The sequence below is a fragment of the Streptomyces sp. NPDC007088 genome, assembly GCF_042869355.1.
In the GTDB taxonomy this organism is placed as follows: domain Bacteria; phylum Actinomycetota; class Actinomycetes; order Streptomycetales; family Streptomycetaceae; genus Streptomyces.
On the sequence record NZ_JBIAFO010000018.1, the window covers coordinates 90,861 to 143,519 of the forward strand.

At 70.8% G+C, this 52,659-nt stretch carries 68 protein-coding genes (1 of these 68 cut by a window edge); 15 read left to right on the forward strand and 53 right to left on the reverse strand.

Translation table 11 applies throughout. The features are described from left to right. The first annotated feature begins 1 nt into the window (after position 1). Positions 2-436, forward strand: a complete 435-nt coding sequence (locus ACFYMP_RS25115) for an Hsp20/alpha crystallin family protein (protein WP_388861701.1) — start codon at positions 2-4, stop codon at positions 434-436. A 216-nt stretch (positions 437-652) separates the two neighbouring features. Here the strand turns inward: ACFYMP_RS25115 and ACFYMP_RS25120 are convergent, their stop codons facing one another. Then, positions 653-1,492, reverse strand: coding sequence for an EamA family transporter (locus tag ACFYMP_RS25120; RefSeq protein WP_388861703.1), 840 nt, complete (start codon positions 1,490-1,492; stop codon positions 653-655). A gap of 98 nt (positions 1,493-1,590) precedes the next feature. Between ACFYMP_RS25120 and ACFYMP_RS25125 the strand changes: the two genes are divergently transcribed. Continuing rightward, a complete protein-coding gene (locus ACFYMP_RS25125; protein ID WP_388861705.1) occupies positions 1,591-2,508 on the forward strand; it encodes a MurR/RpiR family transcriptional regulator in 918 nt (305 codons plus the stop codon). Between the two features lie 81 nt (positions 2,509-2,589). Here ACFYMP_RS25125 and ACFYMP_RS25130 read toward each other — a convergent pair whose 3' ends face one another. The 3 genes from ACFYMP_RS25130 to ACFYMP_RS25140 form a co-directional block, all read right to left on the reverse strand. After that, positions 2,590-2,958, reverse strand: coding sequence for a holo-ACP synthase (locus ACFYMP_RS25130; RefSeq protein ID WP_388861707.1), 369 nt, complete (start codon positions 2,956-2,958; stop codon positions 2,590-2,592). Positions 2,959-3,055: 97 nt separating this feature from the next. After that, the gene (gene glmS / locus ACFYMP_RS25135) at positions 3,056-4,903 is read right to left on the reverse strand and encodes a glutamine--fructose-6-phosphate transaminase (isomerizing) (RefSeq protein ID WP_388861709.1); all 1,848 of its coding nucleotides are present in this window, start codon (positions 4,901-4,903) and stop codon (positions 3,056-3,058) included. Positions 4,904-5,072: 169 nt separating this feature from the next. Beyond that, positions 5,073-5,429, reverse strand: a complete 357-nt coding sequence (locus ACFYMP_RS25140; protein ID WP_388861711.1) for a hypothetical protein — start codon at positions 5,427-5,429, stop codon at positions 5,073-5,075. Positions 5,430-5,584: 155 nt separating this feature from the next. Here ACFYMP_RS25140 and coaA point away from each other — a divergent pair, with 155 nt between their 5' ends. Further along, entirely contained in the window at positions 5,585-6,571 is a 987-nt protein-coding gene (gene coaA, locus ACFYMP_RS25145) for a type I pantothenate kinase (RefSeq protein WP_388861713.1), read from the forward strand. A gap of 118 nt (positions 6,572-6,689) precedes the next feature. On the opposite strand, the gene ACFYMP_RS25150 is transcribed toward coaA, so the two are convergent. Continuing rightward, on the reverse strand, positions 6,690-7,469 hold the full coding sequence (locus ACFYMP_RS25150; protein WP_388861715.1) for an SAM-dependent methyltransferase: 780 nt from the start codon (positions 7,467-7,469) through the stop codon (positions 6,690-6,692). A gap of 341 nt (positions 7,470-7,810) precedes the next feature. Here ACFYMP_RS25150 and ACFYMP_RS25155 point away from each other — a divergent pair, with 341 nt between their 5' ends. Both ACFYMP_RS25155 and ACFYMP_RS25160 read left to right on the forward strand, forming a co-directional pair. After that, positions 7,811-8,485 (forward strand): hypothetical protein, encoded by a 675-nt coding sequence (locus ACFYMP_RS25155; RefSeq protein WP_388861716.1) that lies wholly within the window; start codon positions 7,811-7,813, stop codon positions 8,483-8,485. 212 nt (positions 8,486-8,697) lie between these two features. Then, on the forward strand, positions 8,698-8,955 hold the full coding sequence (locus ACFYMP_RS25160) for a hypothetical protein (protein ID WP_388861718.1): 258 nt from the start codon (positions 8,698-8,700) through the stop codon (positions 8,953-8,955). Between the two features lie 26 nt (positions 8,956-8,981). Here ACFYMP_RS25160 and ACFYMP_RS25165 read toward each other — a convergent pair whose 3' ends face one another. Further along, positions 8,982-9,374, reverse strand: coding sequence for a VOC family protein (locus ACFYMP_RS25165; protein WP_388861720.1), 393 nt, complete (start codon positions 9,372-9,374; stop codon positions 8,982-8,984). A gap of 94 nt (positions 9,375-9,468) precedes the next feature. Here ACFYMP_RS25165 and ACFYMP_RS25170 point away from each other — a divergent pair, with 94 nt between their 5' ends. Continuing rightward, positions 9,469-9,903 (forward strand): winged helix-turn-helix transcriptional regulator, encoded by a 435-nt coding sequence (locus ACFYMP_RS25170; RefSeq protein ID WP_388861722.1) that lies wholly within the window; start codon positions 9,469-9,471, stop codon positions 9,901-9,903. A 716-nt stretch (positions 9,904-10,619) separates the two neighbouring features. Here the strand turns inward: ACFYMP_RS25170 and ACFYMP_RS25175 are convergent. After that, positions 10,620-10,817 (reverse strand): DUF397 domain-containing protein, encoded by a 198-nt coding sequence (locus ACFYMP_RS25175; RefSeq protein ID WP_388861724.1) that lies wholly within the window; start codon positions 10,815-10,817, stop codon positions 10,620-10,622. 4 nt (positions 10,818-10,821) lie between these two features. Further along, positions 10,822-11,649 (reverse strand): helix-turn-helix domain-containing protein, encoded by an 828-nt coding sequence (locus ACFYMP_RS25180; RefSeq protein ID WP_388861726.1) that lies wholly within the window; start codon positions 11,647-11,649, stop codon positions 10,822-10,824. A gap of 110 nt (positions 11,650-11,759) precedes the next feature. Between ACFYMP_RS25180 and ACFYMP_RS25185 the strand changes: the two genes are divergently transcribed. Together ACFYMP_RS25185 and ACFYMP_RS25190 are read left to right on the forward strand one after the other, a co-directional pair. Beyond that, positions 11,760-11,963, forward strand: coding sequence for a hypothetical protein (locus tag ACFYMP_RS25185; RefSeq protein WP_388861728.1), 204 nt, complete (start codon positions 11,760-11,762; stop codon positions 11,961-11,963). Then, positions 11,960-12,184 (forward strand): hypothetical protein, encoded by a 225-nt coding sequence (locus ACFYMP_RS25190; RefSeq protein ID WP_388861730.1) that lies wholly within the window; start codon positions 11,960-11,962, stop codon positions 12,182-12,184. Before ACFYMP_RS25185 ends, ACFYMP_RS25190 begins: the two co-directional genes overlap by 4 nt. Positions 12,185-12,925: 741 nt before the next feature. Here ACFYMP_RS25190 and ACFYMP_RS25195 read toward each other — a convergent pair. From ACFYMP_RS25195 to rplM, 4 genes are all read right to left on the reverse strand, one after another. Continuing rightward, the gene (locus tag ACFYMP_RS25195; RefSeq protein WP_388861732.1) at positions 12,926-14,080 is read right to left on the reverse strand and encodes an FAD-dependent oxidoreductase; all 1,155 of its coding nucleotides are present in this window, start codon (positions 14,078-14,080) and stop codon (positions 12,926-12,928) included. A gap of 198 nt (positions 14,081-14,278) precedes the next feature. Continuing rightward, positions 14,279-15,643: a phosphoglucosamine mutase gene (glmM, locus tag ACFYMP_RS25200; protein ID WP_388861734.1), complete on the reverse strand. Its 1,365-nt coding sequence runs from the start codon at positions 15,641-15,643 to the stop codon at positions 14,279-14,281. 336 nt (positions 15,644-15,979) lie between these two features. Next, positions 15,980-16,495, reverse strand: coding sequence for a 30S ribosomal protein S9 (rpsI, locus tag ACFYMP_RS25205; protein WP_363147065.1), 516 nt, complete (start codon positions 16,493-16,495; stop codon positions 15,980-15,982). Positions 16,496-16,537: 42 nt separating this feature from the next. Continuing rightward, positions 16,538-16,981, reverse strand: coding sequence for a 50S ribosomal protein L13 (gene rplM / locus ACFYMP_RS25210; RefSeq protein ID WP_388861736.1), 444 nt, complete (start codon positions 16,979-16,981; stop codon positions 16,538-16,540). 526 nt (positions 16,982-17,507) lie between these two features. On the opposite strand from rplM, the gene ACFYMP_RS25215 reads away from it, so the two are divergent. Continuing rightward, complete coding sequence (locus tag ACFYMP_RS25215) at positions 17,508-18,419, forward strand: hypothetical protein (RefSeq protein ID WP_388861738.1); 912 nt, start codon at positions 17,508-17,510, stop codon at positions 18,417-18,419. Between the two features lie 13 nt (positions 18,420-18,432). Here the strand turns inward: ACFYMP_RS25215 and ACFYMP_RS25220 are convergent, their stop codons facing one another. The 36 genes from ACFYMP_RS25220 to rpsJ all read right to left on the reverse strand — a co-directional run bounded on the left by ACFYMP_RS25220 (position 18,433) and on the right by rpsJ (position 43,318). Then, a complete protein-coding gene (locus ACFYMP_RS25220; RefSeq protein WP_388861822.1) occupies positions 18,433-19,146 on the reverse strand; it encodes a polyprenol monophosphomannose synthase in 714 nt (237 codons plus the stop codon). Positions 19,147-19,223: 77 nt separating this feature from the next. After that, positions 19,224-20,963: a glycosyltransferase family 39 protein gene (locus tag ACFYMP_RS25225; RefSeq protein ID WP_388861739.1), complete on the reverse strand. Its 1,740-nt coding sequence runs from the start codon at positions 20,961-20,963 to the stop codon at positions 19,224-19,226. An 8-nt stretch (positions 20,964-20,971) separates the two neighbouring features. Continuing rightward, positions 20,972-22,783 carry a glycosyltransferase family 39 protein gene (locus ACFYMP_RS25230; protein WP_388861741.1) on the reverse strand — a complete coding sequence of 604 codons (1,812 nt, stop codon included), beginning with the start codon at positions 22,781-22,783 and terminating at the stop codon, positions 20,972-20,974. Beyond that, positions 22,783-23,847, reverse strand: coding sequence for a glycoside hydrolase family 26 protein (locus tag ACFYMP_RS25235; RefSeq protein ID WP_388861743.1), 1,065 nt, complete (start codon positions 23,845-23,847; stop codon positions 22,783-22,785). The genes ACFYMP_RS25230 and ACFYMP_RS25235 overlap by 1 nt, the downstream gene beginning before the upstream one ends. Continuing rightward, entirely contained in the window at positions 23,844-25,484 is a 1,641-nt protein-coding gene (locus ACFYMP_RS25240) for a glycosyltransferase family 2 protein (RefSeq protein ID WP_388861745.1), read from the reverse strand. The genes ACFYMP_RS25235 and ACFYMP_RS25240 overlap by 4 nt, the downstream gene beginning before the upstream one ends. A gap of 267 nt (positions 25,485-25,751) precedes the next feature. Continuing rightward, positions 25,752-26,582 (reverse strand): tRNA pseudouridine(38-40) synthase TruA, encoded by an 831-nt coding sequence (gene truA / locus ACFYMP_RS25245; protein ID WP_388861747.1) that lies wholly within the window; start codon positions 26,580-26,582, stop codon positions 25,752-25,754. Between the two features lie 89 nt (positions 26,583-26,671). Next, positions 26,672-27,172, reverse strand: coding sequence for a 50S ribosomal protein L17 (gene rplQ / locus ACFYMP_RS25250; protein WP_388861749.1), 501 nt, complete (start codon positions 27,170-27,172; stop codon positions 26,672-26,674). A gap of 299 nt (positions 27,173-27,471) precedes the next feature. After that, a complete protein-coding gene (locus ACFYMP_RS25255) occupies positions 27,472-28,494 on the reverse strand; it encodes a DNA-directed RNA polymerase subunit alpha (RefSeq protein ID WP_363147056.1) in 1,023 nt (340 codons plus the stop codon). Positions 28,495-28,655: 161 nt separating this feature from the next. After that, complete coding sequence (rpsK, locus tag ACFYMP_RS25260; protein WP_363147055.1) at positions 28,656-29,060, reverse strand: 30S ribosomal protein S11; 405 nt, start codon at positions 29,058-29,060, stop codon at positions 28,656-28,658. Positions 29,061-29,120: 60 nt separating this feature from the next. After that, positions 29,121-29,501 carry a 30S ribosomal protein S13 gene (gene rpsM, locus ACFYMP_RS25265; protein ID WP_363147054.1) on the reverse strand — a complete coding sequence of 127 codons (381 nt, stop codon included), beginning with the start codon at positions 29,499-29,501 and terminating at the stop codon, positions 29,121-29,123. 219 nt (positions 29,502-29,720) lie between these two features. Then, a complete protein-coding gene (gene rpmJ, locus ACFYMP_RS25270; protein WP_003974245.1) occupies positions 29,721-29,834 on the reverse strand; it encodes a 50S ribosomal protein L36 in 114 nt (37 codons plus the stop codon). Between the two features lie 62 nt (positions 29,835-29,896). Further along, a complete protein-coding gene (infA, locus tag ACFYMP_RS25275) occupies positions 29,897-30,118 on the reverse strand; it encodes a translation initiation factor IF-1 (RefSeq protein WP_003948620.1) in 222 nt (73 codons plus the stop codon). Between the two features lie 198 nt (positions 30,119-30,316). Then, positions 30,317-31,153 (reverse strand): type I methionyl aminopeptidase, encoded by an 837-nt coding sequence (gene map / locus ACFYMP_RS25280; RefSeq protein WP_388861752.1) that lies wholly within the window; start codon positions 31,151-31,153, stop codon positions 30,317-30,319. A gap of 172 nt (positions 31,154-31,325) precedes the next feature. Continuing rightward, entirely contained in the window at positions 31,326-31,973 is a 648-nt protein-coding gene (locus ACFYMP_RS25285; protein WP_388861754.1) for an adenylate kinase, read from the reverse strand. After that, on the reverse strand, positions 31,973-33,286 hold the full coding sequence (gene secY / locus ACFYMP_RS25290; RefSeq protein ID WP_388861756.1) for a preprotein translocase subunit SecY: 1,314 nt from the start codon (positions 33,284-33,286) through the stop codon (positions 31,973-31,975). The genes ACFYMP_RS25285 and secY overlap by 1 nt, the downstream gene beginning before the upstream one ends. Positions 33,287-33,518: 232 nt before the next feature. Next, a complete protein-coding gene (gene rplO, locus ACFYMP_RS25295) occupies positions 33,519-33,974 on the reverse strand; it encodes a 50S ribosomal protein L15 (RefSeq protein ID WP_388861758.1) in 456 nt (151 codons plus the stop codon). 1 nt (position 33,975) lies between these two features. Beyond that, on the reverse strand, positions 33,976-34,158 hold the full coding sequence (gene rpmD, locus ACFYMP_RS25300) for a 50S ribosomal protein L30 (RefSeq protein ID WP_007826007.1): 183 nt from the start codon (positions 34,156-34,158) through the stop codon (positions 33,976-33,978). Next, positions 34,158-34,763 (reverse strand): 30S ribosomal protein S5, encoded by a 606-nt coding sequence (gene rpsE / locus ACFYMP_RS25305; RefSeq protein WP_363147049.1) that lies wholly within the window; start codon positions 34,761-34,763, stop codon positions 34,158-34,160. The genes rpmD and rpsE overlap by 1 nt, the downstream gene beginning before the upstream one ends. A 41-nt stretch (positions 34,764-34,804) precedes the next feature. Then, positions 34,805-35,188, reverse strand: coding sequence for a 50S ribosomal protein L18 (rplR, locus tag ACFYMP_RS25310; RefSeq protein ID WP_388861760.1), 384 nt, complete (start codon positions 35,186-35,188; stop codon positions 34,805-34,807). 3 nt (positions 35,189-35,191) lie between these two features. Continuing rightward, positions 35,192-35,731 carry a 50S ribosomal protein L6 gene (gene rplF / locus ACFYMP_RS25315; RefSeq protein WP_363147047.1) on the reverse strand — a complete coding sequence of 180 codons (540 nt, stop codon included), beginning with the start codon at positions 35,729-35,731 and terminating at the stop codon, positions 35,192-35,194. A gap of 20 nt (positions 35,732-35,751) precedes the next feature. Further along, positions 35,752-36,150 carry a 30S ribosomal protein S8 gene (gene rpsH, locus ACFYMP_RS25320; RefSeq protein WP_363147046.1) on the reverse strand — a complete coding sequence of 133 codons (399 nt, stop codon included), beginning with the start codon at positions 36,148-36,150 and terminating at the stop codon, positions 35,752-35,754. A 239-nt stretch (positions 36,151-36,389) separates the two neighbouring features. Further along, positions 36,390-36,575: a type Z 30S ribosomal protein S14 gene (locus ACFYMP_RS25325; RefSeq protein ID WP_008747480.1), complete on the reverse strand. Its 186-nt coding sequence runs from the start codon at positions 36,573-36,575 to the stop codon at positions 36,390-36,392. Between the two features lie 3 nt (positions 36,576-36,578). Then, entirely contained in the window at positions 36,579-37,136 is a 558-nt protein-coding gene (gene rplE / locus ACFYMP_RS25330) for a 50S ribosomal protein L5 (RefSeq protein ID WP_363147045.1), read from the reverse strand. Beyond that, the gene (rplX, locus tag ACFYMP_RS25335) at positions 37,136-37,459 is read right to left on the reverse strand and encodes a 50S ribosomal protein L24 (RefSeq protein WP_388861763.1); all 324 of its coding nucleotides are present in this window, start codon (positions 37,457-37,459) and stop codon (positions 37,136-37,138) included. Before rplX ends, rplE begins: the two co-directional genes overlap by 1 nt. Before the next feature lie 2 nt (positions 37,460-37,461). Next, complete coding sequence (rplN, locus tag ACFYMP_RS25340; RefSeq protein ID WP_003966950.1) at positions 37,462-37,830, reverse strand: 50S ribosomal protein L14; 369 nt, start codon at positions 37,828-37,830, stop codon at positions 37,462-37,464. 105 nt (positions 37,831-37,935) lie between these two features. After that, positions 37,936-38,226, reverse strand: coding sequence for a 30S ribosomal protein S17 (rpsQ, locus tag ACFYMP_RS25345; RefSeq protein WP_388861765.1), 291 nt, complete (start codon positions 38,224-38,226; stop codon positions 37,936-37,938). Continuing rightward, positions 38,226-38,450, reverse strand: a complete 225-nt coding sequence (gene rpmC, locus ACFYMP_RS25350; RefSeq protein ID WP_363147042.1) for a 50S ribosomal protein L29 — start codon at positions 38,448-38,450, stop codon at positions 38,226-38,228. The genes rpsQ and rpmC overlap by 1 nt, the downstream gene beginning before the upstream one ends. Continuing rightward, positions 38,450-38,869 carry a 50S ribosomal protein L16 gene (gene rplP / locus ACFYMP_RS25355; RefSeq protein ID WP_363147041.1) on the reverse strand — a complete coding sequence of 140 codons (420 nt, stop codon included), beginning with the start codon at positions 38,867-38,869 and terminating at the stop codon, positions 38,450-38,452. Before rplP ends, rpmC begins: the two co-directional genes overlap by 1 nt. Positions 38,870-38,872: 3 nt before the next feature. Next, positions 38,873-39,709, reverse strand: coding sequence for a 30S ribosomal protein S3 (gene rpsC, locus ACFYMP_RS25360; protein WP_363147040.1), 837 nt, complete (start codon positions 39,707-39,709; stop codon positions 38,873-38,875). Continuing rightward, positions 39,709-40,056: a 50S ribosomal protein L22 gene (rplV, locus tag ACFYMP_RS25365; RefSeq protein ID WP_363147233.1), complete on the reverse strand. Its 348-nt coding sequence runs from the start codon at positions 40,054-40,056 to the stop codon at positions 39,709-39,711. The genes rpsC and rplV overlap by 1 nt, the downstream gene beginning before the upstream one ends. Positions 40,057-40,099: 43 nt before the next feature. Beyond that, positions 40,100-40,381 (reverse strand): 30S ribosomal protein S19, encoded by a 282-nt coding sequence (rpsS, locus tag ACFYMP_RS25370; RefSeq protein WP_363147039.1) that lies wholly within the window; start codon positions 40,379-40,381, stop codon positions 40,100-40,102. Between the two features lie 12 nt (positions 40,382-40,393). Beyond that, positions 40,394-41,230, reverse strand: coding sequence for a 50S ribosomal protein L2 (gene rplB / locus ACFYMP_RS25375; protein ID WP_388861768.1), 837 nt, complete (start codon positions 41,228-41,230; stop codon positions 40,394-40,396). Positions 41,231-41,270: 40 nt separating this feature from the next. Next, on the reverse strand, positions 41,271-41,690 hold the full coding sequence (rplW, locus tag ACFYMP_RS25380; protein WP_388861770.1) for a 50S ribosomal protein L23: 420 nt from the start codon (positions 41,688-41,690) through the stop codon (positions 41,271-41,273). Beyond that, positions 41,690-42,343: a 50S ribosomal protein L4 gene (gene rplD / locus ACFYMP_RS25385; RefSeq protein ID WP_388861772.1), complete on the reverse strand. Its 654-nt coding sequence runs from the start codon at positions 42,341-42,343 to the stop codon at positions 41,690-41,692. Before rplD ends, rplW begins: the two co-directional genes overlap by 1 nt. 7 nt (positions 42,344-42,350) lie before the next feature. Beyond that, complete coding sequence (rplC, locus tag ACFYMP_RS25390) at positions 42,351-42,995, reverse strand: 50S ribosomal protein L3 (protein ID WP_363147035.1); 645 nt, start codon at positions 42,993-42,995, stop codon at positions 42,351-42,353. A gap of 14 nt (positions 42,996-43,009) precedes the next feature. Further along, entirely contained in the window at positions 43,010-43,318 is a 309-nt protein-coding gene (gene rpsJ, locus ACFYMP_RS25395; RefSeq protein ID WP_003948644.1) for a 30S ribosomal protein S10, read from the reverse strand. 493 nt (positions 43,319-43,811) lie between these two features. Here rpsJ and ACFYMP_RS25400 point away from each other — a divergent pair, with 493 nt between their 5' ends. After that, positions 43,812-44,738, forward strand: a complete 927-nt coding sequence (locus ACFYMP_RS25400; RefSeq protein ID WP_388861774.1) for a hypothetical protein — start codon at positions 43,812-43,814, stop codon at positions 44,736-44,738. A gap of 12 nt (positions 44,739-44,750) precedes the next feature. On the opposite strand, the gene ACFYMP_RS25405 is transcribed toward ACFYMP_RS25400, so the two are convergent. Further along, a complete protein-coding gene (locus ACFYMP_RS25405; protein WP_388861776.1) occupies positions 44,751-45,335 on the reverse strand; it encodes a hypothetical protein in 585 nt (194 codons plus the stop codon). 193 nt (positions 45,336-45,528) lie between these two features. After that, a complete protein-coding gene (locus ACFYMP_RS25410) occupies positions 45,529-46,221 on the reverse strand; it encodes a CatB-related O-acetyltransferase (RefSeq protein WP_388861778.1) in 693 nt (230 codons plus the stop codon). A 504-nt stretch (positions 46,222-46,725) separates the two neighbouring features. Here ACFYMP_RS25410 and ACFYMP_RS25415 point away from each other — a divergent pair. From ACFYMP_RS25415 to ACFYMP_RS25435, 5 genes are all read left to right on the forward strand, one after another. Then, the gene (locus tag ACFYMP_RS25415) at positions 46,726-47,022 is read left to right on the forward strand and encodes a hypothetical protein (RefSeq protein WP_388861780.1); all 297 of its coding nucleotides are present in this window, start codon (positions 46,726-46,728) and stop codon (positions 47,020-47,022) included. A 329-nt stretch (positions 47,023-47,351) separates the two neighbouring features. Further along, the gene (hxlB, locus tag ACFYMP_RS25420; protein WP_388861782.1) at positions 47,352-48,035 is read left to right on the forward strand and encodes a 6-phospho-3-hexuloisomerase; all 684 of its coding nucleotides are present in this window, start codon (positions 47,352-47,354) and stop codon (positions 48,033-48,035) included. A 3-nt stretch (positions 48,036-48,038) separates the two neighbouring features. Next, positions 48,039-48,836 carry a triose-phosphate isomerase gene (locus tag ACFYMP_RS25425; protein WP_388861784.1) on the forward strand — a complete coding sequence of 266 codons (798 nt, stop codon included), beginning with the start codon at positions 48,039-48,041 and terminating at the stop codon, positions 48,834-48,836. Between the two features lie 96 nt (positions 48,837-48,932). Further along, entirely contained in the window at positions 48,933-49,985 is a 1,053-nt protein-coding gene (locus ACFYMP_RS25430; RefSeq protein WP_388861786.1) for a sugar phosphate isomerase/epimerase family protein, read from the forward strand. Between the two features lie 167 nt (positions 49,986-50,152). Continuing rightward, complete coding sequence (locus ACFYMP_RS25435; RefSeq protein WP_388861788.1) at positions 50,153-50,761, forward strand: HAD-IA family hydrolase; 609 nt, start codon at positions 50,153-50,155, stop codon at positions 50,759-50,761. Between the two features lie 14 nt (positions 50,762-50,775). On the opposite strand, the gene ACFYMP_RS25440 is transcribed toward ACFYMP_RS25435, so the two are convergent. From ACFYMP_RS25440 to ACFYMP_RS25450, 3 genes are all read right to left on the reverse strand, one after another. After that, the gene (locus tag ACFYMP_RS25440) at positions 50,776-51,324 is read right to left on the reverse strand and encodes a putative immunity protein (RefSeq protein WP_388861790.1); all 549 of its coding nucleotides are present in this window, start codon (positions 51,322-51,324) and stop codon (positions 50,776-50,778) included. Positions 51,325-51,443: 119 nt separating this feature from the next. Next, positions 51,444-51,896 carry a hypothetical protein gene (locus ACFYMP_RS25445; RefSeq protein ID WP_388861792.1) on the reverse strand — a complete coding sequence of 151 codons (453 nt, stop codon included), beginning with the start codon at positions 51,894-51,896 and terminating at the stop codon, positions 51,444-51,446. Positions 51,897-52,099: 203 nt separating this feature from the next. Continuing rightward, positions 52,100-52,659: the 3' portion of a siderophore-interacting protein gene (locus ACFYMP_RS25450; protein ID WP_388861794.1), read on the reverse strand. It continues 259 nt past the right edge of the window; the window shows 560 of its 819 coding nt (coding positions 260-819); its start codon lies beyond the right edge, outside the window; its stop codon occupies positions 52,100-52,102.

Below are 52,659 nucleotides of genomic sequence, written 5' to 3' on the forward strand. Positions count from 1 at the left end.
GATGTTGATGCGCACTGACCCGTTCCGCGAACTCGACCGGCTCGCCCAGCAGCTGACGGGGGTGACCGGCACTTGGTCCAGGCCCTCGGCGATGCCGATGGACGCCTACCGCGAGGGCGAGGAGTACGTGATCGCCCTCGACCTGCCGGGCGTCGCGAAGGACGCGATCGACATCGACGTCGAGCGGAACATGCTCACCGTCAAGGCCGAGCGCCGCCCGGCCGTGAACGCCGACGACGTGCAGATGGAGCTCTCCGAGCGGCCCCTCGGTGTCTTCTCCCGCCAGCTGGTGCTGGCCGACACCCTGGACACCGAGCGCATCACGGCCGACTACGAGGCGGGGGTGCTGACCCTGCGCATCCCGATCGCCGAGCGCGCCAAGCCCCGCAAGATCGCGATCGGCGGGGCGTCCGAGCCCCGGCAGATCGGCGCCTGAGAAAGCGGGCCGCCGCCGCGCACCGGCAGGAGCGCCGGGCGGCGGCCCCTTGAGATGATCGCCCGGAGGGGGCCGTCACCGCGGTGACGGCCCCCTCCGGGCGCGTCCGGGGCCCGCGTCGCCGGGTTCTGGGCCGGGGCCGGTCGCCGTACGGCGGGTTCAGGCGGGTTCAGGCGGGTTCAGGCGGGTTCAGGCGTACGGCGGGTTCAGGCGGGTTCAGGCGAGTTGCAGGACCGCTATCCCGGCGAGCACGGCGGCGCTCGCGGCGAGCCGTCTGCGGCCGAGGCGCTCGTGGAAGACGAGGGTGCCGATGACGGCGGCGATCACGATGCTGGTCTCGCGCAGCGCGGCGATGGTCGCGAGGTCCCCGAACGCCTGGGCCCCGACGACGAGTCCGTACGCGGCGAGCGAGAGCAGCCCGCCGAGCACCCCCGTACGCCAGTCGGGCCGCAGCCGGCGCGCGAATTCCCTGCCGCCCCGGGCCAGGGCGAGCAGGGGCAGGACGGGGCCCTGGAGAAGGAACATCCAGCCGATGTAGCCGAGGACGGTGCCGGACTCCCGTACGCCGGTGCCGTCCACGACGGTGTAGCAGGCGATCATCACCCCGGTGCCGAGCGCGGCGGACAGCGCGGGGAGCTGGGCGCGGCCCGGCAGCCCGTCCGCGAGCGCGAGCCCGGCGAGTCCGGCCGAGATCACGACGACGCCGAGGGCCTGTCCGGGCGGCAGCGTCTGACCGAGGACGAGCGTCGACAGCAGCGCGACCAGCCACGGCGAGGTGCCGCGCGCGATCGGGTACATCTGCCCGAAGTCGCCGAGCCGGTACGCCTGGAGGAGCAGCACCTGATAGACGGCCTGGAGCAGGGCGGAGGCGAGGAGGCAGGGCCAGGCGGCGCCGTCGGGCACCGGGGTGAAGCACGCGATGAGCCCGCCGCACACGGTGTAGACGAGGTTGATCATCACGGTCCTGGCCGCCTTGTCGGAGGCGGCGTGCGACAGGGCGTTCCAGATGGCGTGCAGCAGCGCCGCCGTGAGTACGGCGACCGGGACGCCGGCCATGGGGCTCCTTCCCGTTCCAGGGGTGTTCCGGTTCCCGTTCCAGGGGTGTTCCGGGAGGTCCCGGCTTGCGGAACGGAATTCCAAGCTACCCTAACCATATGGAACAGAATTCCGAGCCGTCGTCGTCGGGCGGTACCGGGCACCCCGGCGGCGCCACGCGCCCCGGCGGCCCCGCGCACCCCACCGGCCTGCCCGCTCTGGTCCGCGCGCACCTGCCCGCGCTGCGCGGCGCCGAGGCGCGGGTGGCGCGGGTCGTCCTGGAACAGGGCGCGAACCTCGTGGGGCTGAGCGTGAGCGAGGTGGCCGCGCTGGCCGGGACGGCGTCCTCCTCGGTCGTGCGGGCCTGCCAGCGGCTGGGCTTCCGGGGCTTCCAGGAGCTGAAGATCGCCGCCGCCCGGCAGGCCCCGGCCCCGGTCACGGAGGCCGGGGACGAAGCGGGCGATCCGGCCGGCCGGGCCCTGTCGGCGACCCTGGCCGCGACGCGGGAGGCGCTGGACGGGCTGTCGGCGACCCTGCCCGCCGCCCGGCTCGGCGAGGCGGCCCGGCTGCTGCACGCGGCGAGCCGGGTCCTGGTGGTGGGCGCGGGCCTGTCGGCGCCGGTCGCGACGGACGCGGCGTACCGGCTGCGCGCGGTGGGCCGCCCGGTGGACGCGCCCGCCGACCCGCTCACCGCCCAGTTGTCGGCGGGCCTGCTGCCCGCTTCGGCGGTGTGTCTCGCGGTGAGCCACACGGGGGCGACGCGCAGCACGGTGGAGGCGGCGCGCCGGGCCCGGCTCCAGGGCGCCGCCGTGATCGCCCTGACCAGCTATGTGCGCTCACCGCTCACCGAGACGAGTGAGGTCGTCCTGGTGGCGGGCGGCCAGGATCTGGTGCTGGGCCTGGAGGCGGTCGCCAGCCGCCTCGCGCACCTCGCGGTCGTGGACGCGCTGACCCTGTGCCTGCTGGAACTGGGCGGCGCCCCGGCCCGCCGCGCCCTGGACCTGTCGGCGGACGTCACGGCGGACCACACGTACTGAGTGGCGTGCGCGCGGAAACGCGTACTGGGACGCGTACGCGCGGAACCACGTACCGGGGGGCGTGCGCGCGGAGCGCGGCGGCTACCCCTCGGCGACGACGACCGCCGAGGCGACCCCCGCGTCGTGGCTGAGCGAGACGTGCCAGTGCCGCACGCCGAGCGCCTCGGCGCGGGCCGCGACGGTGCCGCTCACCCGCAGCCGGGGCCGGCCGCCCTCCTCGGTCCAGATCTCGGCGTCCGTCCAGCGCAGTCCGGGAGGGGCGCCGAGCGCCTTGGCCAGGGCCTCCTTCGCGGCGAACCGGGCGGCGAGCGAGGCGGTGCCCCGGCGCTCCCCGTCCGGCAGGACCGTCTCGGCCTCGACGAACAGCCGGTCGGCGAGGCCCGGGGTGCGCCGCAGCGCCGCCCCGAACCGGTCGATCTCCGCCACGTCGATCCCGACCCCGATGATCACAGCCCGTGCCTCCCGCGCCCGTCCCCGCATACGCAACGTACGTACGGTACGCACCGTACGTACGCCGTGCGTACCAGAGGACGGCACCCCGGCCGGCTCACTCCACGGTCACGGACTTCGCGAGGTTCCTCGGCTGGTCGACCTCGTTGCCCCGGGCGGTCGCGAGTTCGCAGGCGAAGACCTGGAGCGGGACGGTGGCGACGAGCGGCTGGAGCAGGGTCGGCACGCGCGGGACGCGCACGACGTGGTCGGCGTAGGGCTCGACGGCGGTGTCGCCCTCCTCGGCGATGACGAGGGTGCGGGCGCCGCGCGCGCGGATCTCCTGGATGTTGGACACGATCTTGTCGTGCAGGACGGAACGCCCGCGCGGCGAGGGGACGATGACGACGACGGGCAGCCCCTCCTCGATGAGCGCGATCGGCCCGTGCTTGAGTTCCCCGGCGGCGAAGCCCTCGGCGTGCATGTACGCGAGTTCCTTGAGCTTGAGCGCGCCCTCCAGGGCGACGGGGTGGCCGACGTGCCGGCCGAGGAAGAGCACGGTGTCGTGCCCGGCCAGGGAGCGGGCCAGCTCGCGTACGGGTTCCATCGTGTCGAGGACCTGCTCCAGGGCCTCGGGGACCCCGGCCAGTTCGGTGACGACGGTGCGGATCTCGTCGCCGTACTTGGTGCCCCGGTTCTGCGCGAGGTAGAGCGCCACGAGGTAGCAGGCGACGAGCTGGGTCAGGAACGCCTTGGTGGAGGCGACGGCGACCTCGGGCCCGGCGTGCGTGTAGAGCACCGCGTCGGACTCGCGCGGGATGGTCGAGCCGTTGGTGTTGCAGATGGCGAGCACGTGGGCGCCCTGCTCGCGGGCGTGCCGCAGCGCCATGAGGGTGTCCATGGTCTCCCCGGACTGGGAGATCGCGACGACGAGGGTGCGCCCGTCCAGGATCGGGTCGCGGTAGCGGAACTCGCTGGCCAGCTCGACCTCGCAGGGGATGCGGGTCCAGTGCTCGATGGCGTACTTCGCGATGAGCCCCGCGTGGTACGCGGTCCCGCACGCGACGATCACGATCTTGTCGGTCTCGCGCAACACCTGGGGCGGGATGCGCACCTCGTCGAGCGAGAGGGTCCCCGAGGCGTCGATCCGGCCGAGCAGGGTGTCGGAGACGGCCTTGGGCTGTTCGGCGATCTCCTTGAGCATGAAGGAGGCGTATCCGGACTTCTCGGCGGCGGAGGCGTCCCAGTCGACGTGGAAGGTGCGGACGTCGGCGGGGCTCCCGTCGAAACCGGTCACCGCGACGCCGTCCCGGCGCAGCTCGACGACCTGATCCTGGCCGAGTTCGATGGCGGTGCGGGTGTGGTCGATGAAGGCGGTGACGTCGGAGGCGAGGAAGGACTCGCCCTCGCCGACCCCGACGACCAGCGGCGAGTTGCGGCGCGCGCCGACCACGAGGTCCGGCTCGTCGGCGTGCACGGCGACGAGCGTGAAGGCCCCTTCGAGCCGCAGGCACACCAGGCGCATGGCCTGCGCGAGGTCCCCGCAGGAGGAGTAGTCCTCGGCGAGCAGGTGGGCGACGGTCTCGGTGTCGGTCTCCGACTCCAGCCGGTGGCCCCGGGCGCGCAGCTCCTCGCGCAGGGCGGCGAAGTTCTCGATGATCCCGTTGTGGACGACGGCGATGCGGCCCGCGTTGTCGAGGTGCGGATGCGCGTTGACGTCGGTGGGCCCGCCGTGGGTGGCCCACCGGGTGTGCCCGAGGCCGGTCGCGGCGCTCGGCAGGGGGTGTTCGGTCAGCTCCTTCTCCAGGTTGCCGAGCTTGCCCGCCTTCTTCGCCGCGGCGACCTGGCCGTCCGCGAGGACGGCGACGCCCGCCGAGTCGTACCCCCGGTACTCCAGCCGTCTGAGCCCCGCGAGCACGACGTCGAGAGCCGACTGTGAACCGACATATCCCACGATTCCGCACATGACGGCAGCCTAAGCCGGTGCCCCCCGGCCCCCGCGAGAGCGACGCGGGCGGCTGGGCGGACTCACCCCCGGCGTACGTACGGCGGCCCGGGGGACGCGGAGGGCCCGGGGCGCGGGCGAGCGAGCCCGGCGGACGCGGACGGCCCGGGGCGCGGGCGAGCCCGGGGGCTCAGCCCATCCGGTCGCGCGCGTCCTCGACGAGCCGCAGGTACTCGACCTCCTCGCAGCGCGGTTTGCTGCCGAGGCGGTAGCAGTCGAGCTGATCGTCCAGGTCGTCGGCGATGTCCTCGTCCGGGAGGTCCTGGGCGAGCGTCCGCAGATCGTCCCCGGCGGCATCGGGTCCCTCCGGGCCGCCGTCCCCCGCCACGTCCCCGGGCCCACCGGCCACCCGGTGCGCCCCCACCCGCTTCCGTACCCGCGCCCGTACCCGCGCCCGCTTCCCGTCCCACCACGCGGACGCGGCCGTACTCGTCTCCGCGCCCGCGGCCGTCGCACCCGCCCGTGCCCGCGTCCACTGTCGCGACACCGGATCACCCCCAAGGGGCGGAACCTACCCGCGTACGCACAGAGGGTCCACAGGTATGACGGAATGGGGAAGAACGGGGAAGAACGGGGAATAAACGGAATCACCCCCTCCGGGTGATGGACCCCACGCGCCGGGGCCGACACATCGGCGCAACAATGGAACGTGTGATCACCTCACCCCCGAGGAGCGCCCACCGCAGGCCGGAGGCGACTCCCTACGTGGATCTGACCCGCGAGGAGTGGAGCGCGCTGCGCGCGAAGACCCCCCTCCCCTTGACCGCAGAGGAAGTGGAGCGGCTGCGGGGCCTCGGTGACGTCATCGACCTGGACGAGGTCCGCGACGTCTACCTCCCGCTGTCCCGGCTGCTCAACCTGTACGTCGAGGCGAACGACCGGCTGCGCGGCTCCCTGAACACCTTCCTCGGCGAGCAGGGCTCGCAGGCGGGCACGCCCTTCGTCATAGGGGTCGCGGGCAGTGTCGCGGTCGGCAAGTCGACGGTGGCCCGGCTGCTCAAGGCGCTGCTGGCCCGCTGGCCCGAGCACCCCCGGGTGGAGCTGGTGACGACGGACGGCTTCCTGATGCCGATGGCGGAGCTGAAGGAGCGGGGCCTGATGTCCCGCAAGGGTTTCCCCGAGTCCTACGACCGCCGGGCGCTGACCCGTTTCGTCGCCGACATCAAGGCGGGCAAGGATCAGGTCACGGCGCCGGTCTACTCGCACCTGACGTACGACATCGTCCCGGGCGAACTCCTGACCGTCTCCCGGCCCGACATCCTGATCGTGGAGGGCCTCAACGTCCTCCAGCCGGCCCTGCCCGGCAAGGACGGCCGCACGCGGGTGGGCCTCGCGGACTTCTTCGACTTCAGCGTGTACGTGGACGCCCGCCCGCAGGACATCAGGAACTGGTACCTCAACCGCTTCCGCCGCCTGCGCGAGACGGCCTTCCAGGACCCCTCCTCGTACTTCCGCAAGTACACCCAGGTCACGGAGGAGGAGGCCCTCGACTACGCCCGCACCACCTGGCGCACCATCAACGAACCGAATCTGGTGGAGAACGTGGCCCCGACCCGGGGCCGCGCGAGCCTGGTCATCCGCAAGGGGCCCGATCACAAGGTGCAGCGGGTGCGGTTGCGGAAGCTGTGAGGGGGCGGGCGGCTCCGGGCCGGGAGGGCGGGCGGCAGCGCGCCGCGCCCCGTTCCGCCGGCGCGGACCCGTCCCCGGCCCTGCGCACCTCCACCGCCCCCGTCCCCGCGCGGGCGGCTCACGGCAGCCGCGCGACCCCGGTGTAGAACCCACTGCGCTCGGCGGGCGGCACCTCGTCGCCGTCCTGGTACCAGTAGTTGGCGGTGACGAGCCCCGGCGGCAGCAGGTCGAGCCCGGCGAAGAACGGCTCGACCTCGGCCCGGGTACGCATCCGCAGCGGGATCGCGCCCTTGCGGTACGACTCCTTGGTGGTGGCCTCCAGTTCGGGGTGCTCGTCGGCGGTGCCGTGCGACAGGACGAGGTAGCTGCCGGGGGCGAGCGCGTCGAGCAGCGTACGGACGATCCCGTACGGGTCCCCGTCGTCGGGCACGAAGTGCAGCAGCGCGATGAGGGACAGCGCCACCGGACGCCCGAAGTCGAGGAGCCGGCCGGCGCGTTCGACGAGCGCGGCCGGGTCCCGTACGTCCGCGTCGAGGTAGTGGGTCTCCCCCTCGGGTGTGCCGACGAGCAGCGCCTCGGCGTGGCGCAGGACGATCGGGTCGTTGTCGGCGTACACGATCCGCGCGCCGGGCACGATCTCCTGCACGACGCGGTGCAGGTTGGGCTCGGTCGGGATGCCGGTGCCGATGTCCAGGTACTGCTCGACCCCGAGACGCGCGAGGTGGCGGGCGGCCCGGTGCATGAACGCCCGGTTGCGCCGCGCGTTCTCGCGAGCGGCGGCGGGCAGTCCCTCGCCGACGGCCTGGTCGACCGGGTAGTTGTCCTTGCCGCCGAGCAGCCAGTCGTACACCCGCGCCGGGTGCGGCCTGCTCGTGTCGATCCGGGGGTCGGGGCTCACAGCGCACTCTCCAGACGGGCTCGCGACGGAAGCGAAGACGCGGACGGCGTCACCGCGCGTCGTGCGTGGCCTCCAGCATGCCGCACCCGCCCCCGCCGCCACCCACCGGGAGGCCCGCAGGTCACGGGGGTCGGACGGTCCGGACGCTCCCGACGGGCCGCGACGGCACCGGGCCGCGACGGCACCGGGCGCGGCAGGAGACCGGCCGCCGCCGTCCCGCGGTGGTCCAGTGGTCCACCCCTCCCCGGGGCCGCCTACGGTTGTCGGGCGCCGCCCGAGCCGGGCGGCGGGGCCGTATCGGACAACACGGAACGGGAGAAGAAGGTGCCCCAGGTGGAGCTGTGCTGAGGAGAGACCCCGCACCCGAGTCGCGCCGCTCCCCACGGCGGGGCGCGGCCGCGGAGCCGGGCGAGCGGGGAACGTACGACCCCGGGCTGCGCGAGGTGCTGCCCGCGTTCGCGGGCCTGGTCCTCGCGGCGGCGGTACTGGTCCTCCTCCTCGTCCTGTCCTGCCGCGCCTTCGGCGTCCTCCTTCCGGTGCTGGGACTCGCCCTGCTCACGGCGGTCGCGGTGCCGGGGCTGCGCTGGCGCCGGGCGGCGGTCCGCAGGCGGGGCGGTGTCTACACCCCGGCCGAGATAGCGGTACTCGACGACGACGGCCTGGCGACCGCGGCCGAGCGCATACTGCGCCGCGACGGCTGGCGCGTCATCGCCATGCCGACCCGGGGCCGGCCCCGCCTGTTCGCCCGCGACCGGGGCGACCGCCTGCTCGACATCGTGTTCCGCGCCGGGGACGAGCCCTCGGACGAGGACACGCGCACGGGCCCGGCGACCCTGCGGATGGAGTGGCACACGGGCGTCGAGGACCTCGTACGCGTGGTGATCAGCAAGGGAACGTACAGCGAGGAGGACCTCCGCTGGGCCGCCCGCCGGGGCGTGGCCCATCTGGTCGACGGCCACCGGCTCCGGCGCTGGGCCGCCGGGACACCGCTGGACGAGTTGGGGCTCCCGGGCTGACACGGATGCTGACGCAGGCCGCTGACACGGATGCTGACGCACCTGGAAGACGCCCCTGGAAGCGGTGCGGGGGTAACAGGCGTGACGCGTACACCCGTTGTCGGACGCGGCTGGCATCGTCCCCGCTATGGACACCGGCCCCACCACCCCGCCGAGGCCGTTCGACGTGACCGCGCTCTTCCCCCGACTGGCTGCGGGACCAGCTGGACGACATGAGCCGCTGGGAGACGATCGACCCCGCGCGGTACAAGGCGTACGCGGAGGTCCCGCTCCTCACCATCGCCTCCTCGGAATGGGACGGCGGCAGCGGGACCTGGATCGCCGAGGAGGACGATCCGGCCAGGGCCCCGCTTCCCCTGGGCGCCCGGGACGGCGACTTCACCCTGATCGGCATGGCCGGCGACGACAACCTGCGACTCCATGTGTGCCCGGCCACCCCGGACCATCCCCACATCGCCCTGCTCCAGTGAGGAGGCGCGCAGGCCCCCGGGCCCGGCTACCGGACCTGCCGCTGGGCCCGCACGACGCGCTCCACCAGCTCCGGTACCCATTCGACGTACTCGACCTCCGCTCCCCCGCGATGGCGCGCGTACAGGAACCGGCCGGTGGCACTGGCGCTCTCCGGTGTGGTGATCTCCGCGCCGGCGGCCGCCAGCGTCCCGGTGAGGGCGTCGAGGTCGTCGACGATCACGGTGGCACTGGCGTGGGAGTACCGGGCACGCTCCCCGGGCGGCCCCGCGATGACGAGGAAGTCACCGATCGCCGCGAGTTCGACGGAACCGAAGGCGAAGCGGAGGTCGGGCTCCGCGCCGGTCAGCTCCCGCAGCAGTACGAGTGACGCGTCCAGCTCGTCGGTCCACAGGCGTGCGTACGTCTTGAGGATGGTCATGGCGTGCCCTCCGGTCACTTGTGCCTACCTGATAACCGTAGGAGAGTGCGCAGGTCAGAGGGAAGAACGCACTTTTCCGAAAGAAGGGCACCTCGTGGTTACCGAAGAATCCGGACGCGTCCCGGAGGACGCCGACGTGACGCGTGCCCACTCCCTCGCGCGGGAGATCTTCTCCGGTATCGCGAACAAGTGGACGCTCTTGGTGGTCACCGTCCTCGGCGAGCGCACCCTGCGTTTCACGGAGCTTCGCGGCGAGGTGGAGGGCATCAGCCACAAGATGCTCACGCAGACGCTGCGCGGTCTCGAACGCGACGGGCTCGTCGAGCGCACCGTCTACCCGACCGTGCCGCCACGCGTGGAGTACGCCCTCACGGACGCGGGCCGGTCGCTGCGGCAGACCGTCTACGGCATGTGCGGGTGGACGCGCCGGCACCTGGAACACATCGAGGAGTCCCGCGAGCGATTCGACCGGGCCTCGAAGACCCCGGTGGGGCCCGTCGGGGGCCGGGCGACGACAGGCGGTCGCTGACCGTACTGGGGCACGGCCGGGGTCACCGGACCTCGAGGGCCTGGGCGAGCCGCGCCACGCCGTCGGGCGAACCCTCCGCCCCGCCTGACCTGACGCGGCGACACGGCCCGGCCGGGACGCCGGCCGAGCCCTGCCCGACGTGCCGCTATCGCCTCACGCTGCCGAGCCGTCTCGCGGACCAGAGGACTCGCCCTGGTTGCCTTCTTCGCGCTCCGACCTGGCCTTCCGGTACGTCGCAGCCATGTTCAGACCTGCCGCTACGACGCCGAACACACCGGCGACGAGCTGAAGAGCGTCGTGCATCGGATGGGCCCTCCCAGACAAGGGGACCGGGCCCGGCGAAAGGGCATGGCAAGGCACGGTCCACCAAAACGGTGTCCGCTCCTGCCATCGCCCCAGAGCATTCCCCAGCCTGGGGACTCGTGGCTATGTGTATTCAAGGCGCCTGGCCGACAGCGCCGTACAGACGCTGAAGGAACTCGACTCGACGCGTTCGCTGCGGGCGGCCCCTCAAGGCAGCGTCTCATCTGCTCCGCACTATCCGACACCCCGGCCCTACGCACAACCCCCGTAGGCGGACGGGGTACTCGCCACCCGTCCCCGCCCCGCCCCGCCCCGCCCCGCGAGAGGGCCTCTCCGGACGGACAGCACGGAGCCCCGCCGTGCGACACCGCACGACGGGGCAACCGCGCATCACTGCGCGCTGAACGAGACGGTCAGACAGCGGCGGTCTTGACGTCCGCCACGAAGGACGAGAACGCCTCAGCGGCAACGGTCAGCACCGGACCGCTCGGGTTCTTCGAGTCACGGACGGGGACCACGCCGCGCGAGCCGGCGAGGTTGGCGGCTACCTCGATGCAGTCGCCGCCGTTGGAGCTGTAGGAGGACTTGCGCCAACGAGGCTCGTTAGTCACGGGCTTACCCTTTCGCACTCTGGATCATGGCCACGGAAGCCGCTTGCGACAACGCTTCGGCCTGGAGGTGATGGTATGCGTTCAGCGTAGAAAGGACGAACGTGCTTTCGCGGTCAACATTGCCCTGAGCGTGGGACTCCGCGTAAGCGACCATCGTCCGATCGGCCATGGTCAGCAAGTTGACCGGAAGGTTGAACGGCCTTCGTTCGCCTAAGACGAACGGCGATACCTGGAGCACCGTGTTGGGAAGTGCGGCGAACTCGACCAGCCGCTGAAGTTGGGCGTTCATGACTTCCGCGCCACCCACCAGATGCCGAAGACAACTCTCATCCATCACGACCAACATCATCGGAGGACGTGACCGTGTCAGTGCGGCTTGCCGTTCGGCGAGGACAGCGACCCGTCCGTCTGCCTGCTCAGGCGTGATGGCACCACGCCGTACATCACCGTCCGCCAACGCCCTCGCGTACTCGGGTGTCTGCAATAGCCCTGGCACGAGTCCGACTTGGAACAGCCGGATCTCGACCGCCCGGCCCTCATAGCCGATGTACTCCGAGAAACCCTCGAGCAACGACCCGTTCCGGATCTCCCCCCATCGGCGTTCGAAGGTGTCCGTCGTGCCCGCAGTACCGAGGGCCAGGTCCGCACTGCGCGAAAACCGCAGAGTCGGGGACTTGCGATTGGTTTCGACCGCCGAGACGTGGGTTCCGGAGTACCCCATCCGCTCGCCCAGCTCGTCCTGCGTCCAGCCGCGCGCCTCCCGTAAGCTGCGCAGCTTTGCCCCGTAGGCGGCCTGGGGGCTGGTGTCGGGGTTCAACTCCTTCACGTTCATTGCCCTTCGCGCCTTTCTCCGTGCCTGAATGACAAGTTGAACGGGTTCTGACTGTAGGCCACTCTGAGTCGCCCCGGTAGTGGAACGACTACGGAGAGGAACCAACCGTCATGGGAGAAGTTGTTCGCCCGGACACCCAGCCGTCGAGCCCCGCACCCCCCAGCACCCCCGCCCCCTGCCGTACCTGCGAGGAATGGCGCCTGGCCGAGGCCGTCGCGGACGCCGAGCGCGACTTCAGCAGGGCCACGGACTGCCGGGTGCTGCTCCGGCGGCACCAGGAAACGGCGGACTGCTCGGGTCAGGGGCCGGCATGAGTGAACAGGACGCCCAAGCCCCTGAGTTCAACCCGATGCGCTTTCCGCCCTGCGCGTGCGTCCGCTGCCGTTCCGAGAGGTCAGCCGCGAAATCCGCCGAGGAGGCCGGGGACGGCGCGGCCCCGGACGCGGAGGATGGCGACTCCGCCCTCCTGCGCCGACTGCGCGCCCGTGTGGTCGAGGAGAACGGACTGCGCAACTCCCTGCGACGGGACCAGTGACCGCCCCCGGCACCCTCCCCGGCCCCGCCTACGCGGCCGAGACGTACGCGGGCGACGGGAAGACGGCCGTGTTCCTGGCAACGACACTCACCAACTCGCCTTGAGTGAATCTTCGTTGGCTCACCGGCCGGACCCGCCGCATGGCACGCGCTCGCCCCCGATCCGTGCGCGACCACCTGATGCCCGCCGGGAATGCTCAGGCCCACCGGGCACCGGAACGCCTGTGACGCACCCGCCCGGCTACCGGCGTGGGCCGAGTCGGTCCAAGAGCACGAAGAGGTGCTTCGGCACCTCGCGTAGGGCCGGGCCTACCGGTTCGTCGCTCAAGACGGCGACGGCTGCCGGTGCGGGCTCCGCGCCCGCCCCGGGACTTGTCTCGCGCACGTGCCGCCGGAGGCGGCCGGGCCCTGCCGCGATATCGCGTGGCGGTCGTCGGCCGGGTGGGGCAGGGAGGTGTCGGCAGACGCCTTCGGAGGCGTTCCTTGCCCGTCGAGGTCAGCCGATGTCAGCCGAGGTCGATCGATGTGAGCCGAGGTCAGCCGGGCCGCACCACGCGATCCCCCACGCCCGGGTCGGTCGGGGAGTCCGCACGGCTCTTCGTGGACCTACGGGGGGTTGGGATCGCTGCCGAGTCGGGCCCCTTCGTGGGGGTCGGCCTGAGCGACGGCCTCATGCCGGGCCTCACCACCGGTCCCGCCGAGCGGGCCACGCCCACCCGCGCGGCGCCCCGCGCCGCACCGCTCAGTGACGGCCGGTCAGGTGGGCGAGGACCTGTTCCGCGCTGTCGGGGGCGAAGGCGCTCTCGATGCCCTCGGCGGCGCCCTCGGCCGCCTCGGTGGAGCGGGGCAGCAGGATCTTCTCGTAGGCGGTGACGGCCTCGTCGGGTTCCGGGTGGCCGGCGAGGGCCTGGGCGAGGTCGGCCCCGTCGCGCATGGCGAGGTTCGCGCCCATGCCGGAGAACGGGGACATCAGGTGGGCGGCGTCCCCCAGCAGGGTCACGCCCTCGGTGTGCTCCCAGGTGTGCGGGACGGGCAGGGCGTACAGGGGCCGGTTGACGTACCCGGTGTCGGTCTCGGTGAGGAAGCCGCGCAGCGCCGGGCTCCAGCCTGCGAAGCGTTCCAGCAGTGCGGCGCGGACGGCGGCGGGCTCGGCCAGGTCCACGCCTGCCCGGCGGTGCCAGTCCTCGGGGGTGCGCATCCCGGCGTAGACGCGGATGTGGCCGCCGCTGTTGCGCTGCGCCACGAGGCCGAGGTTGTCGTCGAGGGCCATCATCGTGCCCTCCCCGGTGAGCGCGGCCAGCTCCGGGTGGCGGGCCTCGGCCTCGTTCAGGCCGGTCTCCACGAAGGTGACCCCGGTGTAGACGGGCACGGCGTCCGACAGCAGGCGGCGCACGCGCGACCAGGCGCCGTCCGCCCCGACGAGCAGGTCCGTCTCGGCCGTCTCCCCGTTGGCGAAGTGCAGCCGGTGACGGCCCGCGCCCAGCGGCTCGGCGCGCTCCAGCTTGTGGCCCCACCGGACGGTGCCGGGGGCTAGGGAGTCGAGCAGCAGGTCACGGAGCTGCCCCCGGTCGATCTCCGGGTTTCCCTGGCCCTCGCGCGGTGGCACCGCGTCGAACAGGGTCTTCCCGTCGCGGCCGAGCAGACGCGTCCGCTCCCCCTCGGGCCGGGCCAGAGCGCCGAACTTTTCCCACAGACCGGCGGCGCGCAGGGCGTACTGCCCGGTGCCCGCCTGCATGTCGAGGCTGCCGCCCTGGTCGCGGGCGGCCGGTGCGGCGCCGAGATCGTGGACGGTGACCTCGACGCCGTGCCGCTGAAGGACGCGGGCGCAGGTCAGACCGCCGGGACCGGCGCCGACGACGGCGACACGGGCGGGGGTGCGGGCGGGGGTGCGGTGCATGTCGTTCTCCTTGGTGTGCGGGGGCGGCGGCGGAAGGACGCGCGGGAACCCCTCACCCACGAAAACACACCCAGTACGAAAGTGCAATGACTCAACTTTTTGCCTCAGGCCACCTTCAGGGTGTCCGCACACAAGAGAGCCGGCCGTGACGTTCGACGTCACGGCCGGCTCTCTTGTGTCAGCGGGAGTCCAGGAGCCTTACCCCAGCGTGGACTTCACCACGTCCGCGAGGCCCGCCGCCACCGAGCGGGCCTGCTCGATGTCGGCCGCCTCGACCATGACCCGTACCAGCGGTTCCGTACCCGAGGGCCGCAGCAGGACGCGGCCGGTGGTGCCGAGGCTGCGTTCGGCCTCCTCGACGGCGGTGCGCAGCTCGGGGGCCGAGCCCACGCGGGACTTGTCGACGTCGGGGACGTTGATGAGCACCTGCGGCAGGCGCGTCATGACGGAGGCCAGATCGGCCAGCGAACGGCCGGTCTGGGCGACCCGGGCGGCGAGCATGAGCCCGGTCAGGGTGCCGTCCCCGGTCGTCGCGTGGTCCAGGATGATGACGTGGCCGGACTGCTCCCCGCCGAGCGCGAAGCCCTCCTTCTTCATCTGCTCCAGGACGTAGCGGTCGCCGACCGCCGTCTCCACGAAGGACACGCCCTCGCGCTCCATGGCCAGCTTGAAGCCCAGGTTCGACATGACGGTCGCGACCACCGTGTTCTTGCGCAGCGTGCCGTGCTCACGCATGGACAGCGCGAGGACCGCGAGGATCTGGTCGCCGTCCACCTCCCTGCCCTCGGCGTCCACCGCGAGGCAGCGGTCGGCGTCCCCGTCGTGGGCGATGCCGAAGTCCGCGCCCTGCTCGACCACGGCGGCCTGGAGCTTGGCGAGGTGCGTGGAGCCGCAGCCGTCGTTGATGTTGAGGCCGTCCGGGTCCGCGCCGATCGTGATGACGTCGGCCCCGGCACGCGCGAAGGCGTCGGGCGAGACGCGGGCCGCCGCGCCGTGCGCCTCGTCGAGGACGATCTTCAGCCCGTCGAGCCGGTTGGGGAGCACGCCGACGAGGTGCGCGACGTACTGGTCGTAGCCCTCGTCGTAGTCCCGCACGCGGCCGACGCGCGCCCCGGTCGGGCGGTCCCAGTCGGGGGCGCCGGGCTCGGTGTGGCGCTGGTACTGCGCCTCGATGCGGTCCTCCAGCTCGTCGGCCAGCTTGTGGCCGCCGCGCGCGAAGAACTTGATGCCGTTGTCGGGCATCGCGTTGTGGCTCGCGGAGAGCATGACGCCGAAGTCCGCGCCGAGCGTCCCGGTGAGATGCGCGACGGCGGGGGTCGGCAGCACGCCCACCTTCAGCACGTCCACCCCGGCGCTCGCCAGGCCCGCGACCACGGCGGCCTCCAGGAACTCCCCGGAGGCGCGCGGATCACGGCCGACCACGGCCGTCGGGCGGTGCCCCGGGCGGCTGCCCAGTTCACCGAGCACGTGTGCCGCCGCGACCGAGAGGCCGAGCGCCAGCTCGGCCGTCAGATCGACGCCCGCGACCCCGCGTACGCCGTCCGTCCCGAAGAGCCGTCCCACTTGGTGTCCTCCCGCGTTGTTCACCGGCGACGCCGGCCCGAGCCGCCGCCACCCTCCGCACTCATCTTGTTATACGTCATACCGCACGGCTCGTACCGCATAGAGCCGGTTCCTCCCCAAAGCGCACGCATTCGTGTGGCCGGCCCCCACGCGTTCGCCGGACCAGCCACGCACCCGCGCCGGAGGCACCCCGCACGCGCGCCGGACGCACCCCGCACGCGCGCCCGGCGCACCGGCACGGCTCCACCGGGCGCACCGGCACGCTTGCGCGTAAACGAACGCCCCGGCGGCACGAGCGTGCCGCCGGGGCGAACGGTGAAGAACAAGCAGGCGGATTTAGCGCTTGCTGTACTGCGGGGCCTTGCGGGCCTTCTTCAGACCGGCCTTCTTGCGCTCGACGGCACGGTCGTCACGACGCAGGAACCCGGCCTTCTTGAGGGCGCCGCGGTTGTTGTCCACGTCGGCCTCGTTCAGCGCGCGGGCCACGCCCAGGCGCAGGGCGCCGGCCTGACCGGAGACGCCGCCACCCGAGATACGGGCGACCACGTCGTAGCGGTTGTCCAGCTCCAGAACCTTGAAGGGCTCGTTGACTTCCTGCTGGTGCACCTTGTTGGGGAAGTAGTCCTCAAGGGTGCGGCCGTTGATCTTCCACTTGCCGCTGCCCGGGACGATCCGGACGCGGGCGATGGCGTTCTTGCGACGGCCCAGGCCGGCGGCCGGCTGGGGCTCACCGAAGGCGGACGCGAGGGACTCCGAGGTGTACTCGCCCTCGACGGGGACCTCGGACTCGGTGGTGTACTGCTCGACGTCGACAGCCTCTTCGATCGGCTGCTCGGCGGTGGTCTCGGCCACGATGCTCCTCAGATTTCTCTACGTCTTAGGGGGTGGCCGGAACTACTGCGCGACCTGGGTGATCTCGAACGGCACAGGCTGCTGCGCCGAGTGCGGGTGCTGCTCGCCCGCGTAGACCTTCAGCTTCGACAGCATCTGACGGCCCAGGGTGTTCTTGGGGAGCATGCCCTTGACGGCCTTCTCGACGGCCTTCTCGGGGTTCTTGTCGAGCAGCTCGTCGTAGCGCACGGAGCGCAGGCCGCCCGGGTACCCGGAGTGGCGGTAGGCCATCTTCTGGGTCCGCTTGTTGCCGGAGAGGTGCACCTTGGCCGCGTTGACGATGATGACGAAGTCACCGGTGTCGACGTGGGGCGCGTAGATCGGCTTGTGCTTGCCCCGCAGGAGGCTGGCAGCGGTCGACGCCAGACGGCCCAGGACGATGTCCTGAGCGTCGATGACGTGCCACTGGCGAGTGACATCGCCAGGCTTGGGGCTGAACGTACGCACGGTCGTAGCCTTCGCTTCTCAGTGATGGGGTCTCCCCCGGCTCGGCAGAGCCAGGGGAAGGGTCCTGACATGGCCACCACGGACGATCACGACAGCCCTGGACGCACGACGGTGACGCAACCGTGTGCATGCCGCTGGTCATCGGCCCGGTGGACCGGTGTAAGGGCCCCTCACGTGAGAATGAGCAAGCCAATACACATAACGAAGAGGCAGAATACCCGGGCTTACCCGGACGGGTCAAAACGATGAAGACCCCCTGTTCAGGGAGTCGGGGACCTGTCCCGGCGCTGCTCCGGCGGGATTCGCGGCTCTCCGCCGTCTCCCAGCGTACGTCCCCGGGGAGCGGCCCGGAGGGGGCAGGGGCGAGATCCGGCCCACGCCGGCCCGGCACCCGGCCCGGCCCGGCGCGTCCCCGTACGCGGTCCCGTACCTCGTCCCCGTACGCGGTCCCGTACCGGTACCGGTACGGGCACGGTCCCCGGCCGTCCCTCGACCGGTCGCGGGGCGGGTCCTTAGGATGCGGCCCATGAGCTTTGGGCAGGGGGGACCCTCGTGGGGGCCGGGGGACACGGGTCCGCGAGGGCCGCAAGGGCCGCGGGAGCCGCGGGACGGCCGTTTCCCGCGGTCCGGCCCCGCGACGCCGGACTGGTCGGCGCTCGCGGAGGCGGCGGCCGCGCGGGAGCGGCGCAGGAAGTGGCTGTGGGTGGGCGGCGGGGCGGTCGCGACGGTCGTGGTGGCCTCGCTGGTGGCCGCCGTCGTCGTCACCGCCAACCACGACGACGGGGAGCGGGCCGACGCCCGGCCCCGCGGGCTGCCGCCCACGCAGACCCTGCCGAGCGAGACGGCGAAGCCCTCGCCGACCTTCCCCTCGGTCGCGCCGAAGCCGGTGCCGAAGCCGACGGAGTACCTGAACAGCGCGGCGAAGGACACCGCCCCGCTGCCCGCCGCCGGGCTGTTCCCCGGCACGGAGGTCACGATCGGCAGCGCCGTGTACAAGAAGGGCGCGCTCGCCTCCACCACGGACTGCGCCTCGGCGACGCAGGGCGCCCTCGGCGGCGTCCTGTCCGCGAACGGCTGCCGGCGGCTGATGCGCGCGACGTACACGAAGGACGGGACGGCCGTCACGGTCGGGGTCGCGGTCTTCGACACGGACGCGGCGGCGCTGCGGGCCAAGCAGCAGGCGAGGGGCAACGTCGCCTCCCTCCCGGGCGCGGGCGTGCCGGTCTTCTGCCGGGCGGTGAAGTGCCGCAACACCACCAACGCGGTGGGCCGCTACCTGTACGTCACGGTGGGCGGGTTCACCGCGCGCGAGGACGTGACGCCGCGGGACACGGCGGTGTTCCGGGCCGGGGACGACCTGTCGACCTTCGCGTTCCGGCAGATCTACCGCCGGGGCGTGGCCGCGGCCTCGGCGGCGGCCACCGCCCCGGCGGCGTAGGCGGTCACACCGCTCAGTGGTGCTTGAACCGCAGCCGCAAGGGCACGAGGGCGGACTCCAGCTGGGTGCGCAGCGTCATCTTGGAGACGCCCTCGGTGCGTTCCTCGAAGCGGATGGGTATCTCCACGGCGGTGTGCCCGGTCCGTATCGCCTTGTACTTCAGCTCGACCTGGAAGCTGTAGCCGGCGCTGTCGAGCGAGGCGAGGTCCACGTCGCGCAGGGTCGCGGCGGTCCACAGGTTGAAGCCCGCGGTGATGTCCTTGACGTCGGTGCCGAGGACGGCGCGGACGTAGCCGTTGGCGAAGCGGGAGAGCAGGACGCGGTGGCGGCCCCACTCCTCGTCGAGCTGTCCGCCCTCGACGTAGCGGCTGCCGACGACGAGACCGGCGCCGCTCTCCTCGGCGGCGGCGAGCATCCGGACGACGGCCTCGACGGGGTGGCTGCCGTCGGCGTCCATCTGCACGACGTACGCGGCCCCCTCGGCGAGCGCGGCGCTCATCCCGGCGACGTAGGCGCGGCCCAGGCCGTCCTTCTCGGTGCGGTGCAGGACGGACATGCGGGCGGCGGGGGCGCCGTCGTTGTACTTCTCGGCCAGCTCCTCGGCGAGGTGGCCGGTGCCGTCGGGGCTGGAGTCGTCCACGATCTTCAGGTGCAGTCCGGGCAGCGGCAGGTCGAGGACGGCCTGCGCCATGCGGGGCAGGTTCGCCGCCTCGTTGTAGGTCGGCATGACGACGGTGACGGGAGATGTCGCGGCCTGCGCCGACTCCTCCTCGCGGGACGGTGACACGGTTCTCCTTGGGAGCTTCAGAGGTGGACCTCGCGGCCGGCCGCGCTGTCGCCGCCGTCCGCCTTCGGGTCCTTGTCGTCCCCGGTGCGGGTCAGCAACAGCACCTGGACACTGGCGAGTTTCTTCGTGCCCGCGATCCGGAAACCGGCGCGCAGGGCCTTGGTGGTGGCGGGCGGCATCTGCGCGTACGGGTTGCCGTCCGGGGAGGTGGCGACGAGCCACAGCCGTTTCGTGCGGGCGAGGCAGCTCGCGGGCCTGGGGCACTCCTGGGCGCCGTACGAGGCGATCTGCTGCGGGGTGCGGTACATCAGGACGTCCCGGGGCCGCTCGGCGGCGTCCCGCAGTTCGTAGTCCATACCGCGGCGCTCCGCGAGCAGCCCGCTGTACGCGATGGCGTCGCCGCGCTTCTGGTGGGCGAGGACGTAGTGCGCGGCGCCCCGGTAGTCGGGCTCGCCCGGGATCGGTCCGCGGGCCGCGTCGATGCCGGGCAGCGCGGTCACGGTGAGCCCGCCCACCGCGAGCAGGCCGAGCGCGAGCCCCGCCGCGCGCGGCCCCCTGGCCCCCGTCCCGGCGCGGGACCCGGTGACGGCGCCTCCGGCGCGGCCCAGCGCGACGGCGCCGAGCAGGACCCAGGCGGGCGCGGTGAACAGCAGGTACCGCGCGAGGAACAGGTGGAGCTGGGCGGCCGTGGCGAAGGTGAGCAGCGGCGGCAGGACGGCCCACAGGGCGAGCGGCAGCGCGTACCGCCCGGCGAAGCACAGGCCCACCAGGCCCAGGGCGAGGACGGGGACCGCCACCGCCCAGGTCCCGAACAGTTGCTGCGGGAGTTCGCGCAGGTCGTGGACGGTCGGGTTGTTCCACGAGATCTGGCCGCTCTGCCCGCTGCCGGAGAGCGCCATCGGCAGGACGAGGCACAGGCCGAGGGTCGCGGCGGCGGTGAAGGCCCAGCCGGCGATCCGGTCGCCGTCGCGCCGCACCCGCACCACCATCGCGAGGTGCGCGGCGAGCACGCACAGCGAGGCGAGGTGGCTCCAGCCGATGAGCGGGAGGGAGAAGGTGTAGGCGGTCCAGCCCTTGAAGGTGGGCCGCTCCAGCGAGCGCGCGAGCAGCAGCGTGGAGAGCAGGACGGCGGCCACCGCGAAGGCGTACGGCCGGATCTCCTGCCCGTAGCGGGTGGTCGCGGGCAGTACGGCGAAGGCGAGCCCGGCGATCAGGCCGACGCGGGCGGTGAACAGCTGGCGCCCGAGCAGTCCGAGCAGTCCGGCGGCGGCGCCCATCGCGAGGGCCTCGGGTACGCGCAGCGCGGCCGGGGAGTCGCCGAACACCGCGATCCAGCAGTGCATCAGCACGTAGTAGGGGGTGAAGACGATGTCGATGGAGCGGATCAGCCGGCTCAGGTCGTGCATCGAGAGGCTGGAGGCCCACCATGTGGCGTGCTCGTCGCGCCACAACTGCCTCTCGTCCAGGCCCTGGAGGACGAAGAGGAGGGCGAGCAGGGCCGGCAGCGCGAAGACGGCGAGGGCGAGGCGGCGCCCGCCCTTGCCGGGGCGCTCCACGGGCGGCGGCGGTTGCGGGGTGCCCGACTCGCGGGCGAGCGCCAGTGCCGAGGGCCGCAGCCGGGGCAGCAGCAGGCTCATGGTCTGCGTGGACTCGGCGGCGGGGCCCGGCGGGTGCGCCGCGGACCCCGTGTCGTCCCTCCCGGTGGCCCGTCGCGCGTCCGGGCGTCCCGCGTCCTGGCTCGCGGCGCGCTGCCGCATGTCCCGGCTCACTGCTTGACCCATATCCGGTAGGAGGAGGTGCCGCTGCTCGTGGTGGTCGGGAACTGGGCGGTCAGCCGGTAGTGCGCGTTGCCGCGCAGCTCCTCGCGGACCGCCGCGTCGACCTCGGGGGTGACTCCGCCGCGCAACATGATGACGTCGAAGTAGCCGTCGCGGACGGCCGCGCGGAAGCCCGCGGGCTCACCGCCCGAGTACCGCTTCCCGTTCTTCGCGGTGTAGTCGAGGGAGGCGGTGTTCTTCCACTGGTTCCAGCCGGTGACGTCCCGCAGGTAGTAGCCGGGCACCTCGGACTCCTCGGCGAGGTAGACGCCCTTGCGGTCCACGACGGTGCGCAGGTAGGCGACCGGGCCCCGGGAGTCGGGGAAGCTGAACGCGTTCTGCGCCTGGACCATGCCGAGGACCAGGGTCAGGACGAAGAGCATGATGCCGAGCTGCGGGTTGCGGAAGTGCGGGCCGATCAGCCGGGACATGCCGAGGCCCGCCATGGGCGCGGCGAACAGCAGCCCGAAGCCGACGTGCTTGTAGAGGGACACCTCGGTCTGGAGGTGGATCTGGTAGGCCGTCGCGAGCAGCGCGCTGCCGGTCAGGACGGTGCCGAGCAGGGCGCGGCGCACCCGGCCCGGGGTGGACCCGGAGACCCAGGGCATCTCGACCATGCGGGCCCGTACGACGTAGGCGACGGAGCCGGCCAGCGCGGTGAGGAACACGAGGCCGCCCCACTGCGCGCTGTGCTGGAGCAGGGTCCAGGCGGTGTCGCTGCCGTGCCGCCGGTCGGTGGTGGTGGAGCTGATGCCGCCGAGCGGACCGGACAGCGCCCAGCCGGCGCCGAGCAGGACGAGGACCCCGGCGGCCAGCAGCGCGCCGCGCAGCAGGGTCCTTACGCCGCGCTGGCGGTAGGCGGTGAGGACGGCGAGCACCACGAGGGTGGGGATGTAGAGGCCGGCCGCGTACTTGACGCCGAAGGCGAGCGCGATGGGCGGCGCCGCGAGCAGCACGGCGGGCGCCTTCATCCGGCCGGTGCGCACGAGGACCCAGAAGGCGAGGGCGAGCAGGAACAGCGCGGCCGCGTCGTAGGTCGCGAGCCGGCCGAGCACGATCGTGGACTGCACGACGGAGAACAGCGCGGCGGCGCCCAGCGCGGAGCGCGAGTTGAACATGCGCCGGGTCGCCGCGTACAGCAGGGCGGTGGCCGCGAGCATGAACACGAGGCTCAGCGCGCGGACCCCGGCCAGGCCGAAGGGCCCGTCGACGAGCGCGGCGAGCACCGGGTAGAGCTTGGGGTGGCCGGAGAAGTAGGCGGCGAAGTCGACGGGCAGCGGGGTGCCGTGCAGCAGGTTGTCGAGTTCGTAGTGGCCCGAGGCGATGTAGAGCGCCTCGTCCTGGAAGGCGGTGCCGCGCAGCCGCAGCGAGAGCACCGCCTGCACGAGGAGTACGCACAGCAGCGCGGCCCGGCTGATGAGGGTCGAGCGCCGGGTGTCGACGGCCCACGCGGACTCGGGCACCTTCGGCAGGGTGTAGCCGCGTACGGGCTCCCGCTGCGGGTTGATCTCGAAGGGGTCCTCGGGCAGCGCGGCCGGATCGGTGTCCGGCCGCGCGACGGGCTCCTGGTCCCAGGGCGGCGGCGCGGAACCGGGGGGCGGCGGCGCGGAACCGGAGGGCGGCGGCTCGCGGTCGAGGGGCTGGGGCGGTACCGGCGCGCCGTGGGGGGCGGGTCGCGGTTCGCCTCCCTCGTACGGCTGCGGCTCCGGCTGCGGGTACGGCGGCCCGGACGGCGGGAAGGCGGGGGGATACCGGTCCATCAGGGCTTCTTCACATCGAATCCGTAGCCGGGGTCACGGGCCTGGTCCTTGTACGCCCGCTGGGCGGCGGGCCCGCTCGCGATGCGCCAGTCCGTCTCCTTGTCGAAGTCGAACCACACGTGGCCGAGGACGTCCTTACGGGCCAGCACGCCCTGGAACAGGTCCTTGATGTCGGCGGGTTTGCGCTCCCCGGCCTCGGAGGCGGTCTCGGCGATGAGGAAGGGCCGCCGGGTGAAGGCGCGGATCTGGTCCATGGTCGGGCCGTACAGGCTCGCGAAGGTCGAGGGGCCGCCGGTCGCGTAGTAGCCGACGACGCCGACCCAGTCGACGTAGGCGTCCCCGGGCCAGTACGGCTTGAGCTTCACGTCGGGCACGGGGTTGACGACGTTGGGGCTCCACACCCAGATGACCTGGGTGGCGCCCTCGTCGGCGAACACGTCGTGGATGTGCTTCCAGGCCTTCACGAACTCGCGCGGGGTGGCCTTCTTGGTGCCCCAGGGGTACCAGCCGCCGTTCATCTCGTGCGCGAAGCTGATCGCGACGGGCTGGTTCAGCTCCTTCACGGAACGGGCGTACTCGCGTATGTACGTGTCGTCCTTGCCGGCGCCTATCTGCCGGAGGCTGCGCTTGAACGGCTCCCAGGCGATGAAGGGCAGCGCCCCGTAGTCCCAGGCGTTGACCGCGAGCCGGGTCTCGTAACTGTCGCCCCAGGCCGAGTAGAACTCGACCAGATCGGGCTTCTTCCCGGCCTGTCCGGCGAACCGGTCGAGCGGCTTGACGGAGGCGGGCGCCCCGTCGAGGGCCACCCCGAAGTACTTCTTGTCCGGCGTGAGCAGGGGCCGCACGTCGTAGGGCAGGACGCTCTTCTCGGGCGCCGCCGAGGCCGGCCGCGTGGACGCGGAGTCGTCCGGCCTGCCCTGGGCCCGGTCGTACTGGCTGCGGCCGCCGTCGGAGAAGACGCCGCATCCGGTCGCGGACAGCAGGGCGCCGGTCAGCAGTACGGCGGTGAGACCGCGCCGGGCGGCGGCGAGGCCGCGTGGGGGGAGCTGGGGGGAGCGGATCATGCGCTCGCTTCCTGGGGACGGGCGTTACGGGGCTGGACGAGCACGCGGGCGACGACGGCCGCGTAGAAGAGTCCGCCGGACAGCATCAGGGCGAAGTCCGGCGGGTAGGCGGTGAGCACGCGCCAGCCGGCCAGGGCCACCCACAGGACGGCGGTGCCCGCGGTCCAGCCGTACATCCCGGCCCAGTAGCGGCCCATGCCGTTCTTCTTGGCCCCGTCGGAACCGGTCGGCTTCCAGCCCATGGGGCGGCCCCGCAGGACGTCCCACACGGCGAAGACGTGCGACCAGCCGTACATGATGCGCACCGCCCACGCCTCCAGGCGGTAGGGGGCGCGGTGCCACAGCGGCAGCACGAGGGTCACGTAGAACACGCTGGGCAGGATGAGCAGTCCGGCCTGGGCGCGCAGCAGGTCGGGACGCAGGACGAGCAGGGACAGCGGGATGAGCGGGGCGACGAAGGTCAGCAGCGCCGTCTGGAGGTAGTAGAGGAAGCCGGAGACGTAGCACAGCCGCGTCATCAGCCTGAGGTCCATCTCCCAGAAGGACTTGCTGGTGAGCAGCGACAGCGAGCCCATGCACCAGCGGTACTGCTGGTTGTGGAAGGCCCCGGCGGTGTCGGGGCAGACCCCGGCGGACAGCGCGACCGGCACGTAGCGCAGCTTCCAGCCCAGCGCGCGCAGGTCGAAGCCGGTGTACATGTCCTCGGAGTGCTCGATGAGCGAGATACCGCCGATCTCGTCGAGCGCGGAGCGCCGGTACACGGCGCAGGAGCCCACGCAGATCGAGCCGTCCTTGTCCTCCCGGGAGGTCTGCACCGAGCGGTAGAACTGCTCCTGCACGGCGCCCGCGCCGCGCTCGATCCAGTTCTGCCGGTCCACGGTGCGGAAGAACTGCGGGGACTGGACGATGCCGACGCGCTCGTCGTCCATGTGCGGCAGCAGCTCGTCCAGCAGGTCGGCGCGGGGCGCGAAGTCGGCGTCGAGGATGAGGATGTGCTCGCCGTGGGTGCGCTCGAAGGCGTGCCGCAGGTTCCCGGCCTTCTTGAACCAGCCCCGGTTGGGCCGCACCACGTAGTGGAAGCCGAAGTCCCCCGCCATGGCGGCCACGTCCGGGTCGTCGGCGTCGTCCAGGACGTACACCTCGACGGGCCCCCGGTAGGCGGCGTCCAGCGCGCGTACGTGCGTCCAGGTGTTGGCGAGCACCTCCAGGGGCTCCCCGCACACCGGCAGGTAGACATCGACGCTCGGGTACCGCTGCGGCCGCCAGGTGCGGACCAGCCGCTTGTGGCCCTTGAGGTCGAAGTCCTTGCTGAAGCTGTCGAGCACGAAGGACAGCAGGTAGTCCGCCACGATGAACGCGAGCAGCGGCATCATGATCCAGAACCACGGGCTGGACGCGGTGAACAGCAGCTGGCTGACGCCCAGACAGGCGAAGCTCAGCATCGAACCGAAGGTCAGCACCCACCGGTTGCGCTGCGCGTAGGAGTACTTCTCCCGGTCGTCGGGCGGCTGCGGCAGCAGTCCGTGGCTGCGGGCGACGGTCCTGCGCCACTCCGCGGCACCGCCCGCCCTCCGGCGGCGCGGGGGAACGGGTCCCTGGACCCCTCCGGAACGGGAGGCGGAATCAACGGCACTCATGGAAGACCCCCGGGCCTCAAGCCCCGATTTGCTCCAACGGCGACCGGAGTCGAACATCCGGGCCGGAAATCGCGAGCATATACGAGGGAAGGAAGGCCGAGTTCCGCGCGGTGCCGACCGTTTGACCGGGTTTCGGCACCTCCCGGGGCCCCGATCAGCCCCCGAACTGTCGCTTTGTCCCGGGGGCGGGCGCCGGTCACCCGGGGTGTGGCATCAATAACACCCCCGGGACACAACCCCCGGACCCCCGCCTCACGCCACCACTCCTCAGCCGCAGCCCCCGCAGGCGGGCAGCGTCCGCTTGTTGCGCGCCTCCACGCTGCGCGCCGCGAGGAGTTCGTCGGCCGGGTAGCCGACCTCCTCCAGCGTCAGCCCGTGCGGCCGTACGACGTGGACGGCGGAGTCCCGGACCCCGGCCGCCAGCACCTTGGCGGGCCAGTCCGGCGGCCGGTGCCCGTCGCCCACGAACAGCATCGCGCCGACCAGCGAACGCACCATGTTGTGGCAGAAGGCGTCGGCCCGCACGGTCGCCTCCAGCACCCCGTCCGCGCGCCGCTCCCAGCGCAGTTCCTGGAGCGTACGGATGGTCGTGGCGCCCTCGCGCTTCTTGCAGTAGGCGGCGAAGTCGTGCTCCCCGAGCAGCCCGCGGGCCGCCTCGTTCATCGCGTCGAGGTCCAACGGCCAGTCGTGCCACAGGACATGACCGCGCAACAGGGGGTCGACCCCGCCCGGCGCGTCGGTCACCCGGTACGCGTAGCGCCGCCAGACAGCCGAGAACCGCGCGTCGAAGCCCTCCGGCGCCGGCGCGATCCGCCACACCCGTACGTCCCTCGGCAGCCGCCCCGCGAGCCGCTTGAGCAGCTTCTCGCCATGCTCGGCCCACAGCTCCTCGCTCACGTCCACGTGCGCGACCTGTCCGCGCGCGTGCACCCCGGAGTCGGTGCGCCCGGCCACGGTCAGCTCGGGGGGCAGCGCGGACCGGGTGACGACGCGCAGCGCCTCCTCGATCTCCCCCTGCACGGTGCGCCGCCCCGAGGGCTGCTTGGCCCAGCCGGAGAACTCACTCCCGTCGTAACTCAGATCAAGCCGCAAGCGCACGAGAACCCATCCCCACTCATCAACGACAACAACGGAAAAGCGGGCCCGCCCCCGAAGGGACGGACCCGCTCAGCTCGCGCGAGGCGGGCTCAGGCGTCCTTGGACTCCTCGGCCGCCTCCGGCTTGGCGTCCTCGACGGTCTCGGCCGGGGCCTCGTCCTTCTTGAGGGCGTCTTCCTTGACCGCGCGCTTCGTCGCGGCCTCGGCCTCACCGGTGGCCTGCTGGGCCACGGTCAGGGCCTCCACCAGCTCGATGACCGCCATGGGAGCGTTGTCGCCCCGACGGTTACCGATCTTGGTGATACGGGTGTAGCCACCCGGACGGTTCTCGTACCGCGGGCCGATCTCCGTGAAGAGCGTGTGGACGACGCTCTTGTCGGTGATGACCTGGAGCACCTGACGGCGGTTGTGAAGGTCGCCCTTCTTCGCCTTGGTGACCAGACGCTCGGCGTACGGCCGCAGCCGGCGCGCCTTGGCCTCGGTGGTCGTGATCTTGCCGTGCTCGAACAGCGCCTTGGCGAGGTTCGCCAGCAGCAGCTTCTCGTGCGCGGCGCCGCCACCGAGACGGGCACCCTTGGTGGGCTTCGGCATGGTGTTACTCCTTGTGATCTGCGCCGGCCGTATCAGGTACCGACGACAGTGTCCCGCGCGGGCGACTGCCCGCCGGAAGTCCCAGAACGGCTGAACAAGCCCGTCCGGCGTCTACGAACGAGCACGAGACGCGATCCCCAGGCGCGATCTCCAGCCCGTCCGGCGTTTGAGGACGAGCGCGAAGCGCGATCTCCAGCCCGTCCGGCGTTTGAGGACGAGCGCGAAGCGCGATTCCAAGCCCGTCCGGCGTTTGAGGACACCCGCCGGAGGCGGGCAACCCCGCCCCCGACCGGAGGTCCTCAGTACTGCTCCGTCTCCACGAAGCCGGCATCCGCGTCGTCATCCGCACCAAAGGTGTCGGCGGCCGAGGTCGGGTCGAACCCGGGAGGCGAGTCCTTGAGCGCCAGGCCCATACCGGCCAGCTTCGCCTTGACCTCGTCGATCGACTTCGCACCGAAGTTGCGGATGTCGAGCAGGTCGGCCTCGGAGCGGGCGACCAGCTCACCCACGGAGTGGATGCCCTCGCGCTTGAGGCAGTTGTACGAGCGGACCGTGAGCTCCAGCTCCTCGATCGGCAGCGCCAGATCGGCGGCGAGCGCGGCGTCCGTCGGGGACGGGCCCATGTCGATGCCCTCGGCGTCGATGTTCAGCTCGCGCGCGAGACCGAACAGCTCGACCAGGGTCTTGCCCGCCGAGGCCATGGCGTCACGCGGACGCATCGCCTGCTTGGTCTCGACGTCGACGATGAGCTTGTCGAAGTCGGTGCGCTGCTCGACTCGGGTCGCCTCGACCTTGTAGGTGACCTTGAGGACGGGCGAGTAGATCGAGTCGACCGGAATCCGGCCGATCTCCTGGCCCACCTGCTTGTTCTGGACGGCGGAGACGTAGCCGCGACCGCGCTCGACGGTCAGCTCCATCTCCAGCTTGCCCTTGGCGTTCAGCGTGGCGAGCACCAGATCGGGGTTGTGCACCTCGACACCGGCCGGGGGCGCGATGTCGGCGGCGGTGACCAGGCCCGGACCCTGCTTGCGCAGGTACATCACGACCGGCTCGTCGTGCTCCGAGGAGACGACCAGCTGCTTGATGTTGAGGATGAGGTCGGTGACGTCCTCCTTGACACCCGGCACGGTGGTGAACTCGTGCAGGACGCCGTCGATCCGGATGGACGTGACAGCCGCGCCCGGGATCGAGGAGAGGAGCGTGCGGCGCAGGGAGTTGCCGAGGGTGTAACCGAAGCCCGGCTCCAGCGGCTCGATGACGAACCGGGAGCGGAACTCGTCGACGACCTCTTCGGTCAACGAGGGGCGCTGAGCGATCAGCATGCGTGTGTTTCCTTCTGTCGTGGGCGACCACTATTTGACGCCCGACGTACGGGCCGAGGCCCGGGTGGTACTGCCACAAGGGTACGGGCGGTACGACCGTTACGGCCGTACCGCCCGCGGAACCCATAGCTCACCGGGGTCGACGGACCCCGGCGGTCCGGTCAAACGCGGCGGCGCTTGGGGGGACGGCAGCCGTTGTGCGGGGTGGGGGTGACGTCCTGGATCGAGCCGACCTCCAGGCCGGTGGCCTGGAGCGAGCGGATCGCGGTCTCACGGCCGGAGCCGGGACCCTTGACGAACACGTCCACCTTGCGCATGCCGTGCTCCTGCGCGCGGCGGGCGGCCGACTCGGCGGCCATCTGCGCGGCGAACGGAGTCGACTTGCGCGAGCCCTTGAAGCCGACGTGGCCGGCGGAGGCCCAGGAGATCACGTTGCCCGTGGGGTCGGTGATCGAGATGATCGTGTTGTTGAACGTGCTCTTGATGTGGGCGTGCCCGTGAGCGACGTTCTTCTTTTCCTTGCGGCGCACCTTCTTGGCAGCGCCCTGACGGCCCTTCGGAGGCATGTATTACTCCCGTGGAGGTGGTCGGTCCTGCAGCGTCAGCTGTCGATCGACCGCTGAGGACTACTTCTTGCCCGGCTTCTTCTTACCGGCGATGGCGCGACGCGGGCCCTTGCGGGTGCGGGCGTTCGTGCTCGTGCGCTGGCCGCGGACGGGCAGGCCGCGGCGGTGACGCAGACCCTGGTAGCAGCCGATCTCGACCTTGCGGCGGATGTCGGCCTGGATCTCGCGACGGAGGTCACCCTCGGTCTTGAGGTTGGCGTCCACGTACTCGCGGATCTTGACGAGGTCTTCCTCGGCAAGGTCGCGGACGCGGGTGTTGGGGTCAACGCCGGTCGCGGCCAGCGTCTGCTGGGACAGGGTGCGACCGATGCCGAACACGTACGTGAGGGCAACCTCGACGCGCTTTTCGCGCGGGAGGTCAACACCTTCAAGGCGTGCCATTCAAGGCTCCTGTTGTTTTCGGAGGTCTTCCGCAGCACCACTCCCGCCCGCCGAGGCCCCTGCGGCCTGGTACGGATCGGGTCCCCGGCCTCCGACCGGGGGTGTCGCCCTCCATCACTGACAGATCACTCTGAAGGATCCGAAGAGGGACGGGTTCTGCGTATGTACTTGGTTACGTCGCGCTGAATCTCTGCGAATGCAGTGAGGAGCGGTGTCGCGTCAGCCCTGGCGCTGCTTGTGGCGCGGGTTGTCGCAGATGACCATGACCCGGCCGTGACGGCGGATCACCCTGCACTTGTCGCAGATCTTCTTGACGCTCGGCTTGACCTTCATGGGTGTGAGGTTCTCCGGGTCAGTGCCGGCGCCCCACGGGAGGGACGTCAGCGAGATCAGATCTACTTGTAGCGGTAGACGATCCGGCCACGCGTCAGGTCGTACGGAGACAACTCCACCACGACCCGGTCGTCAGGGAGGATGCGGATGTAGTGCATCCGCATCTTGCCGCTGATGTGCGCCAGGACCTGGTGGCCGTTCTGGAGCTCCACCTTGAACATCGCGTTCGGCAGAGACTCGACGACAGTGCCCTCGATCTCGATGGCACCTTGCTTCTTGGCCACGCTTCGCCCTTCGAATCGACTACCTGGGTCGACCCTCGGTGAAACGGACATGCCGATACACGAGAGCCGACGAGTCAGTCTACGTCAGCCCCCGCAGAAACACGAATCGAGAAAGACTGCCCGTATGGGGAGCGCTCAACCGCCGGACGAGCGCAATTCTGGGCCCGTCCGGCAGGCGAGGTCGCCGGGAAGCGAGCTTCAGCCCAGCGGGTCCGGCGCGATGTCGATGCCCATCGACCCGAGCTTGGCCTTGCCGCCGTCCACCGCCGTGAGGACGAAGGGGCCCGCCTCGGTCAGCGCCACACTGTGCTCCCAGTGCGAGGACCACGAGTGGTCGATCGTCTCGACGGTCCACTCGTCGTCGAGGACCTCGGTCTTCGGGGAGCCCAGCGAGACCATCGGCTCGATCGCGAGGCAGAACCCCGGCACGAGCTTGGGACCGCGGCCGCGCCGCCGCTCGACGTAGTTCAGCAGGTGCGGGTCCATGTGCATGGCCGTGCCGATGCCGTGCCCGCCGTAGTCCTCGACGATCCCGTACTTCCCGCCGCCCGGCTTCGGCTGCCGGCGGATGTACGTCTCGATGGCGCGGGAGACGTCCACGAGCCGGTTGCCCGGCTTCATCGCGGCGATCCCGGCCCACATCGACTCCTCGGTCACCCGGGACAGCTCGACCAGCTCCGGGGCGTGACCGGTGCCGACGAAGGCGGTGAAGGCGGCGTCGCCGTGCCAGCCGTCCACGATGGCCCCGGCGTCGATCGAGATGATGTCGCCGTCCTTCAGGACGGTCTTCTCGTCGGGGATGCCGTGCACCACGACGTCGTTCACCGAGGTGCAGATCGTCGCGGGGAAGCCCCCGTAGCCGAGGAAGTTCGGCTTGGCGCCGTGCTCGGCGAGCACCTCGCGGGCCACCATGTCGAGGTCCTTCGTGGTGGCCCCCGGCACCGCCGCCTCGCCGGTGGCCCGGTGCACCGCGGCCACGACCAGACCGGCCTCGCGCATCTTCGCGATCTGCTCCGGTGTCTTGATCTCCACCATGGGTCCGGCTTCTTTCTGCGTGTACGGCCCGTACGGCTCCGACAGCGGTACGCGGCGGGGCCGGTCGGCCCCGCTCCGCGTACCCGTGCACCAACAACACTACGGCCGCGACGCCCTGCGAGGCGCCGCGGCCGCTTCGACCGGTGTACCGCCGCGGAGGCGGTACGCCGGGTTACTTCTTGAGCGCCTCCAGGGCGCGTTCGGTGACCTCGCCCACCTTGCCGAGCGCCGAGATCGTCACGACCAGGCCCTGGGCCCGGTAGTGGCCGATGATCGGCTCGGTCTCCGTGTGGTAGACCTCCAGCCGCTTGCGGACGGTCTCCTCCTTGTCGTCCTCACGCTGGTACAGCTCGCCGCCGCAGACGTCGCAGACGCCCTCCTGCTGCGGCTTGCTGTACTCGGTGTGGAAGACGTGGCTGGAGTCGTTGCGGCAGATGCGGCGGCCGGCGATGCGCTTGACCACCTCGTCCTCGGGGACCTCCAGGTCGAGGACCGCGTCGAGCTTCTGGCCCTCGTCCTTCAGGAGCGCGTCGAGCGCCTCGGCCTGGAAGACGTTGCGCGGGAAGCCGTCCAGCAGGAAGCCGTTGGCGGCGTCCGCCTGGTCCATGCGGTCCTTGGCCATCCCGATGGTGACCTCGTCGGGCACCAGATTCCCGGCGTCGATGTACGACTTCGCCTGCTTGCCCAGCTCCGTGCCCTGGCTGATGTTGGCGCGGAACAGATCGCCCGTGGAGATGTGCGGGATCGACAGCTTCCTGGCGAGGAACGCGGCCTGCGTTCCCTTGCCCGCACCGGGCGGTCCGACGAGGACGATACGCATCAGCGGAGGAACCCTTCGTAGTTGCGCTGCTGGAGCTGGCTCTCGATCTGCTTCACGGTCTCCAGACCCACACCCACGATGATCAGGATGCTCGTCCCGCCGAACGGGAAGTTCTGGTTGGCCCCGAAGCCCGCCAGTGCCAGCGTCGGCACGAGCGCGATCAGCCCCAAGTACAGCGAGCCCGGCCAGGTGATCCGGTTGAGCACGTAACTCAGGTACTCAGCGGTCGGTCGGCCAGCCCGGATGCCCGGGATGAACCCACCATACTTCTTCATGTTGTCGGCGACTTCTTCGGGGTTGAAGGAGATGGCCACGTAGAAGAAGGCGAAGAACACGATCAGCAGGAAGTACAGCACCACGTGCGGCCAGGCCGCGTTGTTGGCGAGGTTGTCCCGCACCCACACCGCCCAGCCGGCCTGCGAGTCGGTGAACTGCGCGACCAGCGCCGGGATGTACAGCAGCGAGGAGGCGAAGATGACCGGGATGACACCCGCCTGGTTGACCTTGAGCGGGATGTAGGTCGAGGTCCCGCCGTAGGAACGGCGGCCGATCATGCGCTTCGCGTACTGCACGGGGATGCGCCGCTGCGCCTGCTCGACGAAGACCACGAGGGCCACCATCACGAGGCCCACGATGATCACGGTGCCGAACTCGATCCAGCCGCCGGCCAGGTCGCCCGACTTCTTGATGGCCCACAGGGCGCCGGGGAAGCCGGCCGCGATCGAGATGAACATGAGGATCGACATGCCGTTGCCGATGCCGCGGTCGGTGATCAGCTCACCGAGCCACATGACGGCGGCGGTACCGGCGGTCATGGTGACGACCATGGTGATCGTGGTGAAGATCGACTGGTCGGGGACGATGTCCCCGGCGACGGAGCAGCCCTGGAAGATGGCGCCGCTGCGCGCGGTCGCGACGAGGCCGGTGCCCTGGAGGATCGCGAGGGCCACGGTCAGGTAGCGGGTGTACTGGGTGATCTTCGCCGTGCCGGCCTGGCCCTCCTTCTTGAGGGCTTCGAGCCGCGGGATCACGACGGTCAGCAGCTGAAGGATGATGCTCGCCGTGATGTACGGCATGATCCCCAGCGCGAAGATGGTGATCTGGAGCAGGGCGCCGCCACTGAACATGTTGATCAGACCGAACAGACCGGAGTTGGTATTGGCCTGGTCGATACAGGTCTGCACGTTCTTGTAGTCGATCCCCGGGATCGGTACGTGCGTACCGAGCCGGTAGATCACGATGATGCCCAGCGTGAAGAGCAGCTTCTTGCGCAGGTCGGGCGTCTTGAACGCTCGGGCGAACGCGGTGAGCACGGTGCCTCCTGCGACCCCCGCGCTACTGCGTCAAGGGTGACGGTCTTGAGGTTCGACGGAAACGGATACTGCTGTCAGAACAACCGCGTGACTCCGTGGGAGGACACGCGGGCATAACAGTGCACGCCACCTTACCGGCGACGCCACCCCCCGGGAACGACCAACCGGGGATACCCCATAAGTGGGGTATCCCCGGTGGGATGCGTTCACGTCACGAGAGAGCCCGAGTGACTCAGACCAGCTCGGTGACCGTGCCGCCCGCGGCGGCGATCTTGTCCTTGGCGGAGGCGGAGACCTTGTCGACCTTCACCGTCAGCGCCACGGAGATCTCGCCCTGGCCGAGCACCTTGACGAGGCTGTTCTTGCGGACAGCGCCCTTGGCGACCAGATCCTCGACGGTGACCTCGCCACCCTCCGGGTAGAGGGCGACGAGCTTGTCGAGGTTCACGACCTGGAACTCGGTACGGAACGGGTTCTTGAAGCCCTTGAGCTTCGGGAGACGCATGTGGAGGGGCATCTGCCCACCCTCGAAGCGCTCCGGAACCTGATAGCGGGCCTTGGTGCCCTTGGTACCACGACCGGCGGTCTTACCCTTGGACGCCTCACCACGACCCACACGGGTCTTGGCGGTCTTGGCGCCCGGGGCGGGCCGGAGGTTGTGGACCTTCAGCGGGTTCTGCTCACCCATGTCAGTCGACCTCCTCGACCGTCACGAGGTGGCGGACGGTGTGCACCATGCCGCGGAACTCGGGACGATCCTCCTTGACAACCGTGTCGTTCAGGCGCTTGAGCCCGAGCGAACGCAGGGTGTCACGGTGGTTCTGCTTGCTGCCGATGTACGACTTCGTCTGCGTGATCTTGAGGCGGGCCATTACGCACCCGCCCCGGCACGCGCACGCAGCAGGGCAGCGGGGGCCACGTCCTCGAGGGGCAGACCGCGGCGGGCCGCGATCTCCTCGGGACGCTGGAGGCCCTTGAGGGCCGCCACAGTCGCGTGAACGATGTTGATCGCGTTGTCGGAGCCCAGGGACTTCGACAGGATGTCGTGAACGCCGGCGCACTCCAGGACGGCGCGCACCGGGCCACCGGCGATAACACCGGTACCGGGGGAAGCCGGCTTCAGGAGCACGACACCGGCGGCCTTCTCACCCTGGATCGGGTGCGGGATGGTGCCCTGGATGCGCGGGACCTTGAAGAAGTTCTTCTTCGCTTCCTCAACACCCTTGGCGATCGCGGCCGGCACCTCCTTGGCCTTGCCGTAACCGACACCGACGGTGCCGTCCGCGTCGCCCACCACGACCAGCGCGGTGAAGCTGAAGCGGCGACCACCCTTGACTACCTTGGCAACACGGTTGATCGCGACGACACGCTCAACGTACGCGGTCTTCTCGGCGGCGGAAGCTCCGCCGTCACGGCCCTTCCGGTCCCGCCGCTCGCCGCCACCGGCACCGCTTCCGCGGCGCTGGGGTCCAGCCATTGGATATACCTCTCTCTGTTTCCGCTAGCTACGAACGGGACTCAGAACTTGAGTCCGGCCTCGCGGGCGGCGTCCGCGAGAGCGGCGATGCGCCCCGCGTACTTGTTGCCACCGCGGTCGAAGACGACAGCCTCGATGCCCGCGGCCTTGGCACGCTCGGCGACCAGGGCGCCGACCTGCTTGGCCTGAGCGCTCTTGTCGCCCTCGCCGCCGCGGATGGACGTGTCCAGGGTGGACGCCGACGCCAGGGTGTGACCCTGGATGTCGTCGATCACCTGGGCGACCATGTGGCGGTTGGAACGCGTCACGACGAGGCGGGGACGCTCCTGCGTACCCGAGATCCTCTTGCGGACGCGGATGTGACGTCGCTTGATGGCCGCGGCCTTGTAGGCCGAGCCCTTCGCGATCTTCACGCCGTATGCCATGGCTTACTTACCCGCCTTTCCGACCTTGCGGCGGATGACTTCGCCCTCGTACTTGACACCCTTGGCCTTGTACGGGTCGGGCTTGCGCAGCTTGCGGATGTTGGCCGCAACCTCGCCGACCTTCTGCTTGTCGATGCCCTCGACCGAGAAGTGCGTCGGGTTCTCGACCTTGAAGGTGATGCCCTCGGGCGCCTCGATCAGGATCGGGTGGCTGTAGCCCAGCGAGAACTCCAGGTTGGAGCCCTTGGCGAGCACTCGGTAACCGACACCGCTGATTTCGAGCTTCTTGACGTATCCCTGGGTCACACCGGTGATCATGTTCGCCACCAGCGTGCGGGACAGGCCGTGCAGGGCCCTGTTCTGACGCTCGTCGTTGGGGCGGGTCACCGAGAGGGTGCCGTCCTCGCCCTTGGCGATGTCGATCGGAGCGGCGATCGTGTGCGAAAGGTTCCCCTTGGGGCCCTTCACCGCGACCTGGCGCCCGTCGATGGTGACGTCCACGCCGGCGGGAACCGGGATGGGGAGCTTGCCGATGCGCGACATGTGCTTTCCTCCGTTCCCGACTACCAGACGTAGGCGAGGACTTCCCCACCCACGCCCTTCTTGCTGGCCTGCTGACCGGTGAGGAGACCGTGCGACGTGGAGATGACCGCCACGCCCAGGCCGCCGAGCACCTTCGGCAGATTGGTGGACTTCGCGTAGACCCGCAGGCCCGGCTTCGAGATCCGCTTGATGCCCGCGATGGAGCGCTCACGGTTCGGCCCGAACTTGAGCTCCAGGACGAGGTTCTTGCCGACCTCGGCGTCCTCGACCTTCCAGCCCGTGATGAAGCCCTCCTGCTGGAGGATCTCCGCGATGTGCGACTTGATCTTGCTGTGCGGCATAGCCACGGTGTCGTGGTACGCCGAGTTGGCGTTACGCAGACGCGTCAGCATGTCTGCGATCGGATCAGTCATGGTCATGAATTGGCCTTGGGCCTTTCTCGCCGGGGTTTCCTGTATGCGCCATCCCTCTCCCCGATCCGAGACGGGACGGGTGCGGCGCGGGGACCTACGGCGTAGTAAGCGTTGACTGCGGGCCTGACGCCCGCCAGTGGTCCAGGGCGGCGGGGGACCCAACCCTCCAAGCCTAAGCCATGGAGGGATGGGCTCCCGACGCCCCGATGCTTACCGAGAGGCTGGCGATTCCCTGAAGTGGGGAACTACCAGCTGCTCTTGGTCACGCCCGGCAGCTCGCCGCGGTGAGCCATCTCACGAAGGCACACACGGCACAGGCCGAACTTGCGGTACACGGAGTGCGGACGCCCACAGCGCTGGCAGCGGGTGTACGCGCGCACGCCGAACTTCGGCTTGCGCTCCGACTTTGCGATAAGAGCCTTCTTCGCCACGGCTCACGCCTCCTTGAACGGGAAGCCGAGGTGACGGAGAAGCGCGCGGCCCTCGGCGTCGTTGGTCGCCGTGGTGACCACGGTGATGTCCATACCCCGGACGCGGTCGATCTTGTCCTGGTCGATCTCGTGGAACATGACCTGCTCCGTGAGACCGAAGGTGTAGTTGCCACGGCCGTCGAACTGCTTGGGGGACAGGCCGCGGAAGTCGCGGATGCGCGGCAGCGCGAGCGACAGGGTGCGGTCCAGGAACTCCCACATGCGGTCGCCACGGAGGGTGACGTGGGCACCGATCGGCTGGCCCTCACGCAGCTTGAACTGCGCGATGGACTTGCGGGCCTTGGTGACGGCCGGCTTCTGACCGGTGATCGTGGTGAGGTCGCGGATGGCGCCCTCGATCAGCTTGGAGTCGCGGGCGGCGTCGCCCACACCCATGTTGACCACGATCTTGACGAGGCCCGGGGTCTGCATGACGTTCTCGTACTTGAACTCGTCACGCAGCTTGCCCGCGATCTCCTCGCGGTACTTCTGCTTCAGGCGGGGGGCAGTGGTGGTCGTCATCAGATGTCCTCACCGGTCCGCTTGGCCACGCGGATCTTGCTGCCGTCCTCGGAGAAGCGGTAGCCGACGCGGGTGACGACCTTCTTGCCGTCCTTCTCCACGACCAGCTGCACGTTGCTCACGTGGACCGGGGCTTCGGTGGTGATGATGCCGCCGGCCTGCGAGGCCTGACCGGGCTGGTTGGCCTTGGTGTGCTTCTTGACCCGGTTGACACCCTCGACCAGGACGCGGTCCTCGCGGGGGTAGGCCGCGATGACCTTGCCCTGCTTGCCCTTGTCCTTACCGGTGATGACCTGAACCAGGTCGCCCTTCTTGATCTTCATGCTTACAGCACCTCCGGCGCGAGCGAGATGATCTTCATGAACTTCTTCTCGCGCAGCTCACGACCCACGGGGCCGAAGATACGGGTGCCGCGAGGGTCGCCGTCGTTCTTGAGAATGACGGCGGCGTTCTCGTCGAAGCGGATGTACGAGCCGTCCTGACGACGACGCTCCTTGACGGTGCGAACGATGACGGCCTTGACGACGTCACCCTTCTTCACGTTGCCACCGGGGATCGCGTCCTTGACGGTGGCGACGATGACGTCACCGATGCCCGCGTAGCGGCGACCGGAACCACCGAGAACACGGATGGTGAGAATTTCCTTCGCACCCGTGTTGTCGGCGACCCGCAGTCGCGACTCCTGCTGGATCACGTCTATCTCCTGATCGTCTGCCGGTTCCCCGGGGGCCACCACGGATGGTGGCCCCCGGAGCCTGGCGGAACTGTTCCGAGGAGGTGAAGTCCCCCTCGGAGGGGTTTACTTGGCCTTTTCGAGGATCTCGACGATGCGCCAGTTCTTGCCGGCGGACAGCGGACGCGTCTCCATCAGGAGGACGCGGTCGCCGACGCCGGCCGAGTTCTGCTCGTCGTGAGCCTTCAGCCGGTGCGTACGGCGGATGACCTTGCCGTACAGCGCGTGCTTGACGCGGTCCTCGACGGCGACGACGACGGTCTTGTCCATCTTGTCGCTGACGACAAGGCCCTCACGGACCTTGCGGGAGCCGCGGGTGGCGGGGGTGGTCTCTTCAGTCACAGTGTTCTCGCTCATCAGGCGCTCTCCACCGTCTCGATACCGAGCTCGCGCTCGCGCATCAGGGTGTAGATCCGGGCGATGTCCTTACGGACGGAGTTGAGCCGCCCGTGGTTCTCGAGCTGCCCGGTCGCCGCCTGGAAGCGGAGGTTGAACAGCTCTTCCTTGGCCTCGGAGAGCTTGGCAACAAGCTCCTCGTTGCCCAGCTCGCGCAGCTCGGACGCCTTGGTACCGGCCGACATCACGACTCACCTGCCTCGCGCCGAACGATCCGGCACTTCATCGGGAGCTTGTGAGCAGCGCGGGTAAGCGCCTCACGAGCGATCTTCTCGTTCGGGTAGGAGAGCTCGAACATCACCCGTCCGGGCTTGACGTTCGCGATCCACCACTCCGGGGAACCCTTACCGGAACCCATGCGGGTCTCGGCGGGCTTCTTGGTCAGCGGGCGGTCCGGGTAGATGTTGATCCAGACCTTGCCGCCACGCTTGATGTGGCGGGTCATCGCGATACGAGCCGCCTCGATCTGGCGGTTGGTGACGTACGCCGGAGTGAGGGCCTGAATGCCGTACTCGCCGAACGTGACCTCCGTACCACCCTTGGCCATACCGCTGCGCTTGGGGTGGTGCTGCTTGCGGTGCTTGACCCTGCGGGGGATCAGCATTGGTCAGCCCTCCGTTCCGGTGCTCTCAGCCGGAGCGGCAGCGGCGGAAGCCTCGGCCTTGGGGGCCTCGGCTGCCGGCGCGGACTGCTGCGGCTTACGACCGCGACCGCCACGCTCGCCACCACGGCCACCACCACGGGCCGGGCGGTCGTTGCCGCCACGGGCCGGACGGTTGCCGGCACGGGCCGCTGCGTTCTCGGCGCGAACCTCGGCGATGTTCTTGACGTCGCCCTTGTAGATCCAGACCTTCACACCGATGCGGCCGAAGGTCGTCTTGGCCTCGAAGAAGCCGTAGTCGACGTTCGCGCGGAGCGTGTGCAGGGGCACACGGCCCTCGCGGTAGAACTCCGAGCGGGACATCTCGGCGCCGCCGAGGCGGCCACCGCACTGGATCTTGATGCCCTTGGCGCCGGCCTTCATCGTCGACTGCATGCTCTTGCGCATGGCCCGACGGAAGGAGACGCGGGAGGACAGCTGCTCGGCGACGGCCTGCGCGACCAGCTGAGCGTCCACCTCGGGGTTCTTGACCTCAAGGATGTTCAGCTGGACCTGCTTGCCGGTGAGCTTCTCCAGCTCGCCGCGGATACGGTCGGCCTCCGCGCCGCGACGGCCGATGACGATGCCCGGCCGGGCGGTGTGGATGTCGACGCGGACGCGGTCACGGGTGCGCTCGATCTCGACCTTCGAGATGCCGGCCCGCTCCATGCCCTTCGTCATCATCCGGCGGATGGCGACGTCTTCCTTGACGTAGTCCTTGTACAGCTTGTCGGCGTACCACCGGGACTTGAAGTCGGTGGTGATGCCGAGCCGGAACCCGTGCGGGTTTACCTTCTGGCCCATTACCGGGTTCCTTCCTTGGCGCTGACGACCACGGTGATGTGGCTGGTCCGCTTGCGAATCCGGTAGGCACGCCCCTGGGCACGCGGACGGAAACGCTTCAGAGTCGGGCCCTCATCGACGTACGCCTCGCTGATGACCAGCGAAGAGGAGTCGGTGTGGTCGTAGTTGTGCGCGGCGTTGGCGATGGCGCTGTCCAGCACCTTGCCGACGGGCACGCTCGCGGCCTGCGGGGCGAAGCGCAGGACCGCCTGGGCCTCCGTGGCGTCCATGCCACGGATGAGGTCCACCACCCGGCGGGCCTTCATGGGCGTGACGCGGATGTACCGCGCCTGGGCCCTGGCTTCCATGGTTGTCCCTTCAGTGTCTGTCATTGGTCAATCCACCCCGCGCTTAGCGGCGCTTCGACTTCCGGTCGTCCTTGATGTGGCCCCGGAAGGTGCGCGTCGGCGAGAACTCGCCGAGCTTGTGGCCGACCATGGACTCGGTGACAAACACCGGGATGTGGGTCTTGCCGTTGTGCACCGCGATGGTGTGTCCGAGCATCGCCGGGATGATCATCGAGCGGCGGGACCAGGTCTTGATGACGTTCTTGGTGCCGGCCTCGTTCTGTACGTCCACCTTCTTGATGAGGTGGTCGTCGACGAAGGGCCCCTTCTTGAGACTGCGCGGCATCTAAACCCGCTCCTAGCGCTTCTTGTTCGTCTTGCGGCGGCGGACGATGTACTTGCTGCTCGCCTTCTTGGGAGAGCGCGTACGACCCTCCTTCTGACCCCAGGGGCTGACCGGGTGGCGACCACCGGAGGTCTTGCCCTCACCACCACCGTGGGGGTGATCAACCGGGTTCATCGCGACACCGCGGACGGTCGGGCGGACGCCCTTCCAGCGCATACGGCCGGCCTTGCCCCAGTTGATGTTCGACTGCTCGGCGTTGCCGACCTCACCGACGGTGGCGCGGCAGCGCGCGTCCACCATGCGGATCTCGCCGGACGGCATACGCAGGGTCGCCATGGCGCCCTCACGAGCCAGCAGCTGCACGGAGGCACCCGCGGAGCGGGCGAACTTCGCGCCGCCGCCGGGCCGCAGCTCGATGGCGTGCACGGTCGTACCGACCGGGATGTGGCGCAGCGGCAGGTTGTTGCCGGGCTTGATGTCGGCGCCCTGGCCGTTCTCGACCCGGTCACCCTGCACGAGGCCGCGCGGCGCGAGGATGTAGCGCTTCTCGCCGTCGGCGTAGTGCAGCAGCGCGATGCGCGCGGTGCGGTTGGGGTCGTACTCGATGTGCGCGACCTTCGCCGGCACGCCGTCCTTGTCGTGACGACGGAAGTCGATCACTCGGTAGGCGCGCTTGTGTCCGCCACCCTGGTGGCGAACGGTCACACGACCGGCGTTGTTACGGCCGCCCTTGCTGTGCAGAGGGCGGACCAGCGACTTCTCCGGCGTGGACCGCGTGACCTCGACGAAGTCGGCGACGCTGGAGCCACGACGGCCCGGAGTCGTCGGCTTGTACTTGCGGATACCCATTCTTAAGTCCTCGTCCGATATCGGACGATCCGGACCTCCGTCAGGAGGTCGGACCGCCGAAGATGTCGATACGGTCGCCCTCGGCGAGGGTCACGATCGCGCGCTTGCTGTCGGCACGCTTGCCGAAGCCCGTGCGGGTCCGCTTGCGCTTGCCCTGGCGGTTGATCGTGTTGACCCCGGTGACCTTGACCTCGAAGACCGCCTGGACGGCCTGCTTGATCTGGGTCTTGTTGGCACGCGTGTCGACGACGAAGGTGTACTTGCCCTCGTCGAGCAGCGCGTAGCTCTTCTCGGAGACGACCGGGCGGATGAGAACGTCACGGGGGTCCGTGAAGCTCTTGCTCAGCGGCGTCTCAACGGTGTTCTTGCCCTCGGTGGCGTGGCGCTTCGCCTTGGCGATGCGCGCCGCCTTGGCGGCCTTGGCCGCCTTGGGGGCGATGCTCGGGTGACGCGTAGCCATCAGGCTTCGCTCCCTTCGGTGTCAGTGGCCTTGCTCGGGCCGGACACGAAGGACTCGAAGGCGGCCTGGGTGAAGACCACGTCGTCCGAGACGAGAACGTCGTACGTGTTCAGCTGGCCCGGCTCCAGGAGGTGCACCTGGGGCAGGTTGCGGGCGGACAGCCACGCGGCCTCGTCGGCGCGCTCGACGATCAGGAGCACGTTCTTGCGCTCACTGATCTTGCCGAGCAGGCTCTTCGCGGCCTTCGTGGAGGCAGCGCCCTCGACCACGCCGGAGACGACGTGGATGCGCTCGTTGCGGGCCCGGTCGGTGAGGGCTCCGCGCAGGGCGGCGGCCTTCATCTTCTTGGGCGTGCGCTGCGAGTAGTCGCGCGGCACGGGGCCGTGGACGACGCCACCGCCGGCGAACTGCGGAGCGCGGGTCGAACCCTGACGGGCGCGGCCGGTGCCCTTCTGGCGGTACGGCTTGCGGCCACCGCCGCGGACCTCGCCACGGGTCTTCGTCTTGTGCGTGCCCTGGCGGGCAGCGGCCAGCTGAGCGACGACGACCTGGTGGATCAGCGGAATGCTGATCTTCGCGTCGAAGATCTCCGAGGGGAGTTCGACGGTCCCGGCCTTGTCGCCCGCGGGCGAAAGGATGTCAATGGTGCTCATTGTTACCTCAGACCCCCTTGGCCGCAGTACGGACCAGGACGAGGCCGCCGTTCGGACCGGGGACGGCGCCCTTGATGAGGAGCAGTCCCTTCTCCGCGTCAACGGCGTGGACGGTCAGGTTCTGGGTGGTGACTCGCTCGCCGCCCATACGGCCCGCCATGCGGAGGCCCTTGAAGACGCGGCCCGGGGTGGCGCAGCCACCGATGGAACCGGGCGAGCGGTGCTTGCGCTGGGTGCCGTGACCGGCGCCGAGGCCCTTGAAGTTGTGACGCTTCATGACACCGGCGAAGCCCTTGCCCTTGCTCTTGCCGGTGACGTCCACCTTCACGCCGGACTCGAAGGTCTCGGCGTTGACCTCCTGGCCGAGGGTGTACTCGCTGGCGTCAGCGGTACGGATCTCGACGAGGTGGCGGCGGGGGGTCACGTCGGCCTTGGCGAAGTGGCCCTTGAGGGGCTTGTTCACCTTGCGCGGGTCGATCTCGCCGAAGGCGATCTGGACCGACTCGTAGCCGTCGGAGTCATTCGTACGGACCTGGGTCACGACGCAGGGTCCGGCCTTGACCACGGTCACCGGGACGACGCGGTTGTTGTCGTCCCAGACCTGGGTCATGCCGAGCTTCTCGCCCAGGACGCCCTTGATCTGCTTGGTCATCTCTCGCGCGCCCTTCAGAGCTTGATCTCGATGTCGACGCCGGCCGGAAGGTCGAGGCGCATCAGCGAGTCAACGGTCTTCGGCGTCGGGTCGAGGATGTCGATCAGGCGCTTGTGCGTGCGCATCTCGAAGTGCTCGCGCGAGTCCTTGTACTTGTGCGGCGACTTGATGACGCAGTACACGTTCTTCTCTGTGGGCAGCGGCACCGGGCCTGCGACCGACGCACCAGTGCGGGTCACCGTCTCGACGATCTTCTTCGCCGAAGAGTCGATGACCTCGTGGTCGTAGGCCTTGAGCCGGATGCGGATCTTCTGTCCCGCCATGGCTACTTGGTAGTCCTGTCTCTCGTCACGCTCGTGGGACCCGGTGGTCCTGCTGTCCTGTCCGACCCACGCGGTCGGGCGTGTCGCATCCCCGCCAACAGAAAACCGCTGAGGGTCTGCGATCCGTGACCGCGGGGTTGTGATGGAAGAACATCCACCGGGCGCCTGGCCGGCACCCCGCGTACGCTTCCCCGAAGATTCCCGTACGTCCGGCCCGCGTGGGGCCGACGAGTACTGTGGGACTCGCTTCAGGTCCTCCCGGCGGGAGGCGCGCAGCATCGGCACTCAACCGAGCAACCTGTTCAGTGTGCCACACGGGCCGGGGCCCCGGCCAATCGGGTCAAGCAGCTTACCCCGGGCGGGGCGGGTATCAAACGCGGGTACGGGCGCGGGGACCGGCGCGGGTCAACCCGGGAGTGGCCGGTATCACCTCTTCGAGCATGACTCCGGCATATGCAGCCGTCCGGCGGCTCTCCGGCCCTACCTTCGCCTCATGGTCAGCGCACCCCACGAAGCGATGCACCGGGTCTTCCAGCAGGACCCGACGCTCTACGCCCGCGTCTTCCGCACGCTCGGCCTGGCGGCCGAGGAACCGGTGGCCGTGAGCCTCCTGCCGACGGACCTCACGGAGAACAGCCCGCTGGAGCGCCGGGTGGACACCCTGCTGAAGGTCGAGGGCAAGGAGGAGGGCGGCTCCTTCCTCCTCGCCGTCGAGGCCCAGGGCAAGAAGGACCACGCGAAACCGGACGCCTGGGCGTACTACGTCACCTACCTGCGCAGCAAGTACGCGCTGCCGACGGTCCTGATGGTCGTGTGCCAGAGCCGCGCGACGGCGTCCTGGGCGGCCGAGCCCCGTCACATGGGCACCCCGGAGTGGCCCACGATCACCCTGCGCCCCCTGGTCGTGGGCCCGCACAACATGCCGGTCGTCACCGACCCCGACCGGGCTCGCGCAGACATTCCCCTGACCGTCCTTTCGGCCGTGACCCACGCCGCCGACCCGGACGTCGATGCGATACTGAAGGCACTGTCCACGGCCCTTCGGGACGTGCCCGAGGACCAGGCCAACACCTTCGTCGAACTCACCGCACAGGGCCTCGGCAGAGGCCGCGCCGCACACCAGTGGAGGAACCTCGTGGCAGCCGATCTCTCCTTCTACACGTCACCGCTGTCCCAGGAGATCCGGGACGAGGGAAGGGCGGAGGGCGAAGCCCTGGGCGAGGCCCGGGGCGAGGCGAAGTCCCTTCTGCGGGTTCTCGTAGGGCGCGGCTTCGAGGTTCCCGAGTCGACGCGCGCCCGCGTCATGGACTGCGGAGACACCCACACCCTCACCCGCTGGCTCGACCGCGCCATCACCGCCACCACCCTCGACGAGGTCTTCGCCGCGTCCGAGTCCGCGTCGGGGCCGGAGGCCCGGTAGCCGCGCCGCGCCTCAGTACCTGCCGTTCACCGGGAGCCAGTCGGAGTACGCCTCGGGGACGTAGAACTTGTCGGTGTCGGTGTCGTAGCGGAAGGCCCGGAGCTGGACCCTGCCCTTCTCCGAGTAGTCGAAGTCGCACTTCACCCAGTGGTTCACGCCGGACTTGTTGAGGCATGCCTCGGGGGCGCGGCCGTAGTCGGTGTAGATGCCGGCGGCGGCGGACATGCCGTCCTTCTCGGTGTCCAGGACCCATACGACGTCGCCGTCGGGGACGAAGCAGGCCGAGGAGCCGTAGGCGGCGGTGCGGCCGATGCAGTCGGACGGGGGGCCCGAGGAGGCGGAGGTGGCCGCCGCCGATCTGGCGGAGACGGTCGCGTCCGGTGCCGTCTCCGGTCCGGCCTCGGTGGCGCCGTCGGTCGCGGGGCTCTGGTCGACTCCCTCGGAGAGCGTCGCGCCCGCCGGGAAGGCGGCATCGGAGTCGGCGGGTTCCTCCCCGGCCGCGGCCGGTGTGGCGAGCAGGGCCGCCGCGCAGGCGAGCGCCGCCGCGCCGGTCAGCGCACCCCGCCGGACCTTGTGGACGCCACGGAGTCCGGGCACCTGTTCACTCCCCGTCTGGCCGACTGGCCATTTTCGAACACATAACGATCACCTACGTGAACGAAGTGATCGTAGCGACCGGGAAAAGTGAAGGAAAGATGACTGGCGCCCCGGCCCCGGCCGGGCGGTCCCGCGCCCCGCTCCCCCGTCGTCCGCCCTCCGCCGGCCCCTCCCCCGGGGCCCCGCGCGGCGCTCAGCTCCCCGCAGGGGCCACCGCTTCGAGGGCCGCGACGTCCCCCGTCATGAGCGTGGGCAGGTGCGCGGTGAGGTGTTCGACGGGCCAGTCCCACCAGGCGAGGGCGAGCAGCCGGGCGATCTCGTCCTCGGTGAAACGCAGGCGCAGGACGCGGGCCGGGTTGCCGCCGACGACCGCGTAGTCGGGCACGTCGTGGGTCACGAGGGACCCGGCGCCGACGATCGCCCCGTGTCCGATGCGTACGCCGGGCAGCACGGTGGCCCCGTTGCCGAGCCACACGTCGTTGCCGACGACGGTGTCGCCGCGTCCGGGCAGCCCGGCGAGCAGCCCGAAGTGGTCGGCCCAGGGTCCGCCCATGGTGGGGAAGGGGAAGGTCGAGATCCCGTCCATGCGGTGGTTGGCGCCGTTCATGAGGAAACGCACGCCCGTGGCGAGGGCGCAGAACTTCCCGATCACGAGGCGCTCGGGCCCGTAGTGGTAAAGGACGTTGCGCGTCTCGAACGCCTCGGGCTCGTCCGGGTCGTCGTAGTACGAGTACGCGCCGACCTCGATGAGCGGCGAGGTCACGAGCGGTTTGAGCAGCACCACGCGCGGCTGCCCCGGCATGGGGTGGAGGGTCTCGGGATCGGTGACCGGGAGCGGCCCGGGGCCGGACGCGCCCCGCTCCGGCCGCTGGTTCGGTTCCGTCATGGGGCTCCTTCGGCTGGTGTCGGCTGGTGCTTCACGCGGTCGGTCCTCCAGTCGGCGGGGGTCTCCGTACCGCCCTTCTTCACCCGGCGGGTCCGCGGAAGGTACTGGTGGCCCTCCGGTACGGCGCCCCGCGTCGTGGCCGCCCGTACCGGCCGTGCGGAGGACGTCGTGATCCTCGGGCGGCTTGGCGACGGGCTCCGTAGCCGTCCGCCTTCGTGTCGGGCCACCCGACCGCCCTCCCCCGAAGGCGGCGCACGACGGTGCGCCGCGAGGGGTGATCATGCCCTCGGCAGTCACCCCGGGTCCACCGAATTCCGGGGCGGGGGTGCGGACTCGGTGACGGAGGCAGGGCGCGCTACGCCCCTCGGGACCGCCCCGGAGCCGGAGCCGGAGCCTGAGCTGGAACCGAACCGGAACTGCTCCAGTACCGCGCCACCCCGGGACCGGCTCAACGGCTCTCGCTTTCGGAGGACGGACGCACGTCGAGATCCCGGCGGGAAGGCCATGCAGGACCAGGAGCGCGGCCGGCGCCCGGACGGGCTGCCGGGTGGGCACGGTCCCGAGGCGGCTGCTCCAGGCGACCGGGGTGACCGGGGTGACCGGGGTGACCGAGGCGACAGCGGCGGCAGGAGGAGGACGAGGATCGCGACCGCCCTCGCCCTGCCGGCCGCACTCCGCCTCGTCGGGTTCCGGATGCCGGCACCGGGCCTGCACCCGCCCCACGGCGAGGCCAGGGAGACGGACCTCGACCTCACCCTGTTCGCGCTCGCGGGAGTCGCCCCGTGGCTCGCCATGACGTGAGGGGCCGGCAGCCCGCGACTGTCCGGCAGCCCCGCCCGATCCGACGGCAACTCCTGCCCCACGCAGCCCTGTTGGTGACCAACGGGCGGCGAGCGGGAGGCCCTCCCCGCTTCCGGACGACGAACCCGAAATCATGTGAAAGCATGGCAAAAGCCGCACATCGAAGGGCAGTCCACGCGGCACCCGAGCCGGACTCGCCGCGACCGCGCACGGAGCAGAGCACGCACCGAACGGACACAGGACCTCTCGTCACCTTCCGCTGTCGCGATATCGCTCTCCGCTTCCCTCCGCTCCCCTCCAGGAGCCATAGCCTCACGGAGTCAACCAGCGTGATACAGAAAACCGACCAGCCCAGCACCTCGTCCTCGGCCGGCTCCCCCACTCGTCCGGGCCCCACAGCGGGCACCTGCGGCACGCAGGCCTCCGTCGCCTTCTCCGCCGAGGCCCTGAAGCAGTGCCCACAGTCGTTCCGCGACGCGCGGGACGTCGTGAGCGCGGAGACCGGGGTCGCGCTCGGCGAGGTGTCCCCGGACCAGGCGGCCGCCCTCGTCAACGCGCTGGCCGGGGCCCGTCAGGTCGTCGTCGTGGGCGCCGGACGGTCGAAGCTGGCGATCGAGGCCTTCGCGATGCGCCTCGCGCACATGGGTGTCCCCACGTCCGTGTACTCGGACGTGACGGCCCCGCCCGTGGGCCAGGGGGATCTGGTGGTCGCGTGCAGCGGCTCCGGGGAGACCAGTGGGGTCGTCCAGCTCGCAACCTCCGCGGTGGAGGCCGGCGCGGGGCTCGCCGCGGTGGTCGGCGAACCGGACTCCACGCTGGGGCGCCGGGCGGACATGCTGGTGGTCCTGCGGGAGTACAGCCGCGGCCGGGCGCCCGGCCGCTCGGAGCAGTTCATCGGGACGCTCTTCGAGCAGACCGCTCTGCTGTTCTTCGACTCGGTGGTCCTCGCTCTGGAGCGGGCCGGCGCGGTGCACGACGAGGACATGCGGCGCCGCCACACCAACATGGAGTGACCCATGACGGCAACCACGGGCCTGCCCCGGTTCCTCTCCTGCACCAACACCAAAGCGCTGCTGGACAGTTCGGGCTTCGGCGCGTGGTGTGACGGCCTGCTGCCGGACGCCGACGCGCTCGCCCGCGTGGGCTTCGTCGTACTCGTTCCCGCCCAGCTCCTGGACCGGGCCGCGTCCGTGTTCGCGGGCACGGGGATCGGCTGGGGCGCTCAGGACGTGGCCGCGGACGAGACTCCCCCGACCGGTGACATCCCTGCCTCCGCGCTCGCGGCGAGCGGCTGTTCCTGGGTCATGACGGGGCACCACGAGCGGCGTACGACGCACGGGGAGAGCGACGCGGAGGTGGGCCGCAAGGCCGCCTCGGCCGCCGGGCGGGGGCTGCTGCCGCTCGTGTGCGTCGGCGAGGAACGCCCGCTGCCGCTCGCGCCGGCGCTTGAGTCGGTGCGGGTGCAGGCCGAGGCCGTACTGGAGCGTCTGCCGCCCCGGGCACCGGTGACCTGGCTGTACGAGCCGGCCTGGACCTCCGCGGCGGGCACCCCGGCCGGGAGCGGGGTGATCGCGTCGGTCTGCGCCCTGCTGCGCGAGCGGTGCGCGGCCTTCGGCCACCCCACCCGTGTCGCCTACGGCGGAGCCGTGACCCCCGGAGTGGTGACCGGCCTGCTGCGCTCCGGTGACCGGCCCCTGCCGGACGGCATGGGGCTCGGCCGGGCCGCGCACGATCCCGCCCAGCGCTCGGCCGTCCTGTCCGAACTGCTGGACCTGGCGGGGTTCCTGTCCACCCCCGGGGAGCCCGCGGCCTGAACCGCGCCGTCCCGTCCGCGAGGGACGGGACGGCGTGGCGGGCGGGGACGGGCGGGCGAGGACGTGAGGGACTGACGACGTGAGGACGTGCACGAGGTGAACGCGAACGAGACGAACGACGCGGGAGGCCGGCCGGTCACCCTGACCACCGTCCAGTGGACGGACGTCCCACTGCCCGACCTGTGCCGGGACGCCGCGTCCTGGGGCTACGACGGTCTGGCCCTGGCCTGCCACCCCCGGCACTTCGACGCGGTCCGGGCCGCCGCCGACCCCTCGTACGCGGACGAGGTCCGGGCCCTGCTCGACGCGCACGGACTGCGCGTGCACGCCCTGGCGGCGCACATGATCGGGCAGGCGCTGTGCGATCCGGTGGACCACCGGCACCGCCGACTCCTCCCGCCGGAGATCTGGGGCGACGGCGACCCGGAGGGCGTGCGGAAGCGGGCGGCGCGCGTGATGACGGCGCTGCCCGCCGCCGCGGCCCGGCTGGGGGCGGACACCGTCGTGGGGTTCACGGGCTCGCCCGTGTGGCACATGTTCATGCTGTTCCCGCCGGTCGAGCAGGACGACATCGACGCCGGTTACCGGGAGTTCGCCTCGCGTCTGCACCCGGTCCTGGACGCGTTCGACGCGGCCGGGGTGCGTTTCGCGCTGGAGGTGCATCCGACGGAGGTCGCCTACGACTACTGGACCACCGCCCGCACCCTGGACGTCCTCGGCCACCGCCCGGCCTTCGGGCTCAACCTCGATCCGAGCCATTTCCTGTGGCAGGGACTGGACCCGGCGGTCTTCGCCGTCGACTACCGCGAGCGGATCTACCACGTCGACCTGAAGGACGCGGTGCGCCGCGAGGACGGCCGCGCCGGCGTGCTCGGCTCCCACCTGCCGTGGGGGAATCCCCGCCGGGGCTGGGACTTCGTCACGCCGGGCCACGGCCAGGTCGACTTCGAGTCCCTGCTGCGCGCGCTCAACTACATCGGCTACGCGGGCCCGTTGTCGGTCGAGTGGGAGGACGCGGGCATGGACCGCGGCGTCGCGGCGCCGGACGCCCTCCGCTACGTCCGCGCCCTCACCCGCGTGCGCCCCAGCGCCGCCGCCTTCGACTCGGCCTTCGACGCGTCCGGGAAGGCCGATGAGGACGGAGCCTGAGCACGCGGCCCGCACCCGCACCCGATCCGCCGACGCGAACGCACACGCACACGCACTCGCACTCGCACTCGGGACGGGCACGGGCACGGGCACGGACGAACACACATGCACACGCGAACACGCACGGAAAGACCCGAACGGACACGAACAGGACGGGAGTCTTTGTGATGCCCTGGGACCTCGTGGTTTTCGACTACGCCGAAGTGCTTGCCCGCACCCGTCCGCCGCACATGCGCCGCGCCCTGGAGGAGGCGGCGGGCGTGCCCGCCGACCGTTTCTGGGAGGCCTGGCACCGGCACCGCCCGGCCTACAACGTCTGGGCCTCGGCCGCCCGCTTCTGGGAACTGGTCGACGCCGACCTGGACGCCGGCTGGGACGCGGAGCGACGCCAGCGCCTGTGGTCCATCGACATCGGCAACTGCCTGAGCCCGCACGAGCCGACGGTCCGGCTGGCCCGCCGGCTGCGGGGCGAGGTGCCCCTGGCCCTGCTGTCGGACGCCCCGGGGGACCTGGCGCGGGCCCTGGAGGGTTCGCCCGCCCTTGAGGGCTTCGCGCACCTCTTCTTCAGCTGCGACCTCAAAGTGACGAAGCCCGACCCGGCGGCGTACGAGGCGGTTCTGCGGGTGACCGGAGCGGCCCCCGAACGCTCCCTCCTGATCGACGACAAACCCGTCAACACCGAGGGCGCGGCGAAGGTGGGCATGCGGACGCACGAGTACACCTCGGCGGAGGAACTGGAGCGGGCGCTCCAGGGGTTCGGGCTGCTGCGGCCCTGAGGAGGGCCGCGCTCTCACCCCGTGTGTCCTCCGGCGCGGAGGGCGGCGTCGAGTGCCCGGAGGTGCTCGCCCGCGCGTCCGCCTCCCGGAGGCGCGGCGGGCAGTCGGCCGAGCACGGCCCCGGCCTCCCGTGGTGCGTGGCGCAGCGCCCACTGCCCGGTTCCCTCGGCGGGGCCGCGTCCGCCCGCCGGGTTCTCCTCCTCCGCCAGTGCGGCCTGCGCTGCCGAGCCGAGGACGTGTTTCACCTGATGGGCGCTGGCCCTGGGATGGAGGAACGCGGCGGCGGCCGCGTGGCTCGCCGACCGGGCAGCGGCGGCGGCCGCGGGGGTGGCGGCCTCGCGGGCCGCCTTGTACGCCGCCCACGCGCTCTGCCGCAGAGCCGTGGTGCGCGGGCCGCCCGCCGCGAAGGCACGTGCCGCCTCGACGGCTTCGCGGGGGCGCGGGTCCCCGGGGCGGTCCTGCTCGAAGAGCGGCAGCACCCTGCTCGCGCACTCGGCGGCCCAGCCCGTGACGGCCCGCAGTTCTCGTACGTCCAGTTCGATCGGGCCCGGTTCGGTCGGCATTCCGCCATCCTGCCGCAGCGCGCCGGAGGGCCGTCCCGTGGGCCGGGCGGCTCGCGCCGCCGTCCGCCGGGGTGCGGCGCGCACGCGGTGCGCCCTCGCAGGAAGCGGACCGTCTCAGGTCAGTTCGCGCAGGCCAGCCGGACCGCGGCCGATGATCCCCGGGCCTGGAAGTCGCCGTCCCTGAGGTAGGAGCTGCCCTCCACGACGAACCACCGGGGCTCGTCGGAGCGCGCGCACCGGACGCCGCCGCTGAACTCGGCGACCCGGTCGTCGGCGCCCCGCAGGGGGCTGCGCGCGTACGTCATGACGACTCTGTTGCGGCAACCGCGTTCGCAACTCCGGCTGAGGATGCGCGCCTTCACCCACTGGGTCTTCCAGCCGCTCCCCGCGCAGGTCTGCCGGACCCGCGCCTCGATCCGCCCTCCCCCGCTCACCCGGGGAGGCTCCTCCCGCATCACGCAGCGGTGAGTGGCTTTGGGGGCGGTGGCGGAGAAGGACGAGACCGCGACCACTACGGAGACGATCGCGCCGAGCAGCGACACGGTGAACAACAACGAAAGAGACCTGCGCACCTGAGCCCTCTGGTGTCCTCGACGCCGGGAACGACTTGGCGAGAACTATGCCGAACCGGCGCGGGAGGGAGGTATCAGGACAACGCGTCGCCGCCTCAATGGGCCAATAGCACTACCGGGTGAACCTTTCTGCCACACACCCACCGGCCACCGGTCACCAGCCACCGGCACCCCGCACCCGGCACCCGGCACCCGGCCACCCTTCAAGCGGCCTTGGCCCCTTCGTGCTTCCAGTAGCCGGAGAACGTGATGCGGTTCTTGGCCAGGCCCGCGCGGTGCAGGTGGCGGCGCGCCTCGGTGGCGAGTGTCGACTCCCCGACCACGAACGCGTAACCGCTCTCCCCGACCGACTGGTGGCGGCGGAGTTCGGCGAGCGCGGCGGCGCCGGGGACCGCCGCGGCGTCGCCGCGGACCACCCAGGTCACGGCCACCCCGCGCGGTGCGTCGAGGTCGCGGCAGTCACCCGCCACCGGGACTTCCTGGATGACCCGGCCGACGGTGTCCGGCGGCAGCGAGCGCAGGACCCCGGCCGTGGCCGGCAGGCCGCTCTCGTCGGCGACGACGAGCACCTCGGAGGCGTCGTCCGGGCAGTCGAAGACGATTCCCTGGTCGAGCAGGGCGAGGGGATCGCCGGGCTCGGCGGCGCACGCCCAGATCGCCGCCGCGCCGTCGATCTCCCCGGTCGGTCCGCGGTGCACGACGAAGTCGATGTCCAGTTCGGCCACTTCGGGACGGAAGCCCGCGACCGTGTAGTTGGCGCAGT

Excerpts from the sequence above, each read along its gene's own strand:
- ACFYMP_RS25120 (WP_388861703.1), bottom strand. The coding sequence starts at position 1,492 with ATGGCCGGCGTCCCGGTCGCCGTACTCACGGCGGCGCTGCTGCACGCC.
- rplW (WP_388861770.1), bottom strand. The coding sequence starts at position 41,690 with ATGGCTACGCGTCACCCGAGCATCGCCCCCAAGGCGGCCAAGGCCGCC.
- ACFYMP_RS25195 (WP_388861732.1), bottom strand. The coding sequence starts at position 14,080 with ATGCACCGCACCCCCGCCCGCACCCCCGCCCGTGTCGCCGTCGTCGGC.
- coaA (WP_388861713.1), top strand. The coding sequence starts at position 5,585 with ATGGAACGTGTGATCACCTCACCCCCGAGGAGCGCCCACCGCAGGCCG.
- ACFYMP_RS25435 (WP_388861788.1), top strand. The coding sequence starts at position 50,153 with ATGCCCTGGGACCTCGTGGTTTTCGACTACGCCGAAGTGCTTGCCCGC.
- ACFYMP_RS25240 (WP_388861745.1), bottom strand. The coding sequence starts at position 25,484 with ATGAGTGCCGTTGATTCCGCCTCCCGTTCCGGAGGGGTCCAGGGACCC.
- ACFYMP_RS25400 (WP_388861774.1), top strand. The coding sequence starts at position 43,812 with ATGGTCAGCGCACCCCACGAAGCGATGCACCGGGTCTTCCAGCAGGAC.
- ACFYMP_RS25215 (WP_388861738.1), top strand. The coding sequence starts at position 17,508 with ATGAGCTTTGGGCAGGGGGGACCCTCGTGGGGGCCGGGGGACACGGGT.
- ACFYMP_RS25225 (WP_388861739.1), bottom strand. The coding sequence starts at position 20,963 with ATGCGGCAGCGCGCCGCGAGCCAGGACGCGGGACGCCCGGACGCGCGA.
- ACFYMP_RS25220 (WP_388861822.1), bottom strand. The coding sequence starts at position 19,146 with ATGCCGACCTACAACGAGGCGGCGAACCTGCCCCGCATGGCGCAGGCC.
- rplB (WP_388861768.1), bottom strand. The coding sequence starts at position 41,230 with ATGGGTATCCGCAAGTACAAGCCGACGACTCCGGGCCGTCGTGGCTCC.
- ACFYMP_RS25410 (WP_388861778.1), bottom strand. The coding sequence starts at position 46,221 with ATGACGGAACCGAACCAGCGGCCGGAGCGGGGCGCGTCCGGCCCCGGG.
- glmS (WP_388861709.1), bottom strand. The coding sequence starts at position 4,903 with ATGTGCGGAATCGTGGGATATGTCGGTTCACAGTCGGCTCTCGACGTC.
- rplP (WP_363147041.1), bottom strand. The coding sequence starts at position 38,869 with ATGCTGATCCCCCGCAGGGTCAAGCACCGCAAGCAGCACCACCCCAAG.
- rplE (WP_363147045.1), bottom strand. The coding sequence starts at position 37,136 with ATGACGACCACCACTGCCCCCCGCCTGAAGCAGAAGTACCGCGAGGAG.
- rplR (WP_388861760.1), bottom strand. The coding sequence starts at position 35,188 with ATGGCATACGGCGTGAAGATCGCGAAGGGCTCGGCCTACAAGGCCGCG.
- rpsJ (WP_003948644.1), bottom strand. The coding sequence starts at position 43,318 with ATGGCGGGACAGAAGATCCGCATCCGGCTCAAGGCCTACGACCACGAG.
- rpsE (WP_363147049.1), bottom strand. The coding sequence starts at position 34,763 with ATGGCTGGACCCCAGCGCCGCGGAAGCGGTGCCGGTGGCGGCGAGCGG.
- ACFYMP_RS25160 (WP_388861718.1), top strand. The coding sequence starts at position 8,698 with ATGAGCCGCTGGGAGACGATCGACCCCGCGCGGTACAAGGCGTACGCG.
- ACFYMP_RS25440 (WP_388861790.1), bottom strand. The coding sequence starts at position 51,324 with ATGCCGACCGAACCGGGCCCGATCGAACTGGACGTACGAGAACTGCGG.
- rplC (WP_363147035.1), bottom strand. The coding sequence starts at position 42,995 with ATGACCAAGCAGATCAAGGGCGTCCTGGGCGAGAAGCTCGGCATGACC.
- ACFYMP_RS25415 (WP_388861780.1), top strand. The coding sequence starts at position 46,726 with ATGCAGGACCAGGAGCGCGGCCGGCGCCCGGACGGGCTGCCGGGTGGG.
- ACFYMP_RS25190 (WP_388861730.1), top strand. The coding sequence starts at position 11,960 with ATGAGTGAACAGGACGCCCAAGCCCCTGAGTTCAACCCGATGCGCTTT.
- map (WP_388861752.1), bottom strand. The coding sequence starts at position 31,153 with ATGGTGGAGATCAAGACACCGGAGCAGATCGCGAAGATGCGCGAGGCC.
- rpsM (WP_363147054.1), bottom strand. The coding sequence starts at position 29,501 with ATGGCACGCCTTGAAGGTGTTGACCTCCCGCGCGAAAAGCGCGTCGAG.
- ACFYMP_RS25425 (WP_388861784.1), top strand. The coding sequence starts at position 48,039 with ATGACGGCAACCACGGGCCTGCCCCGGTTCCTCTCCTGCACCAACACC.
- ACFYMP_RS25285 (WP_388861754.1), bottom strand. The coding sequence starts at position 31,973 with ATGCGTATCGTCCTCGTCGGACCGCCCGGTGCGGGCAAGGGAACGCAG.
- rplQ (WP_388861749.1), bottom strand. The coding sequence starts at position 27,172 with ATGCCGAAGCCCACCAAGGGTGCCCGTCTCGGTGGCGGCGCCGCGCAC.
- rpsH (WP_363147046.1), bottom strand. The coding sequence starts at position 36,150 with ATGACCATGACTGATCCGATCGCAGACATGCTGACGCGTCTGCGTAAC.
- rpsC (WP_363147040.1), bottom strand. The coding sequence starts at position 39,709 with ATGGGCCAGAAGGTAAACCCGCACGGGTTCCGGCTCGGCATCACCACC.
- rplD (WP_388861772.1), bottom strand. The coding sequence starts at position 42,343 with ATGAGCACCATTGACATCCTTTCGCCCGCGGGCGACAAGGCCGGGACC.
- rplO (WP_388861758.1), bottom strand. The coding sequence starts at position 33,974 with ATGGGTGAGCAGAACCCGCTGAAGGTCCACAACCTCCGGCCCGCCCCG.
- rpmD (WP_007826007.1), bottom strand. The coding sequence starts at position 34,158 with ATGGCCCGCCTCAAGATCACGCAGACGAAGTCGTACATCGGCAGCAAG.
- rpmJ (WP_003974245.1), bottom strand. The coding sequence starts at position 29,834 with ATGAAGGTCAAGCCGAGCGTCAAGAAGATCTGCGACAAGTGCAGGGTG.
- rplV (WP_363147233.1), bottom strand. The coding sequence starts at position 40,056 with ATGGAAGCCAGGGCCCAGGCGCGGTACATCCGCGTCACGCCCATGAAG.
- ACFYMP_RS25115 (WP_388861701.1), top strand. The coding sequence starts at position 2 with ATGTTGATGCGCACTGACCCGTTCCGCGAACTCGACCGGCTCGCCCAG.
- rpsK (WP_363147055.1), bottom strand. The coding sequence starts at position 29,060 with ATGCCTCCGAAGGGCCGTCAGGGCGCTGCCAAGAAGGTGCGCCGCAAG.
- ACFYMP_RS25165 (WP_388861720.1), bottom strand. The coding sequence starts at position 9,374 with ATGACCATCCTCAAGACGTACGCACGCCTGTGGACCGACGAGCTGGAC.
- rpmC (WP_363147042.1), bottom strand. The coding sequence starts at position 38,450 with ATGTCGGCCGGTACCAAGGCGTCCGAGCTGCGCGAGCTGGGCAACGAG.
- ACFYMP_RS25180 (WP_388861726.1), bottom strand. The coding sequence starts at position 11,649 with ATGAACGTGAAGGAGTTGAACCCCGACACCAGCCCCCAGGCCGCCTAC.
- rplX (WP_388861763.1), bottom strand. The coding sequence starts at position 37,459 with ATGAAGATCAAGAAGGGCGACCTGGTTCAGGTCATCACCGGTAAGGAC.
- ACFYMP_RS25235 (WP_388861743.1), bottom strand. The coding sequence starts at position 23,847 with ATGATCCGCTCCCCCCAGCTCCCCCCACGCGGCCTCGCCGCCGCCCGG.
- ACFYMP_RS25230 (WP_388861741.1), bottom strand. The coding sequence starts at position 22,783 with ATGGACCGGTATCCCCCCGCCTTCCCGCCGTCCGGGCCGCCGTACCCG.
- ACFYMP_RS25185 (WP_388861728.1), top strand. The coding sequence starts at position 11,760 with ATGGGAGAAGTTGTTCGCCCGGACACCCAGCCGTCGAGCCCCGCACCC.
- rpsQ (WP_388861765.1), bottom strand. The coding sequence starts at position 38,226 with ATGAGCGAGAACACTGTGACTGAAGAGACCACCCCCGCCACCCGCGGC.
- ACFYMP_RS25255 (WP_363147056.1), bottom strand. The coding sequence starts at position 28,494 with ATGCTGATCGCTCAGCGCCCCTCGTTGACCGAAGAGGTCGTCGACGAG.
- ACFYMP_RS25125 (WP_388861705.1), top strand. The coding sequence starts at position 1,591 with ATGGAACAGAATTCCGAGCCGTCGTCGTCGGGCGGTACCGGGCACCCC.
- rpsS (WP_363147039.1), bottom strand. The coding sequence starts at position 40,381 with ATGCCGCGCAGTCTCAAGAAGGGGCCCTTCGTCGACGACCACCTCATC.
- rplF (WP_363147047.1), bottom strand. The coding sequence starts at position 35,731 with ATGTCGCGCATCGGCAAGCTCCCCATCCCGGTTCCCGCCGGCGTGGAC.